54 protein-coding genes and 2 tRNA genes (1 of these 56 only partly in view) are annotated in these 56,722 nt (G+C 54.6%); 31 read left to right on the top strand and 25 right to left on the bottom strand.

The window, feature by feature from the left end:
* Positions 1 to 264: 264 nt before the first annotated feature.
* From rutA to rutG, 6 genes are read left to right on the top strand one after another with little or no spacing between them, the layout of a single operon-like run.
* Positions 265 to 1,356 carry a pyrimidine utilization protein A gene (gene rutA / locus AAF463_RS07070; protein ID WP_049851054.1) on the top strand — a complete coding sequence of 364 codons (1,092 nt, stop codon included), beginning with the start codon at positions 265 to 267 and terminating at the stop codon, positions 1,354 to 1,356.
* Positions 1,356 to 2,066, top strand: a complete 711-nt coding sequence (rutB, locus tag AAF463_RS07065) for a pyrimidine utilization protein B (protein WP_110865881.1) — start codon at positions 1,356 to 1,358, stop codon at positions 2,064 to 2,066. Before rutA ends, rutB begins: the two co-directional genes overlap by 1 nt.
* Before the next feature lie 42 nt (positions 2,067 to 2,108).
* Positions 2,109 to 2,504 carry a pyrimidine utilization protein C gene (gene rutC, locus AAF463_RS07060; RefSeq protein ID WP_110865880.1) on the top strand — a complete coding sequence of 132 codons (396 nt, stop codon included), beginning with the start codon at positions 2,109 to 2,111 and terminating at the stop codon, positions 2,502 to 2,504.
* Entirely contained in the window at positions 2,504 to 3,307 is an 804-nt protein-coding gene (gene rutD / locus AAF463_RS07055; protein WP_350261776.1) for a pyrimidine utilization protein D, read from the top strand. Before rutC ends, rutD begins: the two co-directional genes overlap by 1 nt.
* Positions 3,308 to 3,322: 15 nt before the next feature.
* Positions 3,323 to 3,844, top strand: coding sequence for an NADH-dependent FMN reductase RutF (gene rutF / locus AAF463_RS07050; RefSeq protein ID WP_110865878.1), 522 nt, complete (start codon positions 3,323 to 3,325; stop codon positions 3,842 to 3,844).
* Between the two features lie 45 nt (positions 3,845 to 3,889).
* Positions 3,890 to 5,215 carry a pyrimidine utilization transport protein G gene (rutG, locus tag AAF463_RS07045; RefSeq protein ID WP_137385526.1) on the top strand — a complete coding sequence of 442 codons (1,326 nt, stop codon included), beginning with the start codon at positions 3,890 to 3,892 and terminating at the stop codon, positions 5,213 to 5,215.
* Here the strand turns inward: rutG and AAF463_RS07040 are convergent.
* Both AAF463_RS07040 and AAF463_RS07035 read right to left on the bottom strand, forming a co-directional pair.
* Positions 5,212 to 6,126 (bottom strand): DMT family transporter, encoded by a 915-nt coding sequence (locus AAF463_RS07040; protein ID WP_350261775.1) that lies wholly within the window; start codon positions 6,124 to 6,126, stop codon positions 5,212 to 5,214. The genes rutG and AAF463_RS07040 overlap by 4 nt on opposite strands.
* Positions 6,127 to 6,235: 109 nt before the next feature.
* On the bottom strand, positions 6,236 to 6,400 hold the full coding sequence (locus AAF463_RS07035; RefSeq protein WP_061717065.1) for a general stress protein: 165 nt from the start codon (positions 6,398 to 6,400) through the stop codon (positions 6,236 to 6,238).
* Positions 6,401 to 6,697: 297 nt separating this feature from the next.
* Here AAF463_RS07035 and wrbA point away from each other — a divergent pair, with 297 nt between their 5' ends.
* The 3 genes from wrbA to AAF463_RS07020 are packed head-to-tail and all read left to right on the top strand — an operon-like array spanning position 6,698 to position 8,979.
* Positions 6,698 to 7,297, top strand: a complete 600-nt coding sequence (wrbA, locus tag AAF463_RS07030; protein WP_222181764.1) for an NAD(P)H:quinone oxidoreductase — start codon at positions 6,698 to 6,700, stop codon at positions 7,295 to 7,297.
* A 21-nt stretch (positions 7,298 to 7,318) separates the two neighbouring features.
* Positions 7,319 to 7,549 (top strand): YccJ family protein, encoded by a 231-nt coding sequence (locus tag AAF463_RS07025; RefSeq protein WP_007887329.1) that lies wholly within the window; start codon positions 7,319 to 7,321, stop codon positions 7,547 to 7,549.
* 56 nt (positions 7,550 to 7,605) lie between these two features.
* Positions 7,606 to 8,979 (top strand): NAD-dependent succinate-semialdehyde dehydrogenase, encoded by a 1,374-nt coding sequence (locus tag AAF463_RS07020; protein WP_350261774.1) that lies wholly within the window; start codon positions 7,606 to 7,608, stop codon positions 8,977 to 8,979.
* Between the two features lie 78 nt (positions 8,980 to 9,057).
* Here the strand turns inward: AAF463_RS07020 and agp are convergent, their stop codons facing one another.
* The 3 genes from agp to AAF463_RS07005 form a co-directional block, all read right to left on the bottom strand.
* On the bottom strand, positions 9,058 to 10,659 hold the full coding sequence (gene agp / locus AAF463_RS07015; protein WP_350261773.1) for a bifunctional glucose-1-phosphatase/inositol phosphatase: 1,602 nt from the start codon (positions 10,657 to 10,659) through the stop codon (positions 9,058 to 9,060).
* Between the two features lie 257 nt (positions 10,660 to 10,916).
* Positions 10,917 to 11,004 (bottom strand) — tRNA-Ser (locus tag AAF463_RS07010).
* Between the two features lie 36 nt (positions 11,005 to 11,040).
* Positions 11,041 to 11,128, bottom strand: a tRNA-Ser gene (locus AAF463_RS07005).
* 222 nt (positions 11,129 to 11,350) lie between these two features.
* Between AAF463_RS07005 and yccA the strand changes: the two genes are divergently transcribed.
* Entirely contained in the window at positions 11,351 to 12,004 is a 654-nt protein-coding gene (gene yccA / locus AAF463_RS07000) for an FtsH protease modulator YccA (protein ID WP_007887332.1), read from the top strand.
* 98 nt (positions 12,005 to 12,102) lie between these two features.
* Complete coding sequence (gene tusE, locus AAF463_RS06995) at positions 12,103 to 12,429, top strand: sulfurtransferase TusE (protein ID WP_110866432.1); 327 nt, start codon at positions 12,103 to 12,105, stop codon at positions 12,427 to 12,429.
* On the opposite strand, the gene yccX is transcribed toward tusE, so the two are convergent.
* A complete protein-coding gene (gene yccX / locus AAF463_RS06990) occupies positions 12,430 to 12,708 on the bottom strand; it encodes an acylphosphatase (protein WP_350261772.1) in 279 nt (92 codons plus the stop codon).
* An 85-nt stretch (positions 12,709 to 12,793) separates the two neighbouring features.
* On the opposite strand from yccX, the gene rlmI reads away from it, so the two are divergent.
* A complete protein-coding gene (rlmI, locus tag AAF463_RS06985) occupies positions 12,794 to 13,984 on the top strand; it encodes a 23S rRNA (cytosine(1962)-C(5))-methyltransferase RlmI (RefSeq protein ID WP_101760914.1) in 1,191 nt (396 codons plus the stop codon).
* 59 nt (positions 13,985 to 14,043) lie between these two features.
* Positions 14,044 to 14,361 (top strand): heat shock protein HspQ, encoded by a 318-nt coding sequence (gene hspQ / locus AAF463_RS06980; RefSeq protein WP_350261771.1) that lies wholly within the window; start codon positions 14,044 to 14,046, stop codon positions 14,359 to 14,361.
* Positions 14,362 to 14,392: 31 nt separating this feature from the next.
* On the opposite strand, the gene AAF463_RS06975 is transcribed toward hspQ, so the two are convergent.
* Positions 14,393 to 14,806, bottom strand: coding sequence for a CoA-binding protein (locus AAF463_RS06975; RefSeq protein WP_101760915.1), 414 nt, complete (start codon positions 14,804 to 14,806; stop codon positions 14,393 to 14,395).
* A 177-nt stretch (positions 14,807 to 14,983) separates the two neighbouring features.
* Here AAF463_RS06975 and AAF463_RS06970 point away from each other — a divergent pair, with 177 nt between their 5' ends.
* Together AAF463_RS06970 and AAF463_RS06965 are read left to right on the top strand one after the other, a co-directional pair.
* Positions 14,984 to 15,610 (top strand): DUF2057 family protein, encoded by a 627-nt coding sequence (locus tag AAF463_RS06970; RefSeq protein WP_350261770.1) that lies wholly within the window; start codon positions 14,984 to 14,986, stop codon positions 15,608 to 15,610.
* A gap of 68 nt (positions 15,611 to 15,678) precedes the next feature.
* Positions 15,679 to 16,140: a methylglyoxal synthase gene (locus AAF463_RS06965; RefSeq protein WP_101760917.1), complete on the top strand. Its 462-nt coding sequence runs from the start codon at positions 15,679 to 15,681 to the stop codon at positions 16,138 to 16,140.
* 3 nt (positions 16,141 to 16,143) lie between these two features.
* On the opposite strand, the gene helD is transcribed toward AAF463_RS06965, so the two are convergent.
* Positions 16,144 to 18,198, bottom strand: coding sequence for a DNA helicase IV (gene helD, locus AAF463_RS06960; protein ID WP_350261769.1), 2,055 nt, complete (start codon positions 18,196 to 18,198; stop codon positions 16,144 to 16,146).
* A gap of 123 nt (positions 18,199 to 18,321) precedes the next feature.
* Here helD and AAF463_RS06955 point away from each other — a divergent pair, with 123 nt between their 5' ends.
* A complete protein-coding gene (locus tag AAF463_RS06955) occupies positions 18,322 to 18,765 on the top strand; it encodes a YccF domain-containing protein (RefSeq protein ID WP_350261768.1) in 444 nt (147 codons plus the stop codon).
* Between the two features lie 9 nt (positions 18,766 to 18,774).
* Entirely contained in the window at positions 18,775 to 20,913 is a 2,139-nt protein-coding gene (gene yccS / locus AAF463_RS06950; RefSeq protein ID WP_192234372.1) for a YccS family putative transporter, read from the top strand.
* On the opposite strand, the gene AAF463_RS06945 is transcribed toward yccS, so the two are convergent.
* On the bottom strand, positions 20,910 to 21,539 hold the full coding sequence (locus AAF463_RS06945) for a TfoX/Sxy family DNA transformation protein (RefSeq protein WP_101760920.1): 630 nt from the start codon (positions 21,537 to 21,539) through the stop codon (positions 20,910 to 20,912). The genes yccS and AAF463_RS06945 overlap by 4 nt on opposite strands.
* A 222-nt stretch (positions 21,540 to 21,761) precedes the next feature.
* Between AAF463_RS06945 and sulA the strand changes: the two genes are divergently transcribed.
* Positions 21,762 to 22,253, top strand: coding sequence for an SOS-induced cell division inhibitor SulA (gene sulA / locus AAF463_RS06940; protein WP_350261767.1), 492 nt, complete (start codon positions 21,762 to 21,764; stop codon positions 22,251 to 22,253).
* 349 nt (positions 22,254 to 22,602) lie between these two features.
* Positions 22,603 to 23,673 carry a porin OmpA gene (gene ompA, locus AAF463_RS06935; RefSeq protein ID WP_101760922.1) on the top strand — a complete coding sequence of 357 codons (1,071 nt, stop codon included), beginning with the start codon at positions 22,603 to 22,605 and terminating at the stop codon, positions 23,671 to 23,673.
* Between the two features lie 73 nt (positions 23,674 to 23,746).
* Here ompA and matP read toward each other — a convergent pair whose 3' ends face one another.
* A complete protein-coding gene (matP, locus tag AAF463_RS06930; RefSeq protein ID WP_008101445.1) occupies positions 23,747 to 24,214 on the bottom strand; it encodes a macrodomain Ter protein MatP in 468 nt (155 codons plus the stop codon).
* Positions 24,215 to 24,267: 53 nt separating this feature from the next.
* Here matP and AAF463_RS06925 point away from each other — a divergent pair, with 53 nt between their 5' ends.
* Together AAF463_RS06925 and fabA are read left to right on the top strand one after the other, a co-directional pair.
* Positions 24,268 to 26,130, top strand: a complete 1,863-nt coding sequence (locus AAF463_RS06925; RefSeq protein ID WP_137385516.1) for a Lon protease family protein — start codon at positions 24,268 to 24,270, stop codon at positions 26,128 to 26,130.
* A gap of 67 nt (positions 26,131 to 26,197) precedes the next feature.
* Complete coding sequence (gene fabA / locus AAF463_RS06920) at positions 26,198 to 26,716, top strand: bifunctional 3-hydroxydecanoyl-ACP dehydratase/trans-2-decenoyl-ACP isomerase (protein ID WP_101760924.1); 519 nt, start codon at positions 26,198 to 26,200, stop codon at positions 26,714 to 26,716.
* A 66-nt stretch (positions 26,717 to 26,782) separates the two neighbouring features.
* On the opposite strand, the gene rmf is transcribed toward fabA, so the two are convergent.
* The 6 genes from rmf to rlmKL all read right to left on the bottom strand — a co-directional run bounded on the left by rmf (position 26,783) and on the right by rlmKL (position 34,730).
* Complete coding sequence (gene rmf / locus AAF463_RS06915) at positions 26,783 to 26,950, bottom strand: ribosome modulation factor (RefSeq protein ID WP_071531634.1); 168 nt, start codon at positions 26,948 to 26,950, stop codon at positions 26,783 to 26,785.
* A 269-nt stretch (positions 26,951 to 27,219) separates the two neighbouring features.
* Positions 27,220 to 27,786 carry a membrane integrity-associated transporter subunit PqiC gene (gene pqiC, locus AAF463_RS06910; protein ID WP_101760925.1) on the bottom strand — a complete coding sequence of 189 codons (567 nt, stop codon included), beginning with the start codon at positions 27,784 to 27,786 and terminating at the stop codon, positions 27,220 to 27,222.
* A complete protein-coding gene (gene pqiB / locus AAF463_RS06905) occupies positions 27,783 to 29,426 on the bottom strand; it encodes an intermembrane transport protein PqiB (RefSeq protein WP_101760926.1) in 1,644 nt (547 codons plus the stop codon). The genes pqiC and pqiB overlap by 4 nt, the downstream gene beginning before the upstream one ends.
* The gene (pqiA, locus tag AAF463_RS06900) at positions 29,398 to 30,681 is read right to left on the bottom strand and encodes a membrane integrity-associated transporter subunit PqiA (RefSeq protein ID WP_192413834.1); all 1,284 of its coding nucleotides are present in this window, start codon (positions 30,679 to 30,681) and stop codon (positions 29,398 to 29,400) included. Before pqiA ends, pqiB begins: the two co-directional genes overlap by 29 nt.
* A gap of 15 nt (positions 30,682 to 30,696) precedes the next feature.
* Positions 30,697 to 32,607, bottom strand: a complete 1,911-nt coding sequence (locus tag AAF463_RS06895; protein ID WP_350261766.1) for an ABC transporter ATP-binding protein — start codon at positions 32,605 to 32,607, stop codon at positions 30,697 to 30,699.
* 5 nt (positions 32,608 to 32,612) lie between these two features.
* Positions 32,613 to 34,730 (bottom strand): bifunctional 23S rRNA (guanine(2069)-N(7))-methyltransferase RlmK/23S rRNA (guanine(2445)-N(2))-methyltransferase RlmL, encoded by a 2,118-nt coding sequence (gene rlmKL, locus AAF463_RS06890; RefSeq protein ID WP_350261765.1) that lies wholly within the window; start codon positions 34,728 to 34,730, stop codon positions 32,613 to 32,615.
* 108 nt (positions 34,731 to 34,838) lie between these two features.
* Here rlmKL and AAF463_RS06885 point away from each other — a divergent pair, with 108 nt between their 5' ends.
* Entirely contained in the window at positions 34,839 to 35,948 is a 1,110-nt protein-coding gene (locus AAF463_RS06885) for a YcbX family protein (RefSeq protein WP_350261764.1), read from the top strand.
* A 5-nt stretch (positions 35,949 to 35,953) separates the two neighbouring features.
* On the opposite strand, the gene AAF463_RS06880 is transcribed toward AAF463_RS06885, so the two are convergent.
* The 5 genes from AAF463_RS06880 to AAF463_RS06860 all read right to left on the bottom strand — a co-directional run bounded on the left by AAF463_RS06880 (position 35,954) and on the right by AAF463_RS06860 (position 41,221).
* Positions 35,954 to 36,496, bottom strand: coding sequence for a cell division protein ZapC (locus AAF463_RS06880; protein ID WP_350261763.1), 543 nt, complete (start codon positions 36,494 to 36,496; stop codon positions 35,954 to 35,956).
* Between the two features lie 148 nt (positions 36,497 to 36,644).
* On the bottom strand, positions 36,645 to 37,655 hold the full coding sequence (pyrD, locus tag AAF463_RS06875) for a quinone-dependent dihydroorotate dehydrogenase (protein ID WP_350261762.1): 1,011 nt from the start codon (positions 37,653 to 37,655) through the stop codon (positions 36,645 to 36,647).
* 119 nt (positions 37,656 to 37,774) lie between these two features.
* Positions 37,775 to 38,776, bottom strand: a complete 1,002-nt coding sequence (locus AAF463_RS06870; RefSeq protein WP_225614528.1) for a glycosyltransferase — start codon at positions 38,774 to 38,776, stop codon at positions 37,775 to 37,777.
* A 2-nt stretch (positions 38,777 to 38,778) separates the two neighbouring features.
* Positions 38,779 to 40,296 (bottom strand): oligosaccharide flippase family protein, encoded by a 1,518-nt coding sequence (locus AAF463_RS06865; RefSeq protein WP_350261761.1) that lies wholly within the window; start codon positions 40,294 to 40,296, stop codon positions 38,779 to 38,781.
* 97 nt (positions 40,297 to 40,393) lie between these two features.
* Entirely contained in the window at positions 40,394 to 41,221 is an 828-nt protein-coding gene (locus AAF463_RS06860; RefSeq protein ID WP_137385507.1) for a hypothetical protein, read from the bottom strand.
* 755 nt (positions 41,222 to 41,976) lie between these two features.
* Here AAF463_RS06860 and ssuE point away from each other — a divergent pair.
* Genes ssuE through ssuB form a run of 5 tightly spaced genes read left to right on the top strand, consistent with a single transcriptional unit; the run spans position 41,977 to position 46,243 of the window.
* The gene (gene ssuE, locus AAF463_RS06855; protein ID WP_350261760.1) at positions 41,977 to 42,528 is read left to right on the top strand and encodes an NADPH-dependent FMN reductase; all 552 of its coding nucleotides are present in this window, start codon (positions 41,977 to 41,979) and stop codon (positions 42,526 to 42,528) included.
* A 10-nt stretch (positions 42,529 to 42,538) separates the two neighbouring features.
* Positions 42,539 to 43,507 carry a sulfonate ABC transporter substrate-binding protein gene (locus AAF463_RS06850; RefSeq protein WP_137385505.1) on the top strand — a complete coding sequence of 323 codons (969 nt, stop codon included), beginning with the start codon at positions 42,539 to 42,541 and terminating at the stop codon, positions 43,505 to 43,507.
* A gap of 2 nt (positions 43,508 to 43,509) precedes the next feature.
* The gene (gene ssuD, locus AAF463_RS06845; RefSeq protein WP_350261759.1) at positions 43,510 to 44,655 is read left to right on the top strand and encodes an FMNH2-dependent alkanesulfonate monooxygenase; all 1,146 of its coding nucleotides are present in this window, start codon (positions 43,510 to 43,512) and stop codon (positions 44,653 to 44,655) included.
* An 11-nt stretch (positions 44,656 to 44,666) separates the two neighbouring features.
* The gene (gene ssuC / locus AAF463_RS06840) at positions 44,667 to 45,455 is read left to right on the top strand and encodes an aliphatic sulfonate ABC transporter permease SsuC (RefSeq protein WP_192234541.1); all 789 of its coding nucleotides are present in this window, start codon (positions 44,667 to 44,669) and stop codon (positions 45,453 to 45,455) included.
* A complete protein-coding gene (gene ssuB, locus AAF463_RS06835; RefSeq protein ID WP_101760939.1) occupies positions 45,452 to 46,243 on the top strand; it encodes an aliphatic sulfonates ABC transporter ATP-binding protein in 792 nt (263 codons plus the stop codon). Before ssuC ends, ssuB begins: the two co-directional genes overlap by 4 nt.
* 79 nt (positions 46,244 to 46,322) lie before the next feature.
* On the opposite strand, the gene pepN is transcribed toward ssuB, so the two are convergent.
* Entirely contained in the window at positions 46,323 to 48,938 is a 2,616-nt protein-coding gene (pepN, locus tag AAF463_RS06830) for an aminopeptidase N (protein WP_350261758.1), read from the bottom strand.
* A gap of 253 nt (positions 48,939 to 49,191) precedes the next feature.
* Here pepN and pncB point away from each other — a divergent pair, with 253 nt between their 5' ends.
* The 4 genes from pncB (at position 49,192) to AAF463_RS06810 (ending at position 54,740) form a co-directional block, all read left to right on the top strand.
* The gene (pncB, locus tag AAF463_RS06825) at positions 49,192 to 50,397 is read left to right on the top strand and encodes a nicotinate phosphoribosyltransferase (RefSeq protein ID WP_350261757.1); all 1,206 of its coding nucleotides are present in this window, start codon (positions 49,192 to 49,194) and stop codon (positions 50,395 to 50,397) included.
* A gap of 152 nt (positions 50,398 to 50,549) precedes the next feature.
* Entirely contained in the window at positions 50,550 to 51,950 is a 1,401-nt protein-coding gene (gene asnS, locus AAF463_RS06820) for an asparagine--tRNA ligase (protein WP_350261756.1), read from the top strand.
* A gap of 299 nt (positions 51,951 to 52,249) precedes the next feature.
* Positions 52,250 to 53,350, top strand: coding sequence for a porin OmpC (gene ompC, locus AAF463_RS06815; protein WP_101760943.1), 1,101 nt, complete (start codon positions 52,250 to 52,252; stop codon positions 53,348 to 53,350).
* Between the two features lie 199 nt (positions 53,351 to 53,549).
* Positions 53,550 to 54,740, top strand: a complete 1,191-nt coding sequence (locus AAF463_RS06810) for an amino acid aminotransferase (protein WP_350261755.1) — start codon at positions 53,550 to 53,552, stop codon at positions 54,738 to 54,740.
* A 44-nt stretch (positions 54,741 to 54,784) separates the two neighbouring features.
* Here the strand turns inward: AAF463_RS06810 and AAF463_RS06805 are convergent, their stop codons facing one another.
* The 3 genes from AAF463_RS06805 to ldtD form a co-directional block, all read right to left on the bottom strand.
* Positions 54,785 to 55,417 carry an MBL fold metallo-hydrolase gene (locus AAF463_RS06805; RefSeq protein WP_350261754.1) on the bottom strand — a complete coding sequence of 211 codons (633 nt, stop codon included), beginning with the start codon at positions 55,415 to 55,417 and terminating at the stop codon, positions 54,785 to 54,787.
* Between the two features lie 36 nt (positions 55,418 to 55,453).
* Positions 55,454 to 56,005: a YcbK family protein gene (locus AAF463_RS06800; RefSeq protein WP_101760946.1), complete on the bottom strand. Its 552-nt coding sequence runs from the start codon at positions 56,003 to 56,005 to the stop codon at positions 55,454 to 55,456.
* A 187-nt stretch (positions 56,006 to 56,192) separates the two neighbouring features.
* Positions 56,193 to 56,722, bottom strand: the 3' portion of a protein-coding gene (gene ldtD, locus AAF463_RS06795; protein WP_350261753.1) for a L,D-transpeptidase. The gene runs 1,300 nt beyond the window's last position; the window shows 530 of its 1,830 coding nt (coding positions 1,301-1,830); the start codon falls outside the window, past its right edge; the stop codon is at positions 56,193 to 56,195.

Genomic DNA, 56,722 nt, shown 5'->3' with positions numbered 1-56,722 from the left:
GCTTCTTTCCTGCCTAATCGCCCGCCTGCACCTTTTTTGACCACGCGGCGCATGGAAAACGTGCAGAACGTTTTGACCAAACGGTCTGAAATGGACCAATTACTCCAGTTTAGAACAGGCGATACTTTTAACGCATTGTTATTTATCTCTTTTAAAAATGTGGCACAGCCTTTGCAATTTTGTGATGGAGCGCCGCCCGCAGGATGCGTGCAGGAAGCAGCGCAGCGCGTGAAGCAGTCCCCGTCTAATGCAGAGAGGTTTCACATGAAAATTGGCGTCTTTATCCCGATTGGTAATAACGGCTGGCTGATCTCCACCCATGCGCCGCAGTACAAACCGACTTTTGAACTGAACAAAGAGATCGTGCTGAAAGCAGAGCATTATCATTTCGACTTTGCCCTTTCGATGATTAAACTGCGCGGCTTTGGCGGCAAAACCGAGTTTTGGGATCACAACCTCGAATCCTTCACGCTGATGGCGGGACTCGCGGCGGTGACCTCACGCATTGAGATCTACGCCACCGCCGCCACGCTAACCTTACCGCCCGCGATTGTGGCGCGTATGGCCTCCACCATTGATTCCATCTCCAATGGCCGCTTCGGCGTCAACCTCGTTACCGGCTGGCAAAAACCCGAGTACGAGCAGATGGGCTTGTGGCCGGGCGATGCTTACTTCTCCAGCCGCTACCAATATCTGACCGAATACGTCACCGTGCTGCGCGATTTGTGGGGCACCGGCCAGAGCGACTTCAAGGGCGAGTTCTTTACCATGAACGATTGCCGCGTCAGCCCGCAGCCGCAGAAACCGATGAAAGTGATTTGCGCCGGTCAGAGCGATGCGGGCATGGCGTTCTCGGCGCAGCACGCCGATTACAACTTCTGCTTTGGCAAAGGCGTCAACACGCCAACTGCCTTCGCGCCAACTGCCGCGCGTATGAAGCAAGCTGCCGATAAAGCGGGGCGCGACGTCGGTTCCTATGTGCTGTTTATGATCATCGCCGCCGAGAGCGACGAAGCCGCACGCGCCAAATGGGAACACTACAAAGCCGGTGCCGATGAAGAGGCGCTCGCCTGGCTCACCACGCAAAGTCAGCAGGACACCAAATCTGGCAGCGACACCAACGTGCGCCAGATGGCCGATCCGACCTCCGCCGTTAACATCAACATGGGCACGCTGGTGGGTTCTTACGCCAATGTGGCACGAATGTTGGATGAGGTTGCTTTAGTCGATGGCACGCAAGGCGTGTTGCTCACCTTCGATGACTTCCTGCAAGGCATCGAAGATTTCGGTGAACGTATCCAGCCCTTAATGCAGTGTCGCCACGATTTAATCGCATCCCAGCAGGAGGTTGCCTGATGAGTACCGTTGTTTGCGCCCACACCTCAAGTTTACCGAACGTCACCTTGCCGGCGCGCCCGGAAGCCATCGCGCTGCCGCCAGCGCAAAGTGCGCTGATTGTGGTGGATATGCAGAACGCCTACGCCACGCAAGGCGGCTATCTCGATCTGGCGGGCTTTGATGTCTCCGCTACCAAACCGGTGATTGCCAAAATCCATCAGGCGGTCACCGCAGCGCGGGCCGCCGGGATGCAGATCATCTGGTTCCAGAACGGTTGGGACGACCAATACGTTGAAGCCGGTGATGCCGGATCCCCCAACTTCCACAAATCTAATGCGCTGAAAACCATGCGCAAGCGCCCGGAGTTACAGGGCACGCTGCTGTCGAAAGGCGGTTGGGATTATGCGCTGGTCGATGAACTGGTGCCGCAGGCCGGCGATATTGTACTGCCGAAACCGCGCTACAGCGGCTTCTTCAACACCTCCCTCGACAGCATGCTGCGCAGCCGTGGCATCCGCCATCTGGTGTTTACCGGCATCGCCACCAACGTCTGCGTGGAATCGACGCTGCGTGACGGCTTCTTCCTGGAATATTTCGGCGTGGTGCTGGAAGACGCGACCTATCAGGCGGGTCCGGCGTTTGCCCAGCAGGCGGCCATTTTCAATATCGAAACGTTTTTTGGCTGGGTAAGCGATACCGACACTTTCTGCGAAACGCTGAAAAGCTAACGCCTCGATTCACCTGCAAACCGATAAGAAGAGGATTTCGCCATGCCTAAAAGTGTGATTATTCCGCCCGGCACCGGTACGCCCATAGCGCCATTCGTGCCCGGCACCTTAGCTGACGGCGTCGTCTACGTCTCCGGCACCTTGCCGTTCGATGCCAACAACAACGTGGTGCACGTCGGTGATGCCGCCGCGCAAACGCGTCACGTGCTGGAGACCATTAAAAAGGTGATCGAAACCGCCGGCGGCACCATGGACGACGTGACCTTCAACTCGATTTTTCTCACCGACTGGAGCAACTACGCAGCGATCAACCAGATTTACGCCGAATACTTCCCCGGTGATAAACCGGCGCGCTTCTGCATTCAATGCGGCTTAGTGAAACCGGATGCGCTGATCGAAATCGCCACCGTGGCGCATATCGGCAAACAGGAGGCCTGATGCATCTGGAGATCCAGGGTTTAACCGCTGAAGATGCGCCGACGCTGGTGCTCGCTTCCGGTTTAGGCGGCGTCGCCGGTTTCTGGCAACCGCAGCTGGCGGCGCTGACGCCGCATTATCGCGTGGTGACGTACGATCAGCGCGGTACCGGCCGCAGCGCAGATACGCTGCCGGACGGCTACAGCATGACGATGATGGCGGCGGAACTGGCAGAAACGCTGGAACAGCACGGCATTCAACATTACGACATTATCGGCCATGCGCTGGGCGGCTTAATAGGCCTGCAGCTGGCGCTGGACTTCCCGCAGCGCGTGGGCCGCGTGGTGGTGATCAACGGCTGGCTTTCGCTGGATGCGCACACGCAGCGCTGCTTCCAGGTGCGTCAGGATCTGCTGATGAACGTCGGCGTCGAAGCCTTTGTGCGTGCGCAGCCGCTGTTCCTCTATCCCGCGGAATGGCTGGCGCGCAATCAGGAGCGCATTAACGCTGAAGATGCGCACCATGTCGCCCATTTCCAGGGCATGGAAAACCTGCTGCGTCGCTTGCATGCATTGAAAAGCGCGGATTTCCGCGCACATGTGACGCGCATCTCCCAGCCGGTGTTAGCGATCTGCAGCCAGGACGATCTGCTGGTGCCGTGGAGCTGCTCACCGCAGCTGGCGCAGGCGCTGCCCAACGGCAGCCTGATTGAGATGGCCTGGGGCGGACACGCGATGAGCGTCACCGATGCCGACAACTTTAATGCGCTGCTGCTGCGCTGGCTGGCCGATACGGCTGCGCCTGCCCAGCGAGCGGCCAGCTAATCACAGGAGCCGCCAATGAGCGTGCATGAACTGCCAATTTTACCCGGTGTAGAACGCGATGCGTTTCGTAACGCGATGGCGTGCTTAGGCGCGGCGGTGAATATCATCACCACCGACGGTCCCGCTGGACGCGCCGGATTTACCGCCTCGGCGGTGTGCAGCGTTACTGATACGCCGCCCACGCTGCTGGTTTGTCTTAATCGCTCAGCGTCGGTGTGGCCGATTTTTCGCGACAACGGTTATCTGTGCGTTAACACCCTGGCCGCCGGGCATGAAGATCTCTCGACGCTATTTGGCGGCAAAACGCCGATGGCAGAACGCTTTGCCGCCGCTGACTGGCACACGCTGGCCAGCGGTTCACCGCTGTTAGACGGCGCGCTGGTGTCGTTTGATTGCAAAGTGGCACAAGTAGTCAGCGTGGGCACGCACGACATTCTGTTTTGCGAAGTGCAGGCGCTGGTACGCAATGATGAAACGCACGGTCTGGCATGGTTTGACCGTGGCTATCATCACCTTTTACGGCAGGACGCCCGCTAACGCCGCCTTGTGCGGCCCGCTTTCACTGACACCCTGGAGATGACGATGGCGAGTTCCTGGTTCCCCCGCTGGCAGAAAAAGTCAGCCATGACCGATGATGGGCTGATTGCGCCGGACGAAACGCTGCCGTTTGCGCAGACGGTCGTGCTAGGCCTGCAGCATGCTGTGGCAATGTTTGGCGCAACGGTGCTGATGCCGTTGCTGATGGGACTGGACCCCAATCTGGCGATTCTGGTTTCGGGCATCGGTACGCTGCTGTTCTTCCTGGTCACCGGCGGGCGCGTACCCAGTTATCTCGGATCCAGCGCGGCGTTTGTCGGCGTAATCATCGCGGTAACCGGCTTTAACGGTCAGGGACTCAACCCCAACCTGGCGCTGGCGCTGGGCGGCGTGATTGCCTGCGGCGCGCTCTATACGCTGATTGGCCTGATCGTGATGAAGGTCGGCACCGGCTGGATCGAGCGTCTGATGCCGCCGGTGGTCACGGGCGCGGTGGTGATGGCGATTGGTCTGAACCTGGCGCCAATTGCGGTGCACGGTGTATCCGGCTCGATGTTTGACAGCTGGATGGCAGTGATGACGGTGCTGTGCATTGGTCTGGTGGCGGTATTCACGCGCGGGATGATCCAGCGCCTGCTGATTCTGGTCGGCCTGATTGTCGCGTGGGCCATCTATGCACTGCTAACCAACGTGATGGGCTTCGGCAAACCGGTGGATTTCAGCGGCCTTGCCAACGCACCGTGGTTTGGCCTGCCGCACACCACCGCACCGATCTTTGATATGCAGGCCATCGTGATGATCGCGCCTGTGGCGATCATTCTGGTGGCGGAAAACCTCGGGCACATTAAAGCCGTGGCGGGCATGACCGGGCGCAATCTCGATCCCTGGATGGGCCGCGCCTTTGTCGGTGACGGTCTGGCAACCATGCTGTCGGGCTCAATCGGCGGCAGCGGTGTCACCACCTACGCGGAAAATATCGGTGTGATGGCGGTGACCAAAGTCTATTCAACGCTGGCCTTTGTGGCCGCCGCGGCGATCGCTTTGGTGCTTGGCTTCTCACCGAAATTTGGCGCGCTAATCCACACCATTCCCGGTCCGGTGATTGGTGGCGCATCGATTGTAGTATTTGGTTTGATTGCGGTGGCAGGCGCACGCATTTGGGTGCAGAACCATGTGGATTTTAATCAGAATGGCAATTTGATCATGGTGGCGACCACGCTGGTGCTGGGCGCCGGTGATTTTGCCCTGAAGATTGGCAGCTTCACCCTTGGCGGCATCGGCACCGCCACCTTTGGTGCCATCATCCTGAACGCGATTTTACAACGTCGCGGCGCCGCACTGGCGAACCAGGCGGCACGGCAACATCCTTAAGGCTCGAGCGGTGCCTGATCGGGCACCGCTTTCTTGCGGCGTATACGCAGTTCGCTGACGATCACCCCACAAACAATCAGTGCCGCGCCCAGCAGCGCAGCAGCAGGTAGACGCTCGCCCGCCAAATGCCCTACCACGCCCGCCCACACCGGTTCACCGGCGTAAATCACCGTGGCACGCGTCGGTGAAACGCTGCGTTGCGCCCAGTTCATCGTCACCTGAATTAAGGCGCTGGCCGCGCCCAGACCCAACGCGCTCAGCAGCAACGGCGTTGACATGGCAGGAGCCGATTCGCCATTCGGGATCATCAGAACAAAGGCGCAGGCCGATGCCACCATTAGCTGAATCAGCGTGACGCGGCGCACATCGACCTGTCCGGCATAACGGCTGATCAGGATGATCTCCGCGGCGATTGCCAGCGTGCTCAGTAAGGTGGCGATTTCACCGGCATTCAGCGTCAAACTGCCATCCTGCGGACCCGCCACCAGCACTAAACCGGTAAACGCCAGCAAAATGCCCAGCCACGCCATCAATCCCGGCGGACGGCGCAGGAATAACCATTGCAGCAGCGGCACCACCGGCACGTAGAGCGCGGTGATAAACGCCGACTGACTGCTGGAAATGGTTTGCATGCCCCAGGTTTGCAGACCGTAGCCGCCGGCAATCGACAGGCCAATCAGCGCCCCAGCTTTGATTTCCAGCCAGGTAACTTGCTTGAGATAACGACGGAAGAAAAAGGCCAGCAGTAGCGATGCCGTAGCAAAACGTAATCCCACAAAAAAGAACGGACCGGAATGGGCCATCGCCCGGTGTACCACCAAAAAAGTGCCACCCCAAACCATGGTAATAAATATGAGCACCAACTCCTGACGCGAAATACGCAGGCTGAGACGAGAAGAAGAAGCGGACATAACGCACCAGAATAATCAGTTGGCGGTCAGTTTGCTCAGAGAGCGGGGAAATTGCAATGCCTGTCACCGCCGGGCGAACCCGGCGGCCGGGGATTAACGGTCAGTCGCGCTATTTCTTGCCGCGGCTGCGTCCCCCTTTTTCACCGGCTACAGACGCGCGCTGTGGGTCGTTTCTAAAATTACCCCCGCTGTTTTTGCCGCCTTTGCGACCCGCTTCTGCGGCCCTTTCACGGTCCTCTGCGAAATTACCTGATCCTCCACGATGTTCGGCCATCATTTCCTCCACGGATTGAGCATCCAGATTAGGGGCTTATCACGATGCTGCCGTGAAAAGCCTGGCGGCGGATATTCCGCACACCTGATTAAATAATAGACACCGTAGCGGTGAGATCGGCCTGATATTCACAATTTGAAACAGATAATTCACTCATTTCACTGCGAAAAAGCAAATTTACCGCCGCGTTACAAGCAGTTAGCCGACACTTATTGGCACCTGCTTAACCTCTGTACAGCAGCCTGCGCAGGCTCTTCTATACTTTTGATTACTCACCACCCTAGCAGGATGAAAACCATGGCAAAGATTTTGGTGCTCTATTATTCGATGTACGGACATATTGAAACCATGGCGCAAGCCGTGGCCGACGGTGCAAAGAGCGTGAGCGGCGCGGAAGTTACGATATTGCGCGTGCCGGAAAGCATGGATGCCGAGCGTTTCGCCCAGGTTGGCGGCAAAGTGAACCAAGCCGCGCCTGAAGCGAAACCGGAAGATTTGCCGCAGTACGATGCCATCATCGTTGGCACGCCCACGCGCTTCGGCAACATGGCGGGGCAGATGCGTAACTTCTGGGATCGCACTGGCGGCCTGTGGGCTTCGGGCGCGCTGTACGGCAAAATCGCCAGCGTCTTTGCTTCCACCGGTACCGGCGGCGGCCAGGAGCAAACCATCACTTCCGTCTGGACCACCCTCGCCCATCACGGCATGGTGATTGTTCCCATCGGTTATGGCACTAAAGAACTCTTCGACATCTCCCACGTACGCGGCGGAACGCCCTACGGCGCCACCACCCTGGCGGGCGGAGATGGATCACGTCAACCTTCGGCGGAAGAACTGGATATTGCCCGTTTTCAGGGCCAACACGTCGCCGGACTGGCGGTAAAGCTACAGGGATAAAATCCACAACAGGAGACCTTCATGACAACAGAACAGTCGAAAGAGCATCACGTAGGCGAATGGGCATCACTGCGCCACACTTCACGCGAAATCGCTGAAGCCATTTTTGAGGTAGCCAACTACGACGAACGTTTAGCCGAGCAGATCTGGAGCCAGCAAGGCAGCGATGAAGTGCTGATTCGCGCCTTCAAAAAGACCGACCAGGATGTTCTGACCTGGGACGATAAAACGGTCGAGCGCAAAAACGTTTAAATTGCAGGCGGGCATTGTCCCGCCTTTGTTACCTTTACATCACCAAGGAGCCTTGTATGTCAGCCTATCAAAGTATCAATCCAGCCAATAACCAACTGCTAAAAGCGTGGAACGAGCACGATGATGCCTATGCACAACAGGCGCTGGAAACCGCAGATGCGCTTTATCATTCCGCGTGGAGTAAAGGCGATATTCAACCGCGTCTGCAGGTGCTACACCGTTTAGCCGATTTGATTGACCAACGGGCCGAAGAGCTGGCGACCATCGCCAGTAAAGAGATGGGCAAACTGATTGGCCAGAGCCGTGGTGAAGTAAAAATCTGTTCGCAGATCGCCCGCTACTACGCTGAACATGCTGCGACATTTTTACAGCCGCAACCCTACGCCAGCGATGTGGGCGATGCCTGGCTTGAGTACCATCCGATTGGCGTGATCGTCGCGGTCGAGCCGTGGAACTTCCCTTACTATCAGCTGATGCGTGTGCTGGCGCCAAACCTGGCGCTCGGCAATCCGGTGCTGGCGAAACACGCCAATATCGTGCCGCACTGCGCCGATGTGTTTGAAAAGCTGGTAGAAGAAGCCGGTGCGCCAAAAGGCGCATGGACCAACCTGTTTATCTCCACCGATCAAGTCGCGGATTTGATTGCCGATCCGCGCGTGCAAGGCGTGGCGCTGACGGGTTCAGAACGCGCCGGTAGCGCCGTGGCGGAACAGGCCGGTAAACACTTGAAGAAATCGACGCTGGAGCTGGGCGGTAACGATGTGTTTGTGGTGCTGGACGATGCCGATATCGATGAAGCGGTACGTCAGGGTGCGCAAGCTCGCCTCAGTAACTGCGGCCAGGTCTGTACCGCCGCCAAGCGCTTTATTTTGCATGAGAAAATTGCCGATACGTTTATGGCCAAATTTAGCGCGGCTCTGCAATCGGCCACGCCGGGCGATCCGCTTGATGAGAAAACCACGCTTGGCCCGCTCTCTTCAAAAGATGCGCGCGATCGTTTAGTGAAGCAGGTTGAGGAAGCGGTGCAAAATGGCGCGCGCGTGGAGTTTGGTGGACGCGCCATTGATGGCGTCGGCTGCTATTACCAGCCAACGGTGCTCACCGGTCTGACGCCAGACAATCCTGCTTACTTTCAGGAGTTCTTTGGCCCGGTAGCACAGGTGTATGTGGTGGCGGACGATCGTGCCGCTGTGGCACTGGCGAATGATTCAAATTACGGCCTGGGCGGTTCAGTCTGGACCAAAGACATTGCGCGCGGCCGTAAGATGGCATCGCAGATTGAAACCGGCATGGTGTTTATCAATTCGCAGAGCGATACCTCCGCAGAGCTGCCGTTTGGTGGCGTGAAACGTTCCGGATATGGACGTGAGTTATCGGATCTGGGGATTAAAGAGTTCGCCAACCAAAAATTAGTGGTCGTCGCCGGTTAACAGGCACAAAAAACCCCGCCGCGGCGGGGTTTTCTTTGAGCAGCAAACTCAGTTACTGGTCGCTGCTTTGGCCGGTTCTTATGATTTGGCCGGCGTTGCATCGGCTTGCGCTTTCTGTGCTGCTGCCGCATCAGCCTTGGCTTTGTCATCCGCTGCTTTCTGGGCAGTGGCTTTCTCCGCTTTGGCTTTTTCGTCTGCCGCTTTCTGCGCGGCCGCTTTATCCGCCTTCACTTTCTCTTCAGCCGCTTTCGCGTCTGCAGCCTTCTGTGCTGCGGCTTTATCCGCTGCTGCTTTGTCTGCGGCTGCTTTGTCTGCGGCTGCTTTATCCGCAGCAGTCTGATCGGCTCTCTGCTTAGCGTCATCTGCGGCTGGTGCTGCGGCCGCAGGTGCTGGCTGTTCTGCCGCAGCCGGTGCCGCAGCAGGCTGCAGTGGCGTACCTTGCAGAGCACCGTTCAATGCGCCGGTGAATTGATCCCAACTGCAGTAGCCGTTGGCATCCGTTTCACAGCCCGCCAGTTGCAGCGTGACGCGCTTCGGTGGATTTTTCAGGCTCAGCACATCGGCATCGCGCAGCTGATCGGCCGTTTGATAGACGTACTCAATTTTCAGCAGATCTTTGTTGTTCTTCACATCGTGCCAGCGTTCGAATACTACCTGGCCGCCAATCGGCGTTTTCTCATCGTTGCCCGGCAGTTCATAAGGCTTAACCTGCAGCGCGCTGAGTAAGGAGGCGATGTTGGAATCATGACCAACCATCAGCGTCACTTTTGGCGCGTTGGCTTTATCCTGATCGACTAACTGGCTGCGGATGTAATCCACCAGCGGTGCGGCCACTTCGCGCGCCACTTCAGGAGAGGCGAACAGCGCATCCTGATAACCGTTTTTGATCGACGCCAGCTCTTTCCACTGCTCAGGCGTTTTGATCTGGCCCCAGGCAACCTGATCGGCCGGGAAACCTTCGTAATATTGCAGCGTAAACGCATCCACCAGCGAGTTGCCGATTTTCAGCGGACCGCTTACGTTCGGCTCTTTACCGTTATCCGCGCTGAAAGTGTTATCGCCGCTGCTCAAATCACACTGCTTTTTGCCGTTACAGGCCGGGGCAGATTTGTAATCGACGATTTTTTCCAGATGCTGGAAGGCAGGCTTCAGTGCCAGCTTTTCATTGGCGGCGGTCATAGCAGCCAAGGCTTTCTTGTTGAATTCATCGCTGCCGTCGGTGACGACCGGATTGAAGATCGGATCCATGGTGCCCATCGCATCCTGATGCGTGACCGCGATATCACAGCCAGGGAAGGCGCCAGTGATAAAGTACTGCGCGGTCGCCACGGTGCGCTGCAGGCTGTTGGCGTAGACAAAGATGTTGCTGCTGTCCGGGCAAGTCCCGTTCTGGACTAAGCCCTGCTGTGCCAGCCACTGACGGGTATAATTCCCCATGTAGACTTCCAGCACGCCACCTTTGGTGGTGAGCTCACCGCCCGCGACATCCCACTGCGGCCAGCTCTTTTTGGTGGATTGTTCCAGTACGCTGCCGTTGTTGGCGAGCGGCGCACGCAGGTTATGACGGCTTAACATCAGCACCTGCTGGAGTTGCATATCTCCATCCGCAGCATAGGCGGACATGCCCATCGGGAGCGCAGCGATGACTGACAACGCGCAAAGACTCAGTTTCTTGATCATTGTGCCTATTCCATAATTCATCAGTGAAACACTCTGGCTTTCAAACGATTAGCCCGCCAAAGAGCGAATTACCGCACAGTGTAACTCAGCTTGCATCGGAAAATCGCCAGATGTTTGCAAAAAACCGTGCATGGAATATAGCAGTTAACGCGCGTGGCGTCGGGGAACGGCAGCAGATGGAAAAGCCACGCGATGTTTTTCGGAATTTGTGAACGCAGAAAAGCAAAAAGCCCGCATTTCTGCGGGCTTCTTTAATATGGCGGAGGAACAGAGATTCGAACTCTGGGATGGTTTCCCATCGACGGTTTTCAAGACCGTTGCCTTAAGCCACTCGGCCATCCCTCCGGGGATTTTTTTGTTGCGTCACTCTGCAAGAGTGAATGGCGGAGGAGGAGAGATTCGAACTCTCGGATGGTTTCCCATCGACGGTTTTCAAGACCGTTGCCTTAAGCCACTCGGCCACCCCTCCGCAATGAGGCGCACTATAAACATCCCCCATAACGATGTAAAGCCTGCAATGAATCGTTCGGCTGAAAAACAGCCAAATTCTATTTTTTCGGCGTCAATTTCGCCATTCTGCTCAGCGAAACAGCAATTTATCGCGTAAAGATGGGTAAAACGCCTTTTCTGTCTTTCAGGCGCTGCGTATCCTCGTGCCATATTTGGTGTTTCTCTCTTTAAGGAGCGCATGATGGAAAGAATTTTTAGCTCGTCGCAGCAATCGTTAGTCAGCACCCACAAGGTGCTGCGCAATACTTATCTGTTACTTGGCTTTACGCTGGCCTTCTCGGCCGTCACCGCCACACTCAGCACCGTGTTTGCCTTGCCTTCACCGGGCCTGATTTTGATGCTGGTCGGCTTTTATGGCTTGATGTTCCTGACGCATAAACTGGCTAACAGCCCGGCAGGTATTCTGGCGGCCTTCGCTTTCACCGGCTTCCTCGGTTACTGCCTTGGTCCAATCCTGAGCTCGTTCCTCACTGCAGGCATGGGTGATGTGATCGCTATGGCGCTGGGCGGCACCGCGCTGGTGTTCTTCGGTTGCTCGGCCTACGTATTGACCACGCGCCGCGATATGTCATTCCTGAGTGGCATGATGATGGCCGGCTTTGTCGTGCTGCTGGTGGCGGTGGTTGCTAATATCTTCCTGCAACTGCCTGCGCTGCATCTGGCGATTAGCGCCCTGTTCATCCTGTTCTCTGCCGGTGCCATCCTGTGGGAAACCAGCAACATCATTCACGGTGGTGAAACCAACTATATTCGCGCCACCGTAAGCCTGTATGTTTCGCTGTATAACATTTTTGTTAGCCTGTTGAGCCTGCTGGGCTTCGCTAACCGCGATTAAGCTGCCGCAAGAGTTATCAAACCCCGCTTCGGCGGGGTTTTTGCTTTTTATGGCCGGGCGAATTTACAATGTGTCGATTAACTCCATGAGGAATGACTGTGAATTTTGCTGGTAAAGAGATTGCCACCGATGCGGAAGGCTATCTGAAAAATAGCGCGGACTGGAGCGAGCCGCTGGCTGCTGCCATCGCGGAGCAAGAAGCGATCGTGATGAGTGACGCGCATTGGGAAGTAGTGCACTTTGTGCGCGACTTTTACCAGGAATTTAATACGTCGCCGGCCGTACGCATGCTGGTGAAAGCCATGGCGCAAAAGTATGGCGAGGAGAAAGGCAACAGCCGCTATCTGTTCCGTCTTTTCCCGGAAGGCCCGGCCAAGCAGGCGACCAAAATTGCCGGATTGCCAAAACCGGCGAAATGCCTGTAATCAGCCGGTGGTGAATCGGGTCGGCATTTCCCTGGGCTGATGCGGCTCCACCAGCACTTTATCCACCCGCGCGCTAGGCGGCCCACCCGCTTTGAGCCAACTGATTAATGCATCGACCTGCTGCGCCTCACCGGACGCCAGCACTTCAACGCTGCCGTCCGCCAGATTGTGCGCATAACCGTTAAGATTCAATTCTCTGGCCTGCGCTTGGGTGTGGTAGCGAAACCCCACGCCCTGCACGATGCCGTGCACCCAAATTTTACAGCATGTGGTAGCCATTGCGTTCTCTCATCAGCTTGCGTTGCAATTTGCCGCCATCCGCCGGAAAATGGCGCCTCATTTTTTCAGGTAAGCATAGCAAACTATGACCGTTCGATTGATTCTCACAAAGGGACGTGAAAAATCCCTGCTCCGCCGCCATCCGTGGGTGTTCTCTGGTGCCGTTGCACGTATGGAAGGTAAAGCCCAGTCTGGTGAAACCATTGATATCTGTGACAGCAATGGCAAATGGCTGGCTCGCGCCGCGTATTCTCCGCAATCACAAATTCGTGCACGCGTCTGGAGTTGGCAACAGGATGAGTCAATCGACATCACCTTCTTCGTGCGCCGCTTTGAGCAAGCCCAGCTGTGGCGTGACTGGCTGGCGAAACGTGATGGGCTGGACAGCTATCGCCTGATTGCCGGTGAGTCTGATGGCATGCCGGGCGTAACCATCGATCGCTTCGGCAACTTCCTGGTGATGCAGCTGTTGTCTGCGGGTGCCGAGTATCAGCGTCCGGCCATCGTCTCCGCCTTACAGCAGTGTTTCCCGGATTGCGCTATTTACGATCGCTCAGACGTGGCAGTGCGTAAAAAAGAGGGACTGGAGCTGGCGCAAGGGCCGGTTTCGGGTGAACTGCCGCCACCGCTGCTGCCGATTACTGAACACGGTATGAAGCTGCTGGTGGATATTCAGGGCGGTCATAAAACCGGCTATTACCTTGATCAGCGTGACAGCCGTTTTGCCACGCGTGGCTACTCAGATAATGCACGCGTGCTGAACTGCTTCTCTTACACCGGTGGTTTTGCGGTTTCTGCCTTGATGGGCGGCTGTCGTGAAGTGATTAGCGTTGATACTTCGCAAGACGCACTCGACGTGGCGAAACAGAACGTTGAACTCAATGGTCTGGATGTGTCGCGTGCCCAGTTTGTGCGTGACGATGTGTTCAAACTGCTGCGTCGTTATCGCGACAGCGGCGAAAAGTTCGACCTGATCGTCATGGATCCGCCGAAATTCGTAGAGAACAAGAACCAGTTGATGGGCGCGTGTCGCGGCTATAAAGATATCAATATGCTGGCCATTCAGCTGTTGAATCCCGGTGGCGTATTGCTGACCTTCTCCTGTTCTGGCCTGATGCCAACCGATTTGTTCCAGAAAATCATCGCTGATGCCGCCGTTGATGCCGGTCGTGATGTACAATTTATAGAGCAGTTCCGTCAGGCAGCCGACCATCCAGTGATCGCCAGCTATCCTGAAGGGCTTTATCTGAAAGGTTTTGCCTGCCGCGTGCTGTGACTTGAAAACGCTGTCCCTGCCTCCATATTGGTTACAGGGCAGTCTTTTGGGAGGTCACAATGATTACGACTAAATTTGGAATTGGACAGCAGGTCCGACATCGTCTCTCCGGGGTGCTCGGCGTTATCGTGGATGTCGATCCGGAGTTTTCGCTTGATGAGCCAGAAGTTGATGATGTCGCTGCCAGCGAAACGCTGCGCGCCGCGCCCTGGTATCATGTGGTGATGGAAGATGAAGAAGGCGATCAGGTGCATACCTACGTCGCTGAAGTTCAGCTGGCGGGGGAAACCTCCTTCGAACATCCCGAACAACCTTCAATGGATGAGCTGGCCGCGTCAATTCGGAAACAGCTGCAGGCACCCAGCCTGAGACATTAATCAAACGGCGACTCAGGTCGCCGTTCCTGTTTTAGTGCCTAATCCCCAGCCGAGGAATTTCAATTTTTGGACAGCGATCCATTATCACGGTCATACCCGCGTCTTGCGCCAGCACCGCCGCCTGCTCATTAATCACGCCCAGCTGTAACCACAACGTATCCGCACCAATGGCGATCGCTTCCTGCGCTACGCCCCATGCCGCTTCGGCATTGCGAAACACATCTACCATATCCACTTTTCCGGGTACATCCGCCAGCGTGGCATAGGCGGTTTGACCGAGAAGTTGCTGTCCCGCCAATTTAGGACTCACCGGAATCACCTCGTATCCCTGATCAAGCAAATATTTCATCACGCCATAGCTCGGGCGATCGGGGCGGTCGCTGGCGCCCACTAACGCGATACGTTTGGTTTTAGTCAGCACATCGCGAATCGTTTGATCATTCATCTTTTTTCTCCTGGTTCATTCGCTTAAGTGTAGATGGCATTGCGCATCAGGCTGCAACTGTTAGTCACCAGAACTTTGCGCAGCAGCACGAATAAATATGTAAAAATGTAAATTTACTGCCATAATGTAATACTTTGCTACACATAATCGATTTACCCCCTTCTGCCGGGAGTTGAAATGAAGCTGTCTTTAACTGCTACGGGTTTACTGCTGTTGCTCGTATCAGCCTCATGCCAGGCCATCACTCTCAAGCTCGATCCCGAAATCGAACTGCTGGTGCTGGACGGGCGTAAAATTTCTGGTTCGCTGCTGAAAGGCGCAGGCAGCCTTGAGCTGGATCGTGGCCAGCATCAGTTTCTGTTTCGTGTGGAAAAACCGGGCGCTGACGCCGCGCACTTTCAATCCGTGCCGATGATTGTCACTTTCAGCGCCAATGCCCATTCGGTGGCAATTCGCTTGCCTGCGCTCACTAATCGTCGTGAACGTACCACCTTCGACAAAACCCTCAACTTTCAACTGATTGATGAACGCGGCATAGAAATTACCAGCCTGCGCGACCATTTGCCGAAGCCAGGTGATAACGATTTCGAAAAGGCGATGGTGAATTATAATCGTGATGCCCACGCCGCTTCGGTTCCGCGTTTTGCCTTACATTCGCTGAGCGCCAGCGAGGCGCAGTTGAATCTGGATTACGCCTGGCAAGACGTTAGCGATCTTCCCTCTTTGCATGGCTGGTTCAAGCGTTTTGATGCCGCCACACGTCTGCGTTTTATCAGCTGGATGAAAACCTTACGCACAAGTTGATAGTGATGAAACGCCAGGGGTAAACTCCTGCATTAACACATAATGCATGAGAAGAAACAGGAAGCCCTATGGAGCAGACCGTTCGTACCCTTCAGGTTCAGAAACATATAGCCCTCGTTGCACACGATCACTGTAAAGCCTCGCTGCTGGAGTGGGTGCAAACCAACCAAAGCACGCTGCAACAGCATGTGTTGTACGCTACCGGCACCACCGGCAATCTGATTAATCGTCATACCGGATTGGATGTTAACGCCATGCTGAGCGGCCCGATGGGCGGCGATCAGCAAGTGGGTGCGTTGATTTCGGAAGGTAAAATTGATGTGCTGATTTTCTTCTGGGATCCGCTGAATGCGGTGCCGCACGATCCAGATGTCAAAGCGCTGCTGCGCCTCGCCACGGTGTGGAATATCCCGGTGGCCAATAACCGCACCACCGCAGATTTTATTATCCAGTCACCGAAGTTTGCCCAACAGATTGAGATTCAGATTCCAGACTATCAGCGTTACCTCGCTGAACGCCTGAAACCTTAATCATCAGGCCTTACGGCTTTGTGGCACACCTAATTCGCGCAGGTGCTCGACAAATACTGAAGGCCGATCTTTATCGAACACCAGCCACACCTGCTGGCGCGCACGCGTCATCGCCACATACGCCAGCCGTCGCTCCTCTGCATCCGGGAAATCTTCCGGCTGCGGCAGCAAACCCTCTTCCATGATGGATTCCCGCGCTTGTGCCGGGAAACCGTCGCGTCCCTGATGCAGCCCCAATACAATAACAAAATCCGCCTGTTGTCCTTTGCTGGCATGGATCGTCATGAAATCCAGCTTTAACTTTGGCCAGCGCGTTTTAGCTTTATCGAGGATTGCCGGCCGCAAATGGTGGTAACGCGCCAGCAGCAGTACGCGCTCTTCGGGTTTGGCATAACCGCTCAGTTTATCGAACAGCGCTTCCAGTTGATCCTGCGGCAGCAAAGTCACCGATTTTTTATTACCTTTGCTCAAGCTGTTCAACGGCTTGCGCAGCTGATGCGGGTTCTGTTGTACAAAGCGATTGGCTATCTCACCAATACGATCGTTAAAGCGATAGGTGGTATCCAGCACGCAGCGATCGCCATCGCCGAAATAGTGATGGAACGCGGTGGTCAAACTCATTTCGGCACCGCTAAAGCGATAGATTGCCTGCCAGTCATCGCCCACCGCGTACAGGCTGGTTCGCTTGTTTTGCTGACGCAGCGCCGTCAGCAGTGCGGCTCGCTGCGGTGAGATGTCCTGAAACTCATCGACCAGAATATGCTTCCACGGGCTGATAAAACGCCCTTTCTCCAGAATGGCAATCGCCTGATGAATCAGCCCGGAGAAATCGACCGCGCCCTCCTCTTTCAGCGCGCTTTTCCATGCCTTTAACAGTGGCGCCATCAGTTTGACACGCTTGCTGAAATTATCGCGCTGCGCTTCTGCCACATCCGCGATCATTGCCGCCTGCGCGCCGCCGTGCATGCGCATCAAGCCCAGCCAGCGCTCCATGCGCGATGCGATGCGCTGCGCCAGTTTGTCATCTTGCCAAAAGGGACCTTCGGGAATCTCCCACTCCAGCTCATCCTGCAACCACTGACGCCAGCCGCTGGCCTGCGCTTTTTTGCTGTTGCACTGCTCGCGCCAGGTCTCTATCAGCAACTGTCGCCGCGCCTTGCTGTCGCTTTCCAGCTTGCTAATCACCGGTTGTTTGTTACTGCCTTCGCGGATGATATGCAGCGCCAACGCATGGAAGGTACGCGCCTGAATCGCGCTTTCACCAAGGCGCGTTTGAATACGGTCATTCATCTCTTCTGCCGCCTGACGACCAAACGCCAGCAACAGAATTTGATCCGCTTGCGCCAGCTTGCGTTTCAGTAGCCAACCGGCGCGCGCCACCAGCACCGAGGTTTTGCCACTGCCCGCCCCCGCCAGCACCAGCAGCGCGTCTTCGCCATTCACTACAGCTTCGCATTGCGATGGATTGAGCGGCGTGGTTTCAACCGTGGAAAAGAATTCGTGATAGTCGCTGAGGATCTTACTGGTCCATTGGCGATTGCGTTGGCGGATCGCCGCTTCACCCTGCTCCAGCCATTGCTGGCAGAATTCCCAGCGCTCACGACAGTTATCAAACTCGGCAATACGCGCGAGAGGCAACGGCAAGGCAGAAAACTGGCGTGTAATGCTCTCTTTTACCGCGCTCAGCTCACTGCGTTTCAACCAGCGATCCTGTTGGGTGAAGGCGAGGATTTCCTGCTCCAGCGCGACCAACACCTCCGCGCTCACCTCGCTCATCTCCTGGCTCCACTGCTGCCAGGCGTGCTGCAAGTAGTGGAAAAAGCGCTGCGTTTCCTGCCATTCGGTACCATGCAGGCGCACCACTTTCTCATCTGGCAGCAGAAACTCCAGTTCGCCCCATACCATGCCGCGTTTACAGGCAATGTTGAGCAACTGGTTAAACGGAATCAGATATTCATGGCGATCGCCACTGACTTCCACGCCGGCGGCCAGCAAGCGCACCCGATTATAGGGATGCTGTGCCAGACGTTTACCCATTGATGTTGCTTTCAGTTCCATGTCCGCACCGTCATGTGGAATTCGATATCGCGCAGTTTACCTGTCAGACTCTTGGCGCTCCAGCCTTAAAACAGGCTAAACTTGGCGCCACATATTGCGGATTGCAAAAGGAAAATCACGTTTATGCGTACCGTACTTAACATTCTTAATTTCATTCTCGGCGGCTTTTTCACCTCCCTTAGCTGGCTGTTTGCCACGTTGGTGAGCATCGTGCTGATTTTTACGCTGCCGTTGACGCGTTCCTGCTGGGAAATTACCAAACTGTCTCTGCTGCCCTTTGGCAACGAAGCGGTGCATGTCGATGTGCTGCGTCCCGACAGTAAAAGCCATGTGATGAATACCGGCGGCACCTTCCTTAACATTTTCTGGCTGATACTGTTTGGCTGGTGGTTGTGTCTGGCGCATATCTCGGCCGGTATCGTGCAGTGTCTGACCATCATCGGCATTCCTGTTGGCATCGCCAACTTCAAAATTGCCGCGATTGCGCTGTGGCCGGTTGGCCGTCGCGTGGTCTCCGTTGAAGAAGCGCAGGCTGCGCGTGAAGCCAATGCGCGTCGCCGCTACTGAGGCCGTTCAATGATTCATGACGCCTTGCCAGGCTGGCGACGTTATCTGTTTAACAGCAGCCTGCGCTATTTGCTGCGCATCTTCTTTGCTTTGACCGGCTGCGCGGCGGTGCCGTGGTGGCTACACCAAATCGAGTGGACCATTCCGCTGACGCTCGGCGTGGTCGCCGCGGCGCTGGCGGATCTCGACGATCGCTGGATTGGGCGTGTACGCAATCTTTTGATCACCCTGGTGTGTTTCTGTATTGCTTCGGTGTCGGTGGAACTGCTGTTCCCCCATCCGTGGGCGTTTGCTCTGGGTCTGGCGCTTTCCAGCTGGGGCTTTATTTTGCTCGGTGCGCTGGGACAGCGTTATGCCACCATCGCCTTTGGTGCGCTGCTGATTGCGGTTTATACCATGCTGGGCATCAGCTTGTTCCCACAGTGGTGGATGCAGCCAGCGCTGCTGTTGATCGGTGCCCTTTGGTACAACTTGCTGACCTTTGTTGGTCATTTGATGTTTCCGGTGCGTCCGGTGCAGGAACAGCTGGCAGGCAGTTTTTCCCAGCTGGCGCGCTATCTTGAAGCCAAAGCAAACCTGTTTGATCCCGATGGCGGCGATCAGGATGACGCTACGCTGGTTGCCACGGCGATGGTCAACAGCCAGTTGGTGGCCCAGCTCAATCTCACTAAAAGCACCATTCAAAGTCGTTTGCGTGGCGACCGCGGTTCACGCAGCACGCGTCGCAGCCTGCACTACTATTTTGTCGCGCAGGATATCCATGAACGCGCCAGCTCCTCGCATCTGCAATATCATTTGCTGCGTGATAACTGGCGTTACAACGAAGTGCTGTTCCGTTTCCAGCGCCTGATGAACATGCAAGCGCGCGCGTGTCGGCAACTGGCGGAGACCATTTTGCTGCGTCAGCCGTGGCATCACGACAGCCATTTTGAACGCACCTTTGAACGGCTGGAAACCGCGCTGCAACGCCTTCAGCAGAACGAGCCGCAGGATCCACACATTCACGCACTGTTCTGGCTGCTGCGTAATCTGCGTGCCATTGATGCGCAACTGGCATCGATTGAGTCAGAGCAGATGCTGGCCGAACCGTCCCCGCAGAGCGATCACCATCTGTCACGCGAAGGGCTCAGCGGCTGGGCGGATATCCGCTTACGCCTGAGTCGCCATCTCAGCCCACAATCGGCCCTGTTCCGCCATGCAGTGCGTATGTCGCTGGTATTGTGTGTTGGCTACGCCTTTATTCAAATCACCGGCGTCGATCGCGGTTACTGGATCTTGCTGACCAGCCTGTTCGTCTGCCAGCCCAATTACAACGCCACCCGACGCCGCCTCGCCTTGCGTATCGGCGGTACCTTAGCCGGCATCGCCATCGGCCTGCCGGTCTTGTGGCTGGTGCCCTCGATTGAAGGTCAGCTGGTGCTGATCGTGCTGAGCGGCGTGCTGTTCTTCGCATTCCGCCAGATTCAATATGCGCAAGCCACGTTGTTTATCACCTTGCTGGTTCTGCTGTGCTTCAATTTGCTCGGCGAAGGCTTTGAAGTGGCGCTACCGCGCGTGGTGGATACCTTGCTTGGCTGTGGCCTGGCATGGCTAGCCGTGGCTTTTGTCTGGCCCGACTGGCGTTTTCGCAAAATCACCGCCGTTGCCGATCGAACATTGGATGCCAACTGCCGCTATCTGGATGCGATTATGGAGCAATATCATCAAGGCAAGGACAATCGTCTGGCTTATCGCGTGGCACGTCGCGATGCTCATAACGCCGATGCTGAGCTAGCGTCAGTGGTGTCAAACATCAGTGGTGAACTTAAGCTACAACAACCGTTACGTGAGAATGCGTTTCGACTGCTGTGTCTGAACCACTCCTTCCTCAGCTATATCTCGGCGCTGGGAGCGCATCGCGAACAGCTGGCAGATAGTACCTTGCTGACCTTACTGGATGACGCGGTCTGCTTCATAGAAGATGTGCTGCAGATCGATCAGGTTACGGATACGCAAGCCACAGAGATGCAGCAGGCGCTAATGCAGCGCATGAGCGAGATGAAAAACAGCCCGGATACACGCGCACCATTAGTGATTCAGCAATTGGGATTGTTGGTCGCGCTGCTGCCCGAAATTGCCCGTCTACGCCGCACCCTCGTCAACGATTAAGGCTGCTGATGCTCCGCCGCCGCATGCTGGCGGAGCATTTTTAAATACCAGGCATAGAGCTCTTGCCGGATGGCGCTGGGTAACGCCGCCTCATGATGTCCTGATATTGCACCTTCCAGCGCCAGCAGCGTTTTTAACCCAATGTGCTTATTCACCGCGCGTAGTTTCAGCCAGCTTTGTCGCGATCCTGTTTCACACAGCAACCGCACCGAACTGATCCCCACCTTATGCAGCATCAGCTCCAGTCGCAGGCTTAAATTCGGCAGATCTTTCAATCGCAGCGAGACAAGTCTGGTAGCCGCTTCCTCCTGTGCGGCGCGCAATGAGCTAGCCGATAACTGCAATAATTGTTCGGGGTTTTGCCATAACTGTGTATCTACTTTGAAGTAGCTTAAGGTCACCGGCACGCCACGCTTGCGGTAAATCAGCGGTTCGAGTGAACGCTGTGCGTTATAGACGTGAAGCGCCTCGCTGGCTCGGAGATAAAGCGCATCTTCATTGATATAAGCAAAAATCACCTTCTCAATAGTCAGCGCATACCCCCCAAATTGCGTACGTGATTCAATTTTACCTAATGCCGCCAACTGCGCTTTCGATTGCTCAACTACCGGGTTATATCTCTTCATAACGCCCCCTTCAATGGATTCCATGCGCGGGAAATTTCCTATAAAAGCTCGCAGATTCATCTGGTTAGAAGATAAAAAAAACGATTTAGCTGTTCAATGAATAAAAGCAGGAGTGCGGGATCTTGTGCAGAAATTGCGAGGCGTTTTCAGAAATTGAGGTTGATCTTTATCCAGGAAGTCATTACTGTACATCCATACAGTTCATTACTGAGTGATTAAATTATGCGTACTCATTTCTCTGGCCCTGCTGATCGTTCACATCGTTTCGCTTCACCTGGCTTAGCGCAACCTTCGCTGGGTGGAATCACTGAACTGCGCTCCAGCGAACAACCTGAAATGATGCAACTTATGCTGCTTCCGGTACTAAAACAGTTGAGCGAGCAATCGCGCTGGCAGCTGTGGCTCACTCCGGCTCATAAGCTAAATCGTAGCTGGATGCAGCAGTCGGGATTGCCGTTAGAAAAGAGTATGCATATCACCGAATCTGAGCGTTTTAACACCGTTGAAAGTATGGTGAAGGCATTACGTACAGGTAACTACAGCGTCGTGCTTGCCTGGATTCCGTACGAATTGAGTGATGAAGAGCGTTTAGAATTGGAACAAGCAGCGGCGGAAGGTGAAGCACTCGGTCTGATTTTGCGTCCACAGGGACGTAAATATGCTCATTCCAGACAACCTAATGCGTCAAAAATTCCCTCAGATTTGTTTCATTAAGTAAATCCAGGAATTTTCTCAGCATTTTTTTTGCAAAAGTTGCATCTAAGCTACTGATTCTTTTCCCGCCAGCTATGACAATGGCTTAGACGCTTTTTTGTTTTCTAATACCGAAGATTTAGCCATATGATTTGTTAAAATGTGTGTATAAATCGCTGTTTTTTTGCTGCCCGGCGTCACATCATACTTGTAAGTTTCCAATCTCGTTGTAGACTTTAGCTCGCCAGGGTGCTCAATAACCTCCGTTTTTTCGGTAGAGTCAAAAGCGAGCGTTTAGACCCGGCGAAGGATTAACACAAAGAGCAACCTTTTTGCTCATTGCCTATTTGGATGATAACGAGGCGCAAAAATGAAAAAGACAGCTATCGCAATTGCAGTGGCACTGGCTGGCTTCGCTACCGTAGCGCAGGCCGCACCTAAAGATAACACCTGGTACACCGGTGCTAAACTGGGCTGGTCTCAGTATCACGATACTGGTTACTACGGTAACGGTTATGAGAACAACAACGGTCCAACTCATGAATCTCAGCTGGGTGCTGGTGCATTCCTGGGTTATCAGGCGAACCCGTACCTGGGCTTCGAGCTGGGCTACGACTGGTTGGGCCGTATGCCTAACAAAGGTACCGTGACCAATGGCGCATTCAAAGCACAAGGCGTTCAGCTGGCTGCTAAACTGAGCTACCCAATTACCGAAGACTTCGATGTCTACACCCGTCTGGGTGGTATGGTATGGCGTGCTGACTCTACTCAGACCAACCCAACTACTGGCCGCATCAGCGACCACGACACCGGCGTTTCTCCGCTGGCTGCTGTTGGTGTTGAATACGCACTGACCAAAAACTGGGCAACTCGCCTGGACTACCAGTGGGTTAACAACATCGGTGACGCAGGTACCGTTGGTGCACGTCCAGACAACAGCATGCTGAGCGTAGGCGTTTCTTACCGTTTCGGTCAGGATGAAGATGCAGCGCCAGTTGTAGCTCCAGCTCCAGCTCCAGCGCCAGTTGTTGAAACCAAGCGTTTCACCCTGAAGTCTGACGTTCTGTTCACCTTCAACAAATCTACTCTGAAGCCAGAAGGTCAGCAGGCTCTTGATCAGCTGTACAGCCAGCTGAGCTCAATGGATCCGAAAGACGGCTCTGTTGTAGTACTGGGCTTCACCGATCGCATCGGTTCAGAGCAGTACAACCAGAAACTGTCTGAGAAGCGCGCGCAATCTGTAGTTGATTACCTGGTATCTAAAGGTATCCCTTCTAACAAGATCTCTGCACGCGGTATGGGCGAATCCAACCCAGTTACTGGCAACACCTGTGACAGCGTGAAAGGCCGCAATGCCCTGATCGACTGCCTGGCGCCAGACCGTCGCGTTGAAATCGACGTGAAAGGTATCAAAGACGTTGTAACTCAGCCACAGGCTTAAGTTATCACGCAGTAAAAAACCCCGCTAAGGCGGGGTTTTTTTATGGCTGAATGTAATGAGAACGAAAAGGATTCTACTCTTTTTCCGAGCCACCATTTCCGAGGATCGCCTGCAGATCTTGCTTCAGCGTAGACATCTGGCTGGCGTACTTCTCTTTGCGTTCAGCATCTTCAATTAACTGAACTATGGTTTCTGACAGCGTATTACTGCGACGCTGCGCCAATCCTGCCAGACGCTGCCACACCAGATATTCCAGATCGATCGATTTCTTACGCGTGTGCTGATGCTCAGCATTAAAGTGACGTTTACGACGTGCACGTATTGTCTGCTTGAGACGATTCTCCAAATCTGGATGAATGTGCTGGGCGATCCACTCGTTAACCTCAACCGGGCTGTTTTCCATCGACAACAACGTATCGACCGCAGCTTGCGCCGCACTAAGCTCAAGATGACGGGTGATCAGTTCACCCTCCCGATGCTTTTTCACCAGGTATTTCCACTTCCATCCACTTTCAAGATTTTCGAGTTGCTGGTATTTCATCGGAATCTCATCGTGATCACGTAACAAACTAAGAATAACAGCTTTTTTCCTGGATGCAGCAAGGAAAAACATGTTGCAGCCGTCACAATCCGGGCCGGAACTCCGCCGTGATTAACCAGGTTGATTCCTGTATAATCGCGCTTTTCCTAAATCAGACTAATGCGAATATTTTGACCAGCACTCAAATTACGTGGCAAGCCCTGCAGCCGGATAGCGACCGCTACCAATCCATTTTCTCGAACGTCTCACTGGAAGATTGCGATAGTCTTGCCGCGGTTCAGCCGCGTCTGCTGAATGCGCTGGCGCATTTGCATCATCAAACCCTGGGTTTTCCGCTGCTGCTGTTACGCAGTCAGGAAAACAGCGATTACCTGGCCTGCATCGCCGATGCGGCGCAACGTTTCCAGCCGGATGAAATTTCTCTTTACGGTGGCGACTATCATGTGATGGGCGATACCGTCAGTCTTCTACCGCCAACCGATATCAATCGCCCCTTCACCAGCCAGGGCGGCGTGCATTTCGCCGACTGGATTGAAGCTGAACAGTTGTTCGGTTGCGTACGTCAATATAAAGACCGTGTGCAGCCTGAACCGGGCTTACTGCATCGCGCCAATGGCGGTACGTTGATTCTTGCGGTCAACACTTTACTGGCACAGCCGCTGCTGTGGCTGCGTTTGCGTAAGTGTATTGAGCAAGGTCGCTTCGATTGGTATTCACAGGATGAGCGTCAACCATTGCCCGTTGCCATTCCCCCGCTACCGTTGCAACTGCGTCTGGTACTGTGTGGCGACCGTGATGCACTGGCCGCCTTCCAGGAAATGGACGTCGAAGTTCATGAGATGGCGCTGTATAGCGAATTCGAAGAGAGCTTACAAATTCTCGATGAAGATGACATGACGTCATGGTGCCAATGGACGCTAACGCAAGCCGAACAAGCCGGATTAGCGCAGCCTGAAGCCGATTTCTGGCCATTGTTGATCACCGAAGCAGCACGCATGACCGGTGATCAAGACACGTTGCCGCTTTGCCCGCGCTGGCTGCGTCGCCAGCTGCAAGAAGCGGCGCTGCATGGCGACAGCATCAATGGCGAAGCATTGAAAGAAGCGCTGGAAGCGCGCCAATGGCGTGAAGGTTTCCTCGCCGATCGCATGCGTGATGAAATCCTGCTTAATCAGATCATGATTGAAACCGAAGGCGAAGTGGTTGGGCAAATCAACGGCCTTTCGGTGGTTGAGTTCCCAGGCCATCCGCGTCCGTGGGGAGAACCTTCGCGCATTACCTGTGTAGTACATCCGGGCGATGGCGAGTTCACCGATGTGGAGCGCAAAGCCGAATTAGGTGGCAACATCCATGCGAAAGGCATGATGATTATGCAAGCCTACCTGATTGCCGAGCTGGAACTAGAGCAACAGCTGCCCTTCTCCGCTTCACTGGTGTTTGAACAATCCTATTCCGAAGTGGATGGCGACAGCGCCTCGCTGGCCGAACTCTGTGCGTTAATCAGTGCGCTGGCTAATCAGCCGGTTAACCAGCAGATTGCGGTGACCGGCTCAGTTGATCAGTTTGGTAACGTGCAGCCCGTCGGCGGCCTGAACGAAAAAATTGAAGGCTTCTTCCAAATCTGTCATTCACGTGAACTGACCGGCAAGCAAGGTGTCATTTTCCCTGCCAGTAACGCGCGCCATCTCAGTCTGAATCAGGATGTTGTGGAAGCGGTTAAGGCCGGACAATTCCATCTTTGGGCCATTGAGAGCGTAGATGAAGCGTTGCCGCTGCTGACCGGCATTGCCTGGCAGAGTGAAAGCGGCGAATCTCTGCTTAGCACCATTCAGGAACGTATTACCCAGCTGAACCAGCAGGAAGCTCGCCTGCGTCCGTGGCCACTACGTTGGCTCAACTGGTTCAACCACAGCTGATAACATTGCTCAGCGTACAACTGTTCGCTAATATTCGGGCTTCACTAAAAGAAGGCATATTGAGAACATGGTAGATAAACGCGAATCCTATAGTAAAGAAGACCTGATTGCCTCGGGTCGCGGCGAACTGTTTGGCGAAAATGGACCGCCGCTTCCATCCAACAACATGTTGATGATGGACCGCGTGGTCAAAATGACCGAAGACGGCGGTAAATTCGATAAAGGTTTCGTCGAAGCCGAATTGGATATCCGCCCTGACCTGTGGTTCTTTGACTGCCACTTCATTGGCGATCCGGTAATGCCGGGTTGCCTCGGCCTCGATGCGATGTGGCAGCTGGTGGGTTTCTACCTCGGCTGGCTGGGCGCAGAAGGTAAAGGCCGCGCGTTGGGCGTGGGTGAAGTGAAGTTCACTGGACAAGTCCTGCCTACCGCCAAAAAAGTGACCTATAAAATTCACTTCAAACGTGTGATTAACCGTAAACTGGTGATGGGCGTGGCAGATGGCGAAGTCTTCGTTGACGGGAACCTGATTTACTCTGCGACCGATTTGAAAGTGGGTCTGTTCAAAGACACTTCAGCTTTCTAATCCTTCCAAATGAAAACCTCCGCACGCAGCGGAGGTTTCTTCCATAATGTTAGACATCCAGCAGTGCTAGGCCACCGCTGACCTGTCCTCCATGGCTTGACGCCAACCTCCCAACCAGTGAGACCGTGCATCGATCAATTGATAAGGGCATATCTCTTTCGAGCGGCCCGTAATACCGGCTTGGTAGCCTCGTGAATGTGCTCGTTCCAGGCGGTCTCTCTTCTGTCTCTTCATGCCTCGTTTCCCTCATTTCAGGTCTGGTGGAATCTGGGTGGAAAGAAAGAGTGGCGATATAATGTTCAACCACAGTAATGTTCTAACCCGATGCAGAAGAAAGGTCAATGCGCAAAATTCACGCCAATGTCATGTTTTTGACGTTAAAGTGCCATGTAGAATTGTCAGTTGATTGTCTATCTGGCTGATTAGGCAATAAAAAAAGCCCCTGATTTGACTGCGATCACACTACAGTAAATCAAGGACTTAGCATAAGCATCGAACAAATCTTAATTTAGCGAAACCACACTATTTGCGATTTGTTGTGCGGTTTGCTGCCAGCCGAGAGCCAGAGTACGTACCAGCGCATCATAGCCATCTTCGGTTTGCGGCAGCGTCAGATTAAAGCCATGTTTGATTAGGCGTCCTTGATGCTGCAGTAACCATTCGCCACTCACCACCACTTGTCCATCGTAGCGTCCCTGGAAACCGGTAACGTTTACCGACAGCGTATCGTGCGTGTCGCCCAGCGGCGCACCGGCAACCAGGCGGCCAGGTAGCGCTTTACTGAGATTACTGATCAACGTTTGCTGCAACTGTTGATCGAGCGGACTGGCCCACAGGTTATTAGCTGCAATCACGTACTTCACATCGCTGGTCTGATAGACCAGGCCGTTGCCCGCCATGTAATCCGGTACCGTTACTTGCTCAACCCAAATCATCGGTTGGCCAGTGCCCGCGGCACTTTCAACGCGCGCCACATTGCTGCCCGCAGGCAGCTGATAATAGGTATTTTCAATGGTGCTGCTGCAGCCTGCCAGCAGCAACAGCGCCCCGATAATTAGCCCTTTTTTCACTGTTTCGCCCTCTTTGGCTGTGGATCCTGGCCCGGTTTGGCCTCAAACACCAGCGCGTTACTTTTGCTATTCAGCGTTTTCAGCACCGGCTGCAGTTCTCGCAGTACCTGATCAAGCCGCTGCATATCGCCCACCAGCTTGCTGTAAGCCGGTGAACCTGGCTGCAGCCCTTTCATGCTGCGGTTCAGTTCGCGCAAGGTTTGCTGCATGTCTGAAGGCAGGGTTTTCATCGCCGGATTCGCCGTGACCTGATTAAGGTTATCCAGCGTTTTCTGCAACCGCTGCAGGGTGCGCTGGCTCTCTTTCAAGGTACCTGTGGCTTCATTCAGTACTGGATTAAGTGGTAAGCCGTTGATCTTATCCAGCGCCGCCATCAGTTTCTGCTGAATCTGCGCCAGGCCGCCGCTGACGGTTGGAATCACTTCCAGGCCAGCCACCTGATTCGGGCCTTGATACGCCGGTGCGTTATCGTAGAAATCGAGGTCGATAAATAGCGCGCCAGACAGCAGGTTGCCGGTTTTCAGCGTCGCACGCAGACCGCGTTTTTTGCCATCCTGCAGATGCTGCTCAAGATTGAAATCTCCGCCCAGGCGATTAACAAACCGATCCGGCTCAATGCGAATCAGCACCGGCACACGATAATCCGTATTCAGCGCCTGATTCACGCCCGGAATCATATAAGGCACTTGTGACACCGTACCCAAACGAATGCCGCGGAACTCAACCGGTGCGCCAACCTGCAAGCCGCGAATTGAATCGGTGAAGAACAGCAGGAAATCGGTATGAGCACTGTAGAGCGAATCCTGGATGCTGCGCTGATCGTCGTACAGATGGTATTCCGCCTTGTTCTCCGCCGCCCGGCCCAGCTCAGCGCCGTCCGGCACATCAAAGCTGACGCCGCCGCTGAATAGCGTAGTGAGCGATCCCATCTCTACGCGCATGCCTGATGCAGACATATCGACGGCAATACCGCTGTCTTTCCAGAAACGCACGTTGGTGGTGATCAGGCGATCGTAAGGCGCCGAGATAAACAGCTGATAAGTCATCATGCGTTTATCGGTATCAAAGTTGCTGGTTTCCACTGAACCTACGCGATAACCGCGGAACAGCACCGGATCGCCCGCATTAAGCTGACCGGCTTTTTTACTGTCAAGCGTTATGCGAATGCCTTTGGCATCCGGCGGCGCCAGCGGCGGTGCATCCAGCAGTTGATAACGTTCCGGCTTATCGCCCTTCGCGCCCGGCTGCAGCTCGATATAGGCACCGGAAAGCAGCGTGCCCAATCCGGTAATGCCTTCGCGACCAATTTGCGGTTTCACCACCCAAAATGCGCTGTCGCCCTGTAGCAACTTTTCCATGCCCGAATTAAGACGCGCTTTAATCTCTACATGGTGCAAATCGTCGGTCAGAACCGCGCTTTCCACCACACCGACGTTGACGCTGCGGCTCTTAATGGTGGTTTTACCGGCTTCGATGCCTTCCGCATTTTCGGTAATCAGCGTCACTTCCGGGCCCTGATGGCTGAAGTGATAAAAAAGAATCCATCCGCCGATTAACAGCGTGACAATAGGTACAATCCAGACCGGCGACCAGCGTTTAATCTGGTCGACCTTAGCAGTCCCGTGATGGTTGTCCGTCAAGACGCGGCTCCTTACGTTCAGTTTCTCGTTGTCGATCCCACAGCAGGCGCGGATCAAAGGTCATTGCGGCAAACATGGTGAGGATGACCACCATGGCAAACAGCAGCGCGCCCGGCGCAGGATACACGCTCATCAGCCGACCCATCCGCACCAGCGCAGAGAGAACGGCGATTACAAACACATCAATCATTGACCAACGGCCAACGAATTCAACCACCTCATAAACCACGTGCATCTTTTCATCATCGCGCCCACCGCGTCCGCTGCCGTGCCAGCACAGCCAGGCAATCGCCAGCATTTTCAGCGAAGGCACCATGATACTGGCGATGAAGATCACCAGCGCCACCGGCCACGAACCGTCGCTCCATAGCAAAATTACCCCGGCCATAATGTTCGAAGGATATTGCGAACCGAGCGTTTCGGTCACCATGATCGGCATGATATTCGAGGGAATGTAGAGCATCACCGAGGTGATCAGCAGCGCCAGCGTCCATTGCAGACTGTGCTTGCGGCGCGCATGCGCCTTCACACCACAACGCGGGCACGCCAGTTGGTCAGCGGGCAGAATCGCGGTACAACACGGACAGCTACGCAAACCTTGCTTCAGGCCGCTAACACCGGCCAGCGGCGTTTTCGGCAGCGGCGGTAACGGATTGATGCGGTGCCACACCCAACGGCGATCAACACACTGAAATGCGCGCAATTGCAACACGCAGAACAGACACCACGGCCAGAAACTGCTGCCGAGGCCAATCTCACCATACGCCATCAGCTTAACGAAACTGACCAGCACGCCAGCCATAAAAATTTCCGCCATGCCCCAGCTACGCAGCTGAAACAGCACGCGCGCCAACCCAAGCCGCAGGCTGTGCGGCATGCGGACGTTATTGACCAGCAGAATAATGGTGATCATGCAGAAGGCAGGAATGCCCTGCACAAACAGCAGAAACAGCGTTGCCAGGCTGCGGTAATCTTCGCGATCCATCACCTGGGGGATTTCGAGCAGCGATATCTGGCTGCTCAATCCCGCAACGTGCATATTGATGAAAGGAAACAGATTGGCCAGCACCAGCATGAACAGGGCCGAAAAGGCGTAGCCGGTCGGACGTCGACGCGGCTCCTGCCAGTTGGCTTGCAGCGTGGTGTGACAACGCGGGCAACGCGCACGGCTGCCAACCGGTACAGCGGGCAGCTTTACTGTTAAATCACACTGTGGACAAAGACTCCACTGATGCGCTTGATCCGCTGCACACATGCTGACTCCTTCCGATTACGCCCCGTTTTTCAGTGCTTCCAGCTCTTCCCAGCGTTCGAACGCCACTTCCAGCTCCTGCTCGGTTTGCGCTAACGCATCCAGAACCGGCTGGGTTTTATCGTGTGGCTGGCTGAAGAAATCTGGATGACTCATTTTAGCCTGCAACTCACCGATGCGGGTTTCCAACTGCTCCAGTTTTTGTGGCAGCTGTTCCAGCTCACGTGCCAGGTTATAGCTTAGCTTGTTGGCCGGACGTTTGGCGGTGTCACTTTTCTCAGCGGTTTTCAACGGGGTAGCCGGTTTAGCCTGCGAGGCTTTGCCCTGCTTATAGGCTGCGCGCTGCTGCTGAGCATCGTGATAGCCACCGACAAAGGTGCCGATTTCGCCGTTGCCTTCAAAGATCCAGCACTCGGTCACGGTGTTGTCGACGAATTGACGGTCGTGGCTCACCAGCATCACGGTGCCCTGATAACCATCCACCAGCTCTTCCAGCAATTCCAGCGTTTCGACGTCGAGGTCGTTGGTCGGTTCATCGAGAATCAGCAGGTTGCTTGGCTTGAGGAACAGACGCGCCAGCAGCAGGCGGTTACGCTCACCGCCGGACAAGGCGCGCACCGGCGTCATGGCGCGTTTCGGATGGAACAGGAAGTCCTGCAGATAACCGAGCACGTGGCGCGGTTTGCCGTTAACCATCACTTCCTGCTTACCTTCAGCGAGGTTATCCATCACGGTACGATCCGGATCCAGCTCAGCGCGGTGCTGATCGAAGTAAGCGATTTCCAGCTTGGTACCGCAATGCACGCGGCCGCTGTCGGCTTTCAGCTGATCCAGCATCAAACGCAGCAAGGTGGTTTTACCGCAACCGTTCGGGCCAATCAGGGCGATTTTGTCGCCGCGCTGCACCTGAGTAGAGAAGTCTTTCACCAGGGTTTTGCCACCCACGCTGTAATTGACATCTTCCATCTCAAACACGATTTTGCCTGAACGTGCCGCTTCGCCGACTTGCATATTGGCTTTGCCCATCACTTCACGACGTGCAGAGCGCTCGTTACGCAGCGCTTTCAAGGCACGTACACGGCCTTCGTTACGCGTGCGGCGCGCTTTGATGCCCTGACGGATCCACACTTCTTCCTGCGCCAGCTTGCGGTCAAACTCGGCGTTCTGCATCTCTTCGACACGCAGCGCTTCTTCTTTGCCGGTCAGGAACAGATCGTAGTTGCCCGGCCAGGAAACCAGCTTGCCGCGATCAAGATCGACAATGCGCGTCGCCATGTTGCGAATAAACGAACGGTCATGCGAAATGAAGATGATGCTGCCGGTGAATGTCTTGAGGAACGTTTCCAGCCAATCAATGGTTTCGATATCAAGGTGGTTGGTCGGTTCGTCGAGCATCAGTACGCGCGGGTTGCTCACCAGCGCGCGGCCCAACGCCGCTTTACGCAGCCAGCCGCCAGACAGCGAAGACAACTCGGTATCCGCATCCAGACCAATCTGCTGCAGCACGTCGTTGATGCGGCTATCCAGCTGCCACAGATTCTGATGGTCAAGGATGGTTTGCAAACGACCCATCTCGTTCAGGTTCTTCTCGCTCGGATCTTCCATCACCAGATGGGAAATCGCGTGATAAGCCTTGAGATGCTCCGCCTGCTCGGCCACGCCTTCGGCAACGAAGTCATAAACAGAACCGGTAATGTTGCGTGGCGGATCCTGTTGCAGACGCGCCACCACCAAATCCTGCTCATAAATGATGCGGCCGTCATCCAGCGGCTGTTCGCCGTTGATGATTTTCATCAGCGTCGATTTACCGGCGCCGTTACGGCCAACCAGACAGACGCGTTCGCCTTCTTCGATATGCAGTTCGGTGTTATCCAACAGCGGCGCATCGCTGAACGAGAGGTAAGCGCCATGGATACTGATCAGTGACATAAAACTTATTCCTTACCGGCGTGGCTAACCAGCCAGCAGTTGTGAATTTGACGGTTGCGCGCGAAATCCTGCGACAGCGTTTTTTGGGTAATTTCCTGCGCCTGCAGACCCAGACGTTCTAGGCCGTCGAGATCCATTTTGAAGCCGCGCTTGTTGTTGGAAAACATAATGGTGCCACCGCGACGCAGCAAACGTTTCAGGTTCTGCATCAGCATCATGTGATCGCGCTGCACGTCGAAATCGTCTTCCATGCGCTTAGAGTTAGAAAACGTCGGCGGATCGATAAAGATCAAATCGAACTGTTCGTCACTCTCACGCAACCAGCTCAGGCAATCGGCGTGCATCAGGCGATGATTACGGCCGGTTAAACCGTTAAGGCGCAGGTTGCGCTCGGCCCACTCCAGATAAGTACGCGACATATCCACGGTGGTGGTGGTTTTCGCGCCACCTAAACCGGCGTGTACGCTGGCGGTACCGGTGTACGCAAACAGATTGAGGAAATCTTTGCCTGCGCTCATTTTGCCCAGCATCTGGCGCGCGATACGGTGATCGAGGAACAAACCAGTATCCAGATAATCGGTGAGATTCACCAGCAGGCGCGCATCAAATTCCTGCACTTCGAAGAAATCGCCCTTCTCGCCCAGCTTTTGATACTGGCTTTTGCCTTTTTGGCGTTCGCGGGTCTTCATTACCAGACGATTCGCCGGGATCTCCAGCACGCTCAGCGTAGCGCTGATCACATCGAACAGACGCTGACGCGCTTTGTTGGCGTCCACGGTTTTCGGCGGCGCATACTCCTGAATCACCACCCAATCAGCGTAACGATCGACCGCTACGTTGTATTCAGGCAAATCGGCGTCATATAGACGATAGCAGTCGATATTCGATTGACGCGCCCATTTATCCAGCTTCTTCAGGTTCTTGCGCAGGCGGTTAGCAAAATCTTCGGCGATCTGCGCGCCGCCTTCTGCGCTGGTCGCAGCCAGCTGATAGTTTTTCTGCACGCATTCCAGCGGGCCATTTTTGGCTTTGAACTGGCGATCGGCACGCAGTTGCAAGCAGCTCAGCAGCTCTGGCGAAGCGCTGAACAGCGACAGATTCCAGCCGCCGAAGTGCTGCTTCATGATGCGGCCCAGCTGGCTGTGCAGCGCAATCAGCGCCGGTTCGCTTTCCAGACGCTCACCGTACGGCGGGTTGCTCAATACCGTGCCGGTAATCTCTTTGCCCGCCAGCGGATTCTTCAGCTTAATCACATCCTGCTGCGCAAAGGTGAACAGCTCGAACACGCCTGCACGACGGGCGTTGGCGCACGCTGATTCCAGCACGCGGCTGTCATTATCGTAGCCAAAGAAACGGGCGGTCGCAGCGGCGGTACCCACGCGCGCGCGCTCTTTCGCGGCAGCATGAACTTCCTGCCACGCAGCCTGATTGTGTTTCTTCCAGCGATTGAAGCCCCAATGGGTACGCAGCAGGCCAGGCGCGCGATCACAGGCGATCAACGCCGCTTCCAGCAGCAGCGTACCGGAACCACACATCGGATCGACCAATGGCGTGCTGCTCTGCCAACCGGAACGCATCACGATGGCTGCCGCTAAGGTTTCTTTTAGCGGCGCTGCGCCGGTTTGCTGGCGATAGCCGCGCTGATGCAGTGAATCACCGCTTAGATCCAGCGCGATGCTGACGCGATCTTTGTTGAGCCACGCATTGATGCGGATGCCCGGTTGTTCACGATCAACGTTCGGGCGCTCCAGATTCTGGCGGGTAAAACTATCGACGATGGCATCTTTAATGCGCAGCGCACCGAACTGGCTGTTGCGGATCACCTCGTTGGTGCCGCTAAAATGGATGGCAAAACTGGTGTTGCTGTCGAACATCTCGGTCCACGGGATACTTTGCGCACCCACGTAAAGATCGAGATCGCTCCAGACGCCAAATTCTCCCAGCGGCAGCAAAATGCGCGAAGCCAGACGGCTCCACAGCAGGCTTTGGTACATTACATGGTCGTCGGCCTGGAAGTGGACGCCGCCCTGCACCACCTGCAAATCCTGCGCACCCAGCGCGTCTAGCTCACTTTTCAACAGCTCTTCGAGCCCACGCGCCGTACTGGCAAACAGAGAATTCATATCGTCACTTTTTACTCTTGCTTAAATTGCTGCGCATTATAGCGAATCAGCGTGCTATGTCATAAAGTTAGCTTCTTTAAAACTTATGACCCCTTTTTTGGAGTGGTGATGATTACGCTTTCACGCCTTTACATCCATCCCGTTAAATCTATGCGCGGTCTGCAACTGTCACATGCGCAGGTGCTGGAAAGCGGTCTGGGCTTTGATCGCATCTTTATGGTGACCGAACGGGACGGCACGTTCGTGACCGCCCGCCAGTTTCCGGAAATGGTGCGCTTTACCCCGGCGCTGCTGCCGGACGGGCTGTTTGTGCAGGCACCGGATGGTTCGCAGGCGCTGATCCGCTTCGCTGATTTCACCGCTGAGCAGTCACCCACCGAAGTCTGGGGCAACCATTTCACCGCGCATATTGCACCTGACGCGATCAACAACTGGTTAAGCACCTTCTTCCCGCGTCCGGTGCAGCTGCGCTGGACCGGCGTGCAACCGACGCGCCGCGTGAAGCGTTTTGATCATGTGCCACTGAGTTTCGCCGACGGTTTTCCTTACCTGTTAGTGAATATGGCCTCGTTGCAGGATCTTCAACAGCGCTGTCCGGCCAGCGTGCGCGTTGAGCAGTTCCGTCCCAATCTGGTGGTGAACGGCGCGGCTGCCTGGGAAGAAGATAGCTGGAAACGCCTGCAAATTGGCGAGATCACCTTTGAGATGCCGAAGCCGTGCAGCCGCTGCGTGTTTACCACCGTCGGTACCGAAAGCGGCCGTAAACATCCTGATGGCGAACCGCTCTCGACCTTGCAGGGTTTTCGCAGCGCGCAGGATGGCAGCGGCGATATCGATTTCGGCCTGAATTTGATCGCCCTTAATAGCGGCATTATTCGCGTCGGCGATGCGGTGACCATTATCGAGAAGCAAACGCCTCGCACTTACGGTGCGGGCGCCGTGGTCGAAACGCTGGCGCCAGCCGCTAGCAGCCACAGCGCGGTGAGCATCGATTATCAGGGGACGAGCTTTAGCGGCGACAATCAGCAAGTGCTGCTGGAACAGTTGGAAATGCAGGGTTTCCGCATTCCCTACTCGTGCCGTGCCGGGATTTGTGGCAGCTGCAAAGTGACGTTGGTGGCGGGTGAAGTGAAAGCACTGAAGAAAAGCGCGGTGCGCGCGGATGGTACCATCTTAAGCTGCAGCTGTATTCCGGCAGGCGATATCGAACTGGCGTAAGCCGATTACACCGCCCGCGCAAAGTGGGCGGTTTGTTCCTGCTGCTGCGGACGCAGACGATCGTTCATGATCTTAATCGCATCACCCAACTGCATACCTTTACCCGCCACGGTTAGCGCGTTTTGCGCTAATAAGCACAGCGCGGCATTTTCACCGCTTTCAACCACAAACAGTTGTGCCTGTTCGCCGCTATCAGCCAGCGTCACCGCCACCATATCGCCCGCTGCTGGCTGCCAGCTGTGCGCATGATTCGTGAAGTGCCAGCTTTTTGGCATCAGGGGTTTGAGAAAACGACTGGCCACCAGCGCGTTTAACACTAATTCCGCACGCTGATCGCCTTTTAATCCACTCTGACGGCAACGTTCTTCAAAGCTAAAATAGAGCGCGGCGTCATCAACGCAAAAACCGCTGACATTAAAGGCATCAGGCGTCAGCATTTTGCGCGAGAAGCGCGAGCGAAATAACATGCCGTCGGCTAAATCCAGCATCATGCGGTCATGATCAGCGTCGAAATACCAACGCCAGTTGTCATCAGGTTTGAATTTCATGATCTGCCCTGTGGTTTATCGCTGCGCTAAACGGCGCTTAATTAAAAAAATAAATCTGAGAAAAAGCTGAAAAAGGCATCAGCAGGACAAAATATAAACGAGCCGAAGGGATAAATAAACCCCTCGGCGCAGTAAAGTGGGAAATGTCTTAGAGGTGGGTCACGATATCTTTAATTAAGCCTGGGCCTTTATAAATAAATCCAGAGTATATCTGCACTAATGTTGCACCCGCGGTAATTTTTTCACGCGCAGAAACCAGCGAATCAATACCACCGACGCCGATAATAGGTAAGCGGCCCTGCAGCTCTTGCGCCAGGCGGCGAATCACTTCGGTGCTGCGTGACTGCACCGGACGACCACTTAATCCGCCCATTTCTTCGGCATATTTAAGGCCGGTGACCAGCGAACGATCAAGCGTGGTATTGGTGGCAATCACACCATCAATATTGTGGCGCACCAAACTGTCGGCAACCTGGATCAATTCTTCTTCAGTCAGATCCGGCGCGATCTTTACCGCCACCGGCACATATTTAAGGTGCCTTTGTTGTAGTTCTTGCTGTTTTAATTTGATGGCAGAAAGAAGATCGTCCAGCGCTTCGCCATATTGCAGCGTGCGTAATCCTGGCGTGTTGGGTGACGAAATATTGATGGCGATATAACCGGCGTGGGCATATACCTTTTCCATGCAGATCAGATAATCGTCTTTGCCTTTCTCGACCGGCGTATCTTTATTTTTGCCAATATTGATGCCGAGAATGCCCTTAAAGCGCGACTTTTTAACGTTGGCAATCAGATGATCAACGCCGAGATTATTAAACCCCATGCGGTTAATAATCCCTTCGGCAGGCACTAAGCGGAACATACGCGGTTTATCATTTCCCGATTGCGCCAGTGGCGTTACCGTTCCCACTTCGACAAAACCAAAGCCCATCGCGCCGAAGGCATCAATGCACTCGGCATTCTTATCGAGACCGGCCGCTAAGCCGAGCGCGTTCGGGAAGGTTAATCCCATGCAGGTTACCGGACGTGATGGCAGCGACTGGCGAATCAGCCCTTCCAGCGGAGTGCCGCTAATAAAACGCAGTTGTTGAAAGGTGAGTTCGTGCGCACGCTCAGGATCAAGCTTAAACAGCGCTGGCCGGACGATAGGATATAACATGCACTCTCCTCAATGACGGAAACCAGGGAAGTCGGGGTGCACGGGAAAATGTGCGCCAGAATGGTAAGGTGCGCTGGCGCAAAAGTAAATTGTTCTACTGCATCACAATTTGATCGTTATCAGCGTCGTGCTGAATAGCGCCCAAGCTGTTCGCGACACGCCTGCAAACCACTGTAAATCGTCGGGCAATACCACATCAGCTTCAGACGCGCGCTATGTTGCAATACATTGCGCACCAGCTGATTCACCTGCGGTTGCCAATCCGTTGGGATCACCATGTGATTTTTGCGCATCTGCGCCAGGCAGCTGTGCATCACCGTTTGGTAATAGCTATCCAGCAACGCCGCATCCACCGGCAGTTGCCGATCGCGCAGGAACTGTTCGCTGCTTTCACGCGCAATAAAGTAATTTTTCACATAGGAAAAATCGCGCGTGCTTTGCGACAGCGACGTCAGCATAAAGCGTTTGTAGTAGTAGCTTTGGCTGGTGCAATAAATGTTACGCGCCTGCAGATAGAGCGCAAACATGTAAGGCGCATCTTCATGGTTTTGAATCGGCAGAAACTGCAGCGCCAGTTGATCAATCAAGCGACGCGAAATGATGCTGCTCCACACGACGCGATGCGCCGACTGATGCTGCATCAGCGTACGTAAACTGGTGCTGCCACCGGGCAGCAATCCACTGACATGACGCTGGTGAATGGTTTGATAGTGGCGCTGCGCGGCAGGCACATCAAAAAACATTTTCGCGCCAAAGCAGAACAGATCGATATCTTCATGGCGCGCCTGCACGCGACGGAAGTCGGCGAACAAATCGGTGGAGACAAAATCATCGGCATCCATGAAGTAAACAAAATCACCGGTTGCGACAGAGAGCCCTTTCATACGCGCGGCGCTGACGCCGCCGCGCTCACCGCTCAGCAGGATCACCTGCGGATGCTGAGCCGCAAACGCCGTGAGCCAGGCTACGCTGCTGTCACTGGAACCATCGTCGATAACAATGATCTGTTCCGGCGGCGATGACTGACGCAGCAATGAACCCATCGCTTCTGGCAGCCAGGGCGCGCAATTCCAGTTCGGTATGATGACCGAAACCGTAGGGATACGGTGAGATGACATCATGCTCATCCTCTTTCCTCAACGTTAAACAACGGAATTCTGAGACGCTTCAACACCACACTATGCAGCAGACAGCAGATGCCGAGATTGAATGCGCCAATCAAGCCAAGCCACAGCAGGTTGAGCCAGCGATTTTGGTTCCACTCGATCGGCAGCAAGGTGCTCAGCCAGGCGACAGCCGCAGAAACCGCCCAAATCAGCATCACGTCGCGGGTTAACCAGGTGAAATGAATGCCCGGCGCAAAGCGGCGATGCACCAGCCACGCCCAGCCCACCAGATAGAAGATGTTCTGCCCCAGCCACAGCCAACCGGTGCCGAGTGCGCCGTAGTGAATGGCACACCAGATGTTGAGCGGCACCAGCAGCACGGCAAAGCAGGTGAAGCCTTTCATGTGCAGCTTGAGGTTGCCGTTGATGTATTGCAGGTGATAGAGCAAACCGCAGATGGCCTGAATGCCACTGCCTAATGCGTACAGGCTAAGGACAAATGACATCTCATCAACAATCTGACTTTTCTGCGTCCACGCCCACAGCAGCGGGCCGGCGTAACAGGCGATGGTGATACTGAGCGGCGCCATAAAGATCGCCACCGCCTGCGTGGTGTAGCGGTAAAGTTTCAAGGACTCCGCATCGCCCTCTTTGCGGGTTTTCATGCCGGTCATGCGTGGCACGATGGCCTGCATGATCGGGCTACTCAACAGCAGAATGCCGGTCGCGGCCGTCGCCACCACGGTAAATGAACCGTATTCACTTAGCGGCAGCGTCTTGGAGAGCACCAGTCGGTCAATTTGCGAAATAAAGGTCCACACCGCACTGGAAAATGCCGCGCTGAGCGCAAAACGAATAAAGGGTTTCAGCACCTCTTTCAGATCGCCGCGCTTCTCTTTGCGCGCCGCTTTGGGGATCAGCTGACAGGATTTGTAGATACAGCAGGCCGCTTCGGCAATCGACACCAGCAGCTGCCAGACAAAGAACGCCAATACCGCATTAGAGAAGAATTGAATCACCAGCACCGCGCCAAAGGTGCGCAAGGTGGTGATAATCAGGTTGACGCCGTTCAGCCACACCTGATGTTCGAAGCCCACAATCACGCTGCGATACGGACTGGTGCGCCAGCGTATCGCCGCAGTGATCACCATAATCGCCACGGCAATCACCACATCGCCCGCCGGAAGATGACGCGCATCCAGCCAGTGCGTGGCAATCCACGGCGTCGCCAGCCAACCCAACACCACCAGCACAATCGTGGAGAACAAGAAGAATTTGGTCAGCGTGGCAAACAGCGCCGGGAACCAGACAAATTCCGCCTGATTAGCACGATAGCGCGCCGCTTCCCGCATCAAGGTGGTCGAAACACCGGCATCGAGTAATTGCAGCCAGGTTAATAAAATCGAAAAGAAGCCCACTAAACCGTAGGCTTCCATACCTAAGTGTTGAATATAAAGTGGTACAACCAAAATACCTGACAGCGTCAGATAGATTTGACCAACATAGTTGGCAATCGCGTTACGTTTTATAGACATAGGTGTTTTGGCATCTGGGGATTATCTCAGTGGCCTTAAGCGTGACATAAAAGTATTCACGCGCACACCGGAGTTATTCTTAAAATTAACGTTGGTGCTAAGCGCCCAGCTTTTTTCTCATTTTCATCATGGCGAAATAGATGTCAGGTTGTTTCAACATGAGTTTTTCCATTGCACCTTTGGCCGGGAAGTTTTCAGCAAAGTAGGTTAATGCATGGCGGGTATTATCTGAGAATTTATCGGCACCACTCAACTCGTGCTGGACTAATTGTAATAAGCCGCTGCGTAAATAACTTTCCCGATAGCGGTTTCGCTCCGGAATATAGTGTGACAATCGTGTGAGTTTTTCATAATCGGTAATAAATTGCTGATAGGTTAAGCGCGGCGAGGCTTCTACCTGAGTGGTCAGCGACGCTTCACTGGCATAATCGAGCACCCACGCCGTTTGCGTATGCAGTAATCCGGCCAGCATCACATCCTGAATACGCGTCAGCGGCCCACCCGCGCGGGCCAGCCCAGCACGCAAGATCACCACAAAGCCGCCCTGCTGCCACCAGCGCTGCGCATGCAGTTGCTGAAACAGCTGCAGAGAAGAGTGTAAACCGTTCGCCAGCTCGCGCTTCGCCAGTGAGACCACAAAACAGTTCAGCTCGGGACGCTGGTCACTGAGCTTTGCCACGTCCTGCAGCAGGTTGGCCGGCAAGGCGCTGCGTTCCGCGCTGAACAGCAGGAAATCATCTTCAGCCGGCGTGCTGTGCGGAAAGGTCGGCAGCAATGACGAGGTGAGATGCGATCCCGCAGCATCGGGTTGCAGCCAGTAACATACCAGCTCTTCTGCAGCGTTAGGTGAGGGTGAGATGCGATTGAAGGTGGCAGGCGCGACCCGCTGCTCAGTTAAATCCTGAGCAAATGAAGAACTACCCATATATATCTCCCTAAAAATAAATTGATTTGCCGCAACGGCAGTTCACGCCACAAAACGCGGGCGTAAATAAATAAGTGAAATATCGTTATCGTGTTCTAGCGGAAATTAGCTCAACCAATTATAAACAGGCCTGGAATTGTAATTCCAACCACGATTAGCATTAACATGTAACTTACGAAATTAATTGTTCAGCGCAGCTGCATGAAGTGTGATGTTGATCGGCGAAAATTTGCATGACTTGTAACAAGCGGGTTGAATAGTGCGTATTTTATTAACCTTTATTCGCGTTTAGACATGAATTTCGTGAAATAAAAACCACGGTAAATTAGGAAATAAACAACGGATGCTCAGTTTTATCCGATTCATGGAGGAGTGAATAGTGGAGAATTGTTTATCTTTTCCCATAACTTTCAATACCAAGCACTGCATGCTATCGGTAACTGCGCGGTCTGTGTAAATATATTTCTCTGGTTACTACTCTGTTTTACCCATGCATCACGCCCTTTAATCATTAACGTCATTCACTGAGGCCGCAGGATTTATATAACTGCACCCTTGCAGCCTCGCTTTTCAGATTATACCTAAGCGCCTGAAACCTGCGTTTTCATCCCCTCTTTATATGCTACTGGCTATCCCATTTTGCGACTTAGGATTACCAGATAAATCATTTAAGCCTCGCTGCCTGCTCTGACAGTATTGAACACATCAGTTCTGAATATCAGATAATCAATAACTTTTAGTTATAAGGAGTGACCATGCGGGTTATTACGCTGGCGGGCAGCCCTCGCTTCCCTTCACGCTCTACTGCGCTGCTGAGCCTGTGCCAGCACGTGCTGGAAGCACGCGGTGTCGAAGTGATTCCATGGAATATTCACAACTTCCAGCCTGAAGATTTGCTCTATGCACGCTTCGATTCTCCCGCATTGGCCGCGTTGAAAGCCGATTTGGCGCTGGCGGATGGCGTAATTGTCGCCACGCCTATTTATAAGGCTTCGTTCTCCGGCGCACTGAAAACCCTGCTCGATCTGCTGCCCGAGCGCGCGCTGGAACACAAAGTGGTGTTGCCACTGGCCAGCGGCGGCAGTGCTTCACATCTGCTGGCGGTGGACTACGCGCTGAAGCCGGTACTCAACGCGCTAAAGGCACAGGAAGTGTTGCACGGCGTGTTCGCCACTGACGGCCAGGTTACCGATTACGACCGCCAGCCGCTGCTCGATCCGCTGCTCTCGCAACGCATTGATGAAGCGCTGGATACCTTCTGGTACGCGCTACATCGTCGCCACCCACCTTACGCACAAGCGGTATAAAGGAAGAGAGATGAAAAGGATATTGACGGGTTTACTCATGCCAGCCGTCGCGGCACTGCTCACCTTGAGCGTGAGCGCGCAGGCCGCCGACGCACCAGAACAGTTGCGCATCGGTTATCAGAAAGGTTCGGTGAGCATGGTATTGGCCAAAACCCACAAGCTGCTGGAGCAGCGCTTCCCGCACACCAACATAAAGTGGGTGGAATTCCCGGCGGGCCCGCAGATGCTCGAGGCGCTTAACGTCGATAGCATCGATTTGGGCAGCACCGGCGACATCCCGCCGCTGTTTGCGCAGGCCGCAGGTGCCGATCTGCTGTATGTCGGCTCGGAGCCACCCAAGCCGCAAGCCGAAGTGATTTTAGTGCCGAAAGACAGCCCGATTCACAGCGTGGCCGAACTGAAAGGGCATAAAGTGGCGTTCCAGAAAGGCTCCAGCTCGCACAACCTGCTGCTGCGTGCGCTGGAACAGGCCGGACTGAGCTTTAAAGACATTCAGCCAACCTATCTGACGCCCGCCGATGCGCGCGCCGCGTTCCAGCAAGGTGACGTTGATGCCTGGGCGATTTGGGATCCTTACTACTCTGCCGCGCTGCTGCAAGGCAACGTGCGCGTGCTGGCCGACGGCAGCAAACTCAATCAAACCGGCTCCTTCTATTTAGCCACGCGCAAATACACCGAGGCGAACGGCGCCTTCGTGCAGCAGGTACTGAATACCTTCAGCGAAGCCGATGCGCTAACGCGCAGCCAGCGCGACCAGAGTATCGATCTGCTGGCGAATGCGATGGGCTTACCAAAACCGGTAATTGCCAGCTATCTCGACCATCGTCCACCGACCACCATTACGCCGGTCAGCGCCCATACCGCGCAGGCCCAACAGCAAACGGCCGATCTGTTTTATGCCAATCATCTGATGCCGGTAAAAGTGAATATTGCTGACCGCATCTGGCATCCACAATCCGCCCAGCCTAAAGGAAATTAATCATGAGCGTATCCGTATTTTGGTTTCTCCCGACGCACGGCGATGGCCACTATCTTGGCACCGCGGAAGGTTCGCGCCCGGTTGATCATGGTTACCTGCAACAGATTGCGCAGGCAGCGGATCGCCTTGGCTTCGGCGGCGTGCTGATCCCCACCGGTCGCTCCTGTGAAGATGCCTGGCTGGTGGCGGCGTCATTGATTCCGGTTACGCATCGTCTGCGTTTCCTCGTCGCACTGCGTCCGGGCGTGATTTCACCGACGCAGGCGGCGCGTCAGGCCGCCACGCTGGATCGTCTGTCGAATGGTCGCGCGCTGTTTAATCTGGTCACCGGCGGCGATCCGGAAGAGTTAGCCGGCGATGGCGTGTTCCTCGATCACCGTGAACGCTATGAAGAGTCCGCTGAGTTTACCCGCGTCTGGCGGCGGGTGAGCGAAGGCGAAACCGTTGATTACGAAGGCAAGCATGTGAAGGTGCGCGGTGCGCGTCTGATGTTTAAAGCAGTGCAGGAACCGCGTCCGCCGCTGTGGTTTGGCGGATCATCAGATGCCGCGCAGGATTTGGCCGCTGAACAGGTCGATGTCTATCTCACCTGGGGCGAACCGCCGGCGTTAGTTAAAGAGAAGATTGAGCAAGTGCGCGCCAAAGCGGCGGCACAAGGCCGCACCGTGCGCTTCGGGATTCGTCTGCACGTGATTGTGCGCGAAACCAATGAAGAAGCGTGGCAAGCGGCGGATCGCCTGATTGCCCATCTCGACGATGCCACCATTGCCAAAGCGCAGGCCGCGTTTGCGCGCACCGATTCGGTAGGCCAGCAGCGCATGGCCGCACTGCACGGTGGACGTCGCGACAAGCTGGAGATCAGCCCGAATCTGTGGGCCGGTGTCGGCCTGGTGCGCGGCGGCGCAGGTACCGCGTTAGTGGGCGATGGCCCAACCGTGGCGGCGCGCATGCAGGAGTATCAGGATCTCGGCATCGAGACCTTTATTCTCTCCGGCTATCCGCATCTGGAAGAGGCTTATCGCGTGGGTGAGTTGCTGTTCCCGCACCTCGATTTGGCGATTCCGGAAGTGCCGAAGCCGCGCGTGGTGCAAGCGCACGGTGAAGCGGTGGCCAACGATTTCACGCCGCAAAAAGTGTCGCAGAGCTAAAGGAGCAGATGATGGCGAACGTTAAAAAACAGCTAACGAATGCTGTACTGCCCTGGGTTTTACCGGTGGTGCTGATTGCGCTGTGGCAACTGGCATCGCAAGTGGGTTGGCTGTCGACGCGCATTTTGCCGTCGCCGGAAAACATCCTCATCACCTTCTGGAAGCTGACGGTGAGCGGAGAACTGTGGCAAAACCTGGCGATCAGCAGCTGGCGTGCCGCCATCGGTTTCTCTATTGGTGGCTCGATTGGTTTGATTCTGGGTTTGATTACCGGCACCTCGCGCGTCGGCGAACGCTTGCTGGATACCTCGGTGCAGATGCTGCGTAACGTGCCGCATCTGGCGCTGATTCCGCTGGTGATTTTATGGTTCGGCATCGACGAATCCGCCAAGATTTTCCTCGTGGCGCTGGGCACGCTGTTCCCGATTTACCTGAATACTTATCACGGCATTCGTAATATTGATCGGGGTTTGGTCGAGATGGCGCGCAGCTACGGCTTGTCTGGCTGGAGCCTGTTCATTCAGGTGATTCTGCCGGGTGCGCTGCCTTCGATTATGGTTGGCGTACGTTTTGCCCTTGGCCTGATGTGGCTGACGCTGATTGTCGCCGAAACCATTTCCGCTAACTCTGGCATTGGTTATCTGGCGATGAACGCCCGTGAATTCCTGCAAACCGACGTGGTGGTGGTGGCCATCATTCTCTATGCCCTGCTCGGCAAACTCGCCGACGTCGCGGCACAACTGCTGGAGCGCGTCTGGCTGCGCTGGCATCCGGCTTACCAAGTGAAGGAGAACGCATGAGCAACGCAACCCTAAATCCGGCGCGCTTAAATCGCGGTACACCGGTTGGCGTGAATGGCGTCAGCAAGCAATATGGCGATCGTACCATCCTGAATAATATCGACCTGCACATCCCCTCCGGGCAGTTCGTCGCCGTCGTCGGCCGCAGTGGGTGCGGGAAAAGTACCTTGCTGCGCCTGCTGGCGGGTCTGGAATCCACCACGCGCGGGGCGTTGCTGGCGGGCAATGCGCCGTTATCCGAGGCGCGCGAAGATACGCGTTTGATGTTCCAGGATTCACGCTTACTGCCGTGGAAAAAGGTGATTGATAACGTTGGGCTGGGGCTGAAAGGCCGCGAATGGCGCGCCGCCGCGCTGGAAGCACTCGAAGCGGTGGGATTGGCGGATCGCGCCAATGAATGGCCTGCCGCGTTGTCTGGCGGGCAGAAACAGCGTGTGGCGTTGGCGCGTGCGCTGATTCACCGCCCAGGTTTGCTGCTGCTCGACGAGCCGCTCGGTGCGCTGGATGCGTTGACGCGTATCGAAATGCAGGGATTGATTGAGTCGTTGTGGCAGCAGCATAACTTCACCGTGCTGCTGGTGACGCACGATGTCAGCGAAGCGGTGGCTATTGCCGATCGCGTATTGTTGATTGAGGAAGGCCAGATTGGCCTGGATTTGATCGTCGACTTACCGCGCCCACGCCGTCGCGGATCGGCACGTCTGGCAGAGCTGGAAGCGGAAGTGCTGGATCGGGTGATGAAGCGCGGCTCGTCAGAACAGCCGTTGAAGTTTGCGCAGCAGAGTTAATTAAAGACGCGCGATAAATCGCGCCGCTACGAATGCATACATTTATTCGTAGCGGCGCAATTTATTGCGCATGGTTTTCTTACGCGTTTAACGCCTTGGTGATTTTCTCGTACAAATCGCCCGACAGCTTATCCAGCCCTTTCAACGTTTCCAGCGCTTTACGCATCAGCGCCTGACGATCGGCATCGTAGCGTTTCAGGCGAATCAGCGGCTCGATCATGCGTGCAGCCACTTGCGGGTTGCGCGTGTTGAGATCGGTCAACATCTCCACCAGGAACTGATAACCGCTGCCATCTTTAGCGTGGAACGCCGCGGGATTACCAGACGCGAACGCACCAATCAGTGAACGGATACGGTTCGGGTTGCCCATGGTGAACGAACGGTGATTCAGCAGCTCACGCACGTTGCTCAGCACGTCCGCCGCTGGACTGGTGGCTTGCAGCACAAACCATTTATCCATCACCAGACCATCCTGATGCCAGCGCTCATCGTAGGCCGCCAGCAGCGTATCGCGGCACGGCAGGTTCGCCGCCACCGCTGCAGACAGCGCCGCTAACGCATCGGTCATGTTGTTTGCCTGCTGATATTGCGCCTGCACCAGCTTGTCCGCCTGTGCCGCATCGGCGAAGGCCAGGTAACCGAGGCAGACATTTTTCAGCGTGCGCTTGCCAATCTCCGCGTGCTCAATTTTGTATTCGCTGCTTTGGTTGGCCAGATAGAGCGCAAAGAATTCGTCACTCAGCTCTTTAGCCAGCGTACGCACCAGCGCATCGCGCACCGCTGAGATCGCCAGCGGATCGATGACATCAAATAGTTCGGCGATTTCATTTTCAGACGGCAGCGAAAGAATCAACGCTTTCAGCGCCGGATCGCCCTGCTCATCCAGCAGCACAGCGCGGAACGCATCTGCCACATGCAGCGGCAGCGATAGCGGCTGGCCCTGCTGATGACGTGCGACGTTGAGGCGAATGTAGGTTGCCAGCAGGCTTTGCGCCGCATCCCAGCGCGCGAAGTCGTTACGCGCGTGGCGCATCAGGAAGGTGAGTTGCGCATCGCTCCATTTGTAGTCGAGCTTCACGGGCGCAGAGAATTCACGCAGCAGCGATGGCACCGGCTGGAAGTAAACGTTATCGAAAATAAAGGTCTGGAACTCTTCGGTGACGTTCAGCACGTGATGCACCGGATGACCGTTATGCTGCAGCGGGATTACCTTGCCTTCGTTATCGTACAGTTCGATATCCAGCGGAATGTGCAGCGGCAGCTTCTCTTTCTGCTCGGCGGTGGCCGGCGTGCGCTGGGTGACGTGCAGCGTGTACTGTTCCAGCTCTGGATTGTAGTCATCGCGCACCGTCAGGATTGGCGTGCCCGCCTGGCTGTACCAGCGGCGGAACTGCGACAGATCGACGTTCGAGGCATCTTCCATCGCCTGCACGAAATCATCGCAGGTGGCGGCGCTGCCATCGTGACGCTCGAAATAGAGTTGCATGCCTTTCTGGAAACTCTCTTCGCCCAGCAAGGTGTGCATCATGCGGATCACTTCTGACCCTTTCTCATACACCGTTAAGGTATAGAAGTTGTTCATTTCGATCACCTGATCCGGACGAATCGGGTGCGCCATTGGGCTGGCGTCTTCCGCGAACTGCGCACCGCGCATCACACGTACGTTATCGATACGGTTCACCGCGCGCGAACCGAGATCGGAGCTGAACTCCTGATCGCGGAATACTGTCAGCCCCTCTTTCAGGCTGAGCTGGAACCAGTCGCGGCAGGTCACGCGGTTGCCGGTCCAGTTGTGGAAATACTCGTGACCGATCACCGCTTCAATGCCGAGGTAATCTTTGTCGGTGGCGGTTTCGGCTTTCGCCAGCACATATTTGGAGTTGAAGACGTTAAGGCCTTTGTTCTCCATCGCCCCCATATTGAAGAAATCCACCGCGACGATCATAAAGATGTCGAGGTCGTACTCAAGGTTAAAGCGCTCTTCATCCCACTTCATGCTGGCTTTCAGCGAGGTCATCGCCCAATCAGCACGATCAAGGTTGCCGCGATCGACAAAGATCTCCAGCGCCACATCGCGGCCTGAACGCGTAGTAAAACTATCACGTAATACGTCGAAATCACCCGCCACCAGCGCAAACAGGTAGCACGGTTTCGGGAAAGGATCTTGCCACTTCACCCAATGGCGGCCATCTTCATGGCGACCGCTCTCCAGCTTGTTGCCGTTGGAGAGTAAATAAGGATAACGCGCGGCATCGGCAATAATGGTGGTGGTGAAGCGCGCCAGCACGTCTGGGCGATCGAGATACCACGTAATATGGCGGAAACCTTCGGCTTCACATTGGGTACAAAGCGCATCGCCGGATTGGTATAACCCTTCCAGAGCGGTGTTTTTATCCGGATGAATGTCATTAATGATGGTCAGAGTGAAGTTGTCCGGTAGCTGGCTAATGAACAACGCGCCCTCTTCTTCGCGGTAATGCGGCCACGGATTGCCATCCACCGCCAGCGATACCAGCGTGAGATCTTCGCCATCCAGACGCAGTTCCGCATCGGTAGCGCCCAGACGCTTCACCTGACTGACCGCCGTGACACGCGTTGAAGCCGCATCCAGATCAAAAGTCAGGTCGATATCGGTAATGGTGTAGTCCGGCGCACGGTAATCGTGGCGATATTTAATTTGCGGCTGTTGCGTCATGAGTCCTTCTCGCATCGTTAAATCGTTAATATGTTGACCCGTCAAAGTCTAAGCGGGTTGTGCCTCGGTTGCCACGGTCAATGCGTGCGTTCGTTGAAAAGGCTACAATTCATTAACAATGGCACAAATGACCCTCGACCTGCCACCCGCAATTATGGTGTGATCGCGGTCATTACTGTTTTATACTCCTGCGTCTTTATGACTTTGTTGAACACCGGGCTCTGCTCCGCGGAAGAGGATGCTGAAACGCACCATGACTGGACATGCTTCCCCGATTTTGACCACGCTGCTTGATACCGATGCGTATAAGCTTCACATGCAGCAGGCCGTCTATCATCGCTATTATGATGTCCCGGTTACGGCGGAATTTCGCTGCCGTGGCGACGAACTGCTCGGTATTTATGCGGACGAGATCCGCGCACAAATTGAAACCCTGCAAACGCTCGCCCTGAGCGACGATGAGTATCACTACCTCAGCGGGCTGCCTTTCTTCCAACGCGATTACCTTGACTGGCTGCGCCAGTTCCGCCTCGATCCCTCACAAGTCAACGTGCGTAACAACAACGGCCATCTGACGATTCAGATCAGCGGGCCGTGGCGTGAAGTGATTTTGTGGGAAGTGCCGTTGCTGGCGCTGATCAGTGAAGTGGTGCATCGCCACCGCACGCCGCAGATGGGTGTGGAGCAGGCGGTTGCGCACTTGCAGCACAAGCTGGTCGATTTCCGTCAGCAGGTCGGCGATTTGGATATGTCACGCTTCCAGCTGATGGATTTCGGCACGCGTCGCCGCTACTCAAAAGCGGTGCAGGAAGCGATTGTCGCTACGCTTAAAGCGGAGTTTCCGTGGCTGGTGGGCACCAGCAACTACGATTTGGCGCGCCGCCTGCAGCTTAATCCGGTGGGTACGCAAGCGCATGAATGGTTCCAGGCACACCAGCAAATCAGCCCGGTATTGGCGAACAGCCAACGTGCGGCGCTGCAATCCTGGCTGGATGAGTATGACGATCAGTTAGGCATCGCTTTAACCGACTGCATCACCATGGATGCTTTCCTGCGCGACTTTGGTCCGGGCTTTGCGCATCGCTATCAAGGCCTGCGTCACGACTCCGGCGATCCGCTGGAATGGGGTGAAAAAGCCATTGCGCACTATCAGCGGCTGGATATCGATCCCAAAAGCAAAACGCTGGTGTTCTCGGATAACCTCAATCTGGACAAAGCGCTGGCGCTCTATCGTCACTTTGGCCAACGTGCCAACGTGGTGTTCGGTATCGGAACACGCTTGTCCTGCGATATTCCGGGCGTGACGCCGCTGAATATCGTGATCAAACTGGTGAGCTGCAATGGCAAACCGGTGGCAAAACTCTCCGACAGCCCCGGCAAAACCATTTGCCAGGATAAAGCCTTCGTGCGCGCCTTGCGCAAAGCCTTCGATCTGCCGCTGGTCAAAAGAGCCAGCTGATTCTTATAGCAGGGCGCTTGCGCCCTGCTCTCACGCAACAAATCTCCTGTTTACCCGGCAATTTTGCTTGTTTCCTGTGGGCTCGCAAGTAACATAGCAAAACCCTGAATAAGGGCTTTTATCCACCTTCTTTTATATATAGAGAGAACTTTATGAGCGTTGTGCCTGTAGCGGATGTACTGCACGGCCGTGTCGCGGTTGACAGTGAAGTCACCGTACGTGGTTGGGTGCGTACCCGAAGAGATTCCAAAGCTGGTCTTTCCTTTATCGCCGTTTACGACGGTTCCTGCTTTAATCCCGTTCAGGCCGTCGTCAATAATTCTCTGAATAATTATCAGGATGAAGTGCTGCGTCTGACCACCGGCTGCTCGGTAATCATTACCGGTAAAGTGGTCGAATCGCCGGGCGAAGGCCAGGCTTTCGAGCTGCAGGCGACTAACGTTGAAGTTACCGGCTGGGTTGACGATCCGGATACCTATCCGATGGCGGCGAAACGTCACAGCATCGAATATTTGCGAGAAGTGGCGCATCTGCGTCCACGTACCAACCTTGTAGGCGCCGTGGCGCGCGTGCGTCATACGCTGGCGCAGGCGCTGCATCGCTTCTTCCACGAAAACGGCTATTTCTGGGTTTCGACTCCGCTGATCACCGCTTCGGATACCGAAGGTGCTGGCGAGATGTTCCGCGTTTCAACGCTGGACCTGGAAAACCTGCCGCGCGATCCGCAGGGCAAAATCGATTTCGATAAAGACTTCTTCGGTAAAGAAGCCTTCCTGACCGTATCGGGCCAGCTCAACGCCGAAACTTACGCCTGTGCGCTGTCTAAGGTGTATACCTTTGGTCCCACTTTCCGCGCCGAAAACTCCAACACCAGCCGTCACCTGGCGGAATTCTGGATGCTGGAGCCGGAAGTGGCGTTCGCGACGCTGGATGATGCGGCCGCTTTGGCAGAATCTATGCTGAAATACGTGTTCCAGGCCGTTCTCAACGAGCGTGCTGATGACATGGCCTTCTTTGCTGAGCGCGTGGATAAAGATGCGATTGCGCGTCTCGAGCGTTTCGTGACTACCGACTTTGCTCAGGTGGATTACACCGATGCGGTTGAAATCCTGCTGAAAAGCGGCCAGAGCTTCGAGAACCCGGTCTCCTGGGGCGTGGATCTCTCATCCGAACACGAGCGTTATCTCGCCGAGCAGCACTTCAAGGCGCCGGTGGTAGTGAAAAACTACCCGAAAGACATTAAAGCCTTCTATATGCGCATGAACGAAGATGGCAAAACCGTAGCGGCGATGGATGTTCTCGCGCCAGGCATCGGCGAAATCATCGGGGGTTCACAGCGTGAAGAGCGTCTGGATGTGCTGGATGCACGTCTGGCAGAAATGGGACTCAATAAAGAAGATTATTGGTGGTATCGTGACCTGCGCCGTTACGGCACCGTGCCACATGCCGGCTTTGGATTAGGTTTCGAACGATTAATCGCCTATGTCACCGGCGTACAAAATGTAAGGGATGTTATCCCCTTCCCACGTACCCCTCGCAACGCGAATTTCTAAATTTAGCGATTAATTATAAGTAATTCATATATATAAAGAGGTCGGCCTAGCCGGCCTTTTTTTATTTTTGTAAATTTAGAGTTCTCTCACAAAGTTCCCGAATTTTTACAAATTGTCATACAATTTTTCCTTTTGATACTTAATTGCGAGATTTGAATCATCTTCGGGCTAGAATTAGCAACCCTGTGATGGAAAGATGCGTGCAGACACAGGAGACATCAAACTTCTTTCAAGGTTCTGTAAAGATTTCTTGGCAGCAGTGGCAGATGTCCAAATAACTCCAATGAGGGTAATAAAAAATGATGAAGCGCAACATTCTTGCAGTGGTTATCCCTGCTCTGTTAGCTGCCGGCGCAGCAAACGCAGCAGAAATTTATAACAAAGACGGCAACAAACTGGACCTGTACGGTAAAGTTGATGCGCGTCATACTTTCTCTGATAACGCTGGCGATGATGGTGACCAAACTTATGTGCGTTTCGGTTTCAAAGGCGAAACTCAGATTACTGACCAACTGACCGGTTATGGCCAGTGGGAATACAACGTTCAGGCAAACGTTGCAGAATCTCAGGGCACCAGCGGTTCTAAAACTCGTCTGGGCTTTGCAGGTCTGAAATTTGGCGATGCAGGTTCATTCGACTACGGTCGTAACTACGGCGTTATCTATGACGCAATGTCTTACACCGACCAATTGCCGGTATTTGGTGATGACACCATGTACCAGGAAAATGACAACTTCATGATCGGTCGTTCTAACGGCCTGGCTACTTACCGTAACAGCAACTTCTTCGGCTTGGTTGATGGCCTGAGCTTCGCTGCACAGTATCAAGGCAAAAACGAAGGTCGTGACGTACTGCATGACAACGGCGACGGCTGGGGTACTTCTGTAGCTTATGACACCGGCATGGGTGTTAGCGTTGTAGGTTCATACGCTTCTTCTGACCGTACCGATCAGCAAGCACTGGACGGCAATGGCGATAAAGCTGACGCATACGGCTTCGGTCTGAAATATGATGCTAACAACGTCTACCTGGCAGCGTTCTACGGTGAAGCACGTAACACTACTGCTTACGGTAACACTGCTCGTCAGACTGCTAACAAAACTCAGAACTTTGAAGTGGTTGCACAGTACCAGTTCGACTTCGGTCTGCGTCCATCCATCGCTTACCTGCAGTCAAAAGGTAAGCAGCTGAACGGTAACACCGCTAACGGTGCAACCTTCGCTGGTGGCGATGCTGACCTGGTTAAATACATCGAAGTGGGTACCTACTACTACTTCAACAAAAACATGTCTACCTATGTTGACTACAAAATCAACCTGCTGGATGACAACGATTACACCCGCGCTCAGGGCGTGAGCACCGACGACGTTGTTGGCGTTGGCCTGGTTTACCAGTTCTAATCACCTGATTAGATTTGCGTAATACCTAAAAACGGAGCCTTCGGGCTCCGTTTTGCATTTCAGTGATCGGCTTCGCAATTAGCTTTTCTACTTTATCTCACCGACATATTTCTTTTTTATATCAGCGGTTGGCAAGCGTGCCGACTGACGTTAACCTGATAGCTCATTTCGCTAAAGTTCACCTAAACGGAACTGACTCATGTTTGAATCGATCTCTGCCGCACCCGCCGATCCTATTCTGGGACTGGCTGACCTTTTTCGTGCCGATGACCGGCCGAATAAAATCAATCTTGGCATTGGTGTTTATAAAGATGAAACCGGTAAAACGCCGGTCCTCACCAGTGTTAAAAAAGCTGAGCAGTATTTGCTGGAAAATGAAACCACCAAGAACTACCTGAGCATTGATGGTCTGGCGGATTTCGCACGATGCACGCAGGAGTTGCTGTTCGGCAAAGAGAGCGCGCTGATTTCTGCGGGTCGCGCCTGTACGGCACAAACACCAGGCGGTACCGGCGCCCTGCGCGTAGCAGCAGATTTTCTGGCAAACCAGACCAGCGTCAAGCGCGTTTGGGTGAGCAACCCAAGCTGGCCGAACCATAACAATGTGTTCAACGCTGCTGGCCTTGAAGTGTGTGATTACGATTATTACGATGCCGCAAGCCACAGCCTGGATTTCGACGCCATGGTGGCATCGCTGCAGGAAGCCAAAGCAGGCGATGTAGTGCTGTTCCACGGCTGCTGCCACAACCCAACTGGCGTTGATCCGTCTGCAGAGCAATGGCAACAGCTGGCGCAACTGTCGCTAGAGAAAGGATGGTTGCCGCTGTTTGATTTCGCCTATCAGGGCTTTGCTCGCGGTCTGGATGAAGATGCGCAAGGGCTGCGTATTTTTGCCGCTTCACATCAGGATCTGATTGTTGCTAGCTCTTACTCGAAGAACTTCGGTTTGTATAATGAGCGTGTAGGTGCATTAACGCTGGTTGCAGCGAGCAGCGACGTGGCCAAAACTGCGTTTAGCCAGGTGAAATACACCATTCGCGCCAACTACTCTAACCCGCCGTCACACGGCGCGGCGGTCGTCGCCACCATCCTCAGCAATGACGCGCTGCGCACCATCTGGATTCAGGAGCTGGCCGATATGCGTCAGCGCATCCAGCGCATGCGTCAGCTGTTTGTGAACACACTGGCGGAGAAAGGCGCTAATCAAGACTTTAGCTTCATCATCAAGCAGAACGGCATGTTCTCATTCAGCGGCCTGACCAAAGATCAGGTAGTGCGTCTGCGTGAGGAGTTTGGCGTGTATGCGGTGAACTCGGGTCGCGTTAACGTGGCAGGCATGACGCCAGACAATATGTCGGCGCTGTGTGAGGCGATTGTCGCAGTTTTATAAATCAGGCGGCAAATAACAACAAATGGGCCAAAAGGGCCCATTTTTTATTCTTGCAGGAACGGATTGCTGATGCGTTCGCGGCCTAGCGTCGAGATAGGCCCGTGCCCCGGCACGAAAGTCACATCATCGCCTAGCGGCAACAGCTTGGTTTTAATCGCATCGATCAGGTCGCTGTGGCTGCCCTGCGGGAAATCGGTGCGTCCAACGCCACCGTTGAAAATCACATCGCCAGAAATCAGAAGACGCCCAACGCGATCGAAGAACACAATATGTCCCGGCGTATGGCCCGGACAAAGCAGCACTTCCAGCGTGACATTGCCAACCTGCACAGTTTCACCCTCTTCCAGCCAGCGATCGGGCGTGAGCGGCGCACACTCGGGCAAACCGAACATACGGCTTTGTGTGGGCAGATTATCTAACCAGAAAGCATCGAGCGGATGCGGACCGACAATGGGCGCCTGATAATGTGCCGCTAGCTCGGCAGCGGCACCAACATGATCAAGATGTCCATGCGTGAGCAGGATCTGCGATGGCGTTAAACCACGTTCTGCCAGCACGGCTTTGATGGTTTCCGCATCGCCGCCGGGATCGACCAGTGCGGCTTGTTGAGTTTCGTCATCCCATATAACTGAACAGTTTTGGGAAAAAGCCGTAACCGGAATAATTTGGTAGTTCATAGCGCTCCATGACCGACACACGCAGCGCTGCCGGTATCAGGACCAGTGCCTTGCGGGCCCGGTATCTATGTGTACGAAGTTGCTGCGCGGGTAATATCCTACACCACCGGCGCGCATAGATAACGCCGCTTTGCGAACATTGCTCAACGAAATTCCCTCAATGTGGAAATCCATCGCTTGTCCTTTAGTGTGATAGCTTTTTTTCGCCACGCCCGGGCCCGATTCACGCAGCATGGTGTTGGTGGCTAAGGTGCGGTAACCCGAGATCAATTGCACCGGCTTGCGCGTATCCAGCAATGTTTGCAGGCGGTAAAGCTGGTCAAAAAGATGGGGATCGATGGTCTTCACCTGATTGGCGCGGTAATCACGGAAGAAGTGATTTAAGCGGGCTAACTCATCCTTGTCATAACGCTTACCGTTAAAAAACTCTGTTTTAAGGGTTTCACCGGTGTGAAGGTTACTAAGCGTCAATACTCGTGGGCGGGCGGTGGAAAGCGAAGCCAGAGCGGAGCCAGGAAGCAGTGATAATCCTGCTGCTGCGCCTCCAATCAAGAGTAATCGACGACGTTGAGAATCAATATTAGCCATGAAGCGAGGTTACCTAATCTAAAGCGGATAAAATATGTGCGAAAAGTACACAAGGCCGAACATTAACGTCCGCCTAAGAGTCAGTCAACCCAGAATATGTTGCAGAAGACCAAAACCAGCTCAAAATCAAATTTTCGAGACTGGTCTTGGTTAAATTCATGTGAAGAGAAAACAGCCAAATCAATTACTAGAGTAACAACTGACCGGCTTTATGCAATACCTGACTACCGGAACGGGCGGGATTATCATAATTGTAAATATCTGTACGATATTGCGGCTGGCCGTCATCTGCGACCCATGCGGTTAAATAGTAAAGGTTCACAGGAATACGATGGCGAATCGGCACGTAACGGGTATTTCCCTCTTTCAAGGTGTCTGAGATACGGCCGTCGTTCCAGCCCACATCCTGCAACAGCAGATCGGCCAGTTCTGAGGCTTTATTCACGCGCACACAGCCCGAACTGAGCGCACGAATATCGCGCTGGAACAGGTTATGGTTTGGCGTATCGTGCAGATAAATCGCATCCGAACTCGGCATGTTGAATTTGTAGCGACCCAGTGAGTTAGTTGCGCCCGGCGCCTGTCGAATGCGATACGGGAAGCTCGCGGCCGACACCATACGCCAGTCAATCATCGAAGGATCGATCACTTCCGCATCCGCACTCCAGCCCGACAACAGCGTATAACCGTGCTTATACAGATAAGTCGGATCCTGTT

The sequence above is a fragment of the Pantoea sp. BJ2 genome (assembly GCF_040255075.1).
GTDB lineage: Bacteria > Pseudomonadota > Gammaproteobacteria > Enterobacterales > Enterobacteriaceae > Pantoea > Pantoea leporis.
This window is presented reverse-complemented; position numbering and strand designations above follow the sequence as displayed.

Coding starts and splice junctions, on each gene's coding strand:
- rutA (WP_049851054.1), top strand. CDS start 265: ATGAAAATTGGCGTCTTTATCCCGATTGGTAATAACGGCTGGCTGATC.
- rutB (WP_110865881.1), top strand. CDS start 1,356: ATGAGTACCGTTGTTTGCGCCCACACCTCAAGTTTACCGAACGTCACC.
- rutC (WP_110865880.1), top strand. CDS start 2,109: ATGCCTAAAAGTGTGATTATTCCGCCCGGCACCGGTACGCCCATAGCG.
- rutD (WP_350261776.1), top strand. CDS start 2,504: ATGCATCTGGAGATCCAGGGTTTAACCGCTGAAGATGCGCCGACGCTG.
- rutF (WP_110865878.1), top strand. CDS start 3,323: ATGAGCGTGCATGAACTGCCAATTTTACCCGGTGTAGAACGCGATGCG.
- rutG (WP_137385526.1), top strand. CDS start 3,890: ATGGCGAGTTCCTGGTTCCCCCGCTGGCAGAAAAAGTCAGCCATGACC.
- AAF463_RS07040 (WP_350261775.1), bottom strand. CDS start 6,126: ATGTCCGCTTCTTCTTCTCGTCTCAGCCTGCGTATTTCGCGTCAGGAG.
- AAF463_RS07035 (WP_061717065.1), bottom strand. CDS start 6,400: ATGGCCGAACATCGTGGAGGATCAGGTAATTTCGCAGAGGACCGTGAA.
- wrbA (WP_222181764.1), top strand. CDS start 6,698: ATGGCAAAGATTTTGGTGCTCTATTATTCGATGTACGGACATATTGAA.
- AAF463_RS07025 (WP_007887329.1), top strand. CDS start 7,319: ATGACAACAGAACAGTCGAAAGAGCATCACGTAGGCGAATGGGCATCA.
- AAF463_RS07020 (WP_350261774.1), top strand. CDS start 7,606: ATGTCAGCCTATCAAAGTATCAATCCAGCCAATAACCAACTGCTAAAA.
- agp (WP_350261773.1), bottom strand. CDS start 10,659: ATGATCAAGAAACTGAGTCTTTGCGCGTTGTCAGTCATCGCTGCGCTC.
- yccA (WP_007887332.1), top strand. CDS start 11,351: ATGGAAAGAATTTTTAGCTCGTCGCAGCAATCGTTAGTCAGCACCCAC.
- yccX (WP_350261772.1), bottom strand. CDS start 12,708: ATGGCTACCACATGCTGTAAAATTTGGGTGCACGGCATCGTGCAGGGC.
- rlmI (WP_101760914.1), top strand. CDS start 12,794: ATGACCGTTCGATTGATTCTCACAAAGGGACGTGAAAAATCCCTGCTC.
- hspQ (WP_350261771.1), top strand. CDS start 14,044: ATGATTACGACTAAATTTGGAATTGGACAGCAGGTCCGACATCGTCTC.
- AAF463_RS06975 (WP_101760915.1), bottom strand. CDS start 14,806: ATGAATGATCAAACGATTCGCGATGTGCTGACTAAAACCAAACGTATC.
- AAF463_RS06970 (WP_350261770.1), top strand. CDS start 14,984: ATGAAGCTGTCTTTAACTGCTACGGGTTTACTGCTGTTGCTCGTATCA.
- AAF463_RS06965 (WP_101760917.1), top strand. CDS start 15,679: ATGGAGCAGACCGTTCGTACCCTTCAGGTTCAGAAACATATAGCCCTC.
- helD (WP_350261769.1), bottom strand. CDS start 18,198: ATGGAACTGAAAGCAACATCAATGGGTAAACGTCTGGCACAGCATCCC.
- AAF463_RS06955 (WP_350261768.1), top strand. CDS start 18,322: ATGCGTACCGTACTTAACATTCTTAATTTCATTCTCGGCGGCTTTTTC.
- yccS (WP_192234372.1), top strand. CDS start 18,775: ATGATTCATGACGCCTTGCCAGGCTGGCGACGTTATCTGTTTAACAGC.
- AAF463_RS06945 (WP_101760920.1), bottom strand. CDS start 21,539: ATGAAGAGATATAACCCGGTAGTTGAGCAATCGAAAGCGCAGTTGGCG.
- sulA (WP_350261767.1), top strand. CDS start 21,762: ATGCGTACTCATTTCTCTGGCCCTGCTGATCGTTCACATCGTTTCGCT.
- ompA (WP_101760922.1), top strand. CDS start 22,603: ATGAAAAAGACAGCTATCGCAATTGCAGTGGCACTGGCTGGCTTCGCT.
- matP (WP_008101445.1), bottom strand. CDS start 24,214: ATGAAATACCAGCAACTCGAAAATCTTGAAAGTGGATGGAAGTGGAAA.
- AAF463_RS06925 (WP_137385516.1), top strand. CDS start 24,268: ATGCAGCAAGGAAAAACATGTTGCAGCCGTCACAATCCGGGCCGGAAC.
- fabA (WP_101760924.1), top strand. CDS start 26,198: ATGGTAGATAAACGCGAATCCTATAGTAAAGAAGACCTGATTGCCTCG.
- rmf (WP_071531634.1), bottom strand. CDS start 26,950: ATGAAGAGACAGAAGAGAGACCGCCTGGAACGAGCACATTCACGAGGC.
- pqiA (WP_192413834.1), bottom strand. CDS start 30,681: ATGTGTGCAGCGGATCAAGCGCATCAGTGGAGTCTTTGTCCACAGTGT.
- AAF463_RS06895 (WP_350261766.1), bottom strand. CDS start 32,607: ATGTCACTGATCAGTATCCATGGCGCTTACCTCTCGTTCAGCGATGCG.
- rlmKL (WP_350261765.1), bottom strand. CDS start 34,730: ATGAATTCTCTGTTTGCCAGTACGGCGCGTGGGCTCGAAGAGCTGTTG.
- AAF463_RS06885 (WP_350261764.1), top strand. CDS start 34,839: ATGATTACGCTTTCACGCCTTTACATCCATCCCGTTAAATCTATGCGC.
- AAF463_RS06880 (WP_350261763.1), bottom strand. CDS start 36,496: ATGAAATTCAAACCTGATGACAACTGGCGTTGGTATTTCGACGCTGAT.
- pyrD (WP_350261762.1), bottom strand. CDS start 37,655: ATGTTATATCCTATCGTCCGGCCAGCGCTGTTTAAGCTTGATCCTGAG.
- AAF463_RS06870 (WP_225614528.1), bottom strand. CDS start 38,776: ATGATGTCATCTCACCGTATCCCTACGGTTTCGGTCATCATACCGAAC.
- AAF463_RS06865 (WP_350261761.1), bottom strand. CDS start 40,296: ATGTCTATAAAACGTAACGCGATTGCCAACTATGTTGGTCAAATCTAT.
- AAF463_RS06860 (WP_137385507.1), bottom strand. CDS start 41,221: ATGGGTAGTTCTTCATTTGCTCAGGATTTAACTGAGCAGCGGGTCGCG.
- ssuE (WP_350261760.1), top strand. CDS start 41,977: ATGCGGGTTATTACGCTGGCGGGCAGCCCTCGCTTCCCTTCACGCTCT.
- AAF463_RS06850 (WP_137385505.1), top strand. CDS start 42,539: ATGAAAAGGATATTGACGGGTTTACTCATGCCAGCCGTCGCGGCACTG.
- ssuD (WP_350261759.1), top strand. CDS start 43,510: ATGAGCGTATCCGTATTTTGGTTTCTCCCGACGCACGGCGATGGCCAC.
- ssuC (WP_192234541.1), top strand. CDS start 44,667: ATGGCGAACGTTAAAAAACAGCTAACGAATGCTGTACTGCCCTGGGTT.
- ssuB (WP_101760939.1), top strand. CDS start 45,452: ATGAGCAACGCAACCCTAAATCCGGCGCGCTTAAATCGCGGTACACCG.
- pepN (WP_350261758.1), bottom strand. CDS start 48,938: ATGACGCAACAGCCGCAAATTAAATATCGCCACGATTACCGTGCGCCG.
- pncB (WP_350261757.1), top strand. CDS start 49,192: ATGACTGGACATGCTTCCCCGATTTTGACCACGCTGCTTGATACCGAT.
- asnS (WP_350261756.1), top strand. CDS start 50,550: ATGAGCGTTGTGCCTGTAGCGGATGTACTGCACGGCCGTGTCGCGGTT.
- ompC (WP_101760943.1), top strand. CDS start 52,250: ATGATGAAGCGCAACATTCTTGCAGTGGTTATCCCTGCTCTGTTAGCT.
- AAF463_RS06810 (WP_350261755.1), top strand. CDS start 53,550: ATGTTTGAATCGATCTCTGCCGCACCCGCCGATCCTATTCTGGGACTG.
- AAF463_RS06805 (WP_350261754.1), bottom strand. CDS start 55,417: ATGAACTACCAAATTATTCCGGTTACGGCTTTTTCCCAAAACTGTTCA.
- AAF463_RS06800 (WP_101760946.1), bottom strand. CDS start 56,005: ATGGCTAATATTGATTCTCAACGTCGTCGATTACTCTTGATTGGAGGC.